Raw genomic sequence first — 57,671 nt, forward strand, 5'->3', positions numbered from 1 at the left:
CGGGCAAAAGGAGAGAGGAATAACCATGATGCTTTTAGGAATTGGTGGTATTGTGGGTGGTATCTTATCCGGTTTTTTGATTAAGGCTATCGGAAGTCGTAAAACGCTTATGCTCACATTTGTAGGCTGCATAGGGGCGTGCTGTCTGTTGTTTTTAACTAATAAGAACTTTAGCCCCATTATTTACGCCGAAACCGCCCTGTTATCATTATGTTTCGGTATCAGTCAAGGTTCATTGTCAAGCTATATTCCTGAATTGTTTCCAACAGTTATCAGAGCTACGGCAACAGGCTTTTGTTTTAATGTAGGTCGTTTTTTTACAGCTACTGCCGTGTTTTTTGTAGGCACCTTGGTTAGTGTCTTTGGTGGTTTTGGTAATGCATTACTCGCTTTTTCAATCACCTTTATTGTGGCTTTAAGCATGGCCTATTTTAGCAAGGATAAAGACATAAACTTAATTAACGCATAATTTAAAACTGTTAATCTAATGCCTTTTATTAGTTGTCGCACTATGTAGCAGAAGCATTATGCTACGACCAAATACAATTATATTAAAAGAGAAAACACAATGGCTTATATCAAACTTCCAGAAGAAGAACAACTACCAGGTATCAGAGGCTTAATGGCGTTTCGTCCTGACACGGCTCGTCCGCTCAATGCCTTGGCAGAGGTTTTATTGAGAGACGAAAACAATAGTTTGTCAAGAGGCGACCGAGAAACCATTGCTACCTATGTTTCTTACCTGAACGATTGCGTGTTTTGCCAGAGTGTGCATGGTGCTGCTGCCCAATGTTACTTGGAAGATGACGGTTCTTTGATTGCCAAAATCAAACAAAATTATGAAAAAGCTCCTATTTCAGACAAGCTAAAGGCTTTGTTATCAATAGCCGCTAGTGTACAAAAAGGTGGAAAAAACGTGACGACAAAACAAGTAGAAGCCGCCAGAAATGTAGGTGCCAGCGATAAAGAAGTACACGATGCTGTGCTGATTGCAGCCGCTTTTTGTATGTTCAATCGCTATGTTGATGGTTTAGGTACCTGGGCACCTACCGACCCACAGGTATATGTACCTAGGGGTATCAGAATTGCCGAAGATGGATATGCTAATTTCGATGCAATGAAAAGCATCGGTAAATAATAAAGAAATTGAATCTTAGTATTGATTTAATCATAGGTTGACAATTTATACTCTGTGCATCGATTGATGCGCAGAGTTTCTTCAGATGATTAAGATTTTACCCAAAACAATTTTTTGCTTAAAAAAATATTTTAGTACGTTTTGTTTTTAGTTAAAAAAATCAGACTCTGCATATCTTATAGATGTGCAGAGTTTATTATCAAACAAAAGAATTTTATTAAGTTTGACACATAATACCATTTTATCTTGAAAAGATTCATTGCTATAGGTCTTTTGTTGCTTCTGCTCTACAATATGTTTGGGTTGACTATAGCTATGCTATTTTTTGAAGAAAATTATCGGACAAGCTCGAATATTATTTTTGACGATAAATGGAAAATTATAAAAATACCTACTACTGAAAAAAACGCTCATTATAGAGAAGCAGACGAAGAAAGTCTGGTACGAAGCGGGAATGACTTTTATAATATAATGCACGAGTATTTCGAAAATGATACTCTTTATGTAATTCTGAAGTCGAACCAGAATGCACAGGAACGTTTTTCAGAAATAACCGCCTTGATTCAAGGCACAAATAACCACGATTCAGACTTACCTCAAAGCCCCTTAGCTAAAATAATAAAGCTACTTGGCGATTTACAGAAGATTTACCTTTCAGACCCTTTGCCATTAGACTTAAATAGACAAGTTTCGGAGTTTAATAACCATCCTTTTTATACAGAGCCTCAAAAAACTTATCATCAGGTAATACACCTGCTGCATTCGCCACCTCCTGAATTAACCTAATTTTATATAATAACTCAATGGTATAATAGTCTTCAAAAGAGACTGTTATACCTCTTTCTTATTCAATAAAATTAAGTGTTAATTGAAGCAAGAGTACCACATAGAGGCTCAGGTTAGCCTGTTTTGGTGTGTTTTGCTTCCAAAGTATATTTGCATGAAGTCAATACAATTACTATGCATACTTATGGTGTGCTTTACCCAGGCATTTGCCCAAAAAACAGATTCAGATTCAATCAGAACTAAAAAGTTAGAAGAAATCAATATTCTTGAGCAACGATATAAAAATACTATTGAGCGCCTGCCCTTAACGCAAGGAACTTATCTGTTTGGCGGAAAGAAAAGTGAAGTGATTAATGTTTTAGGAGCCGATGCCAATATAGCCCAAAAAACACCCCGCCAGATATTTGCCAAAGTACCGGGTGTATTTGTGTACGATATGGATGGCACAGGCAACCAAACAAATATATCAACTCGTGGACTTGACCCACACCGTGGTTGGGAATTTAATATTCGTGCCGATGGTATTATTACCAACTCTGATATGTACGCATATCCGGCTAGCCACTTTAGTTTACCGATGGAAGCAATTCAGAGCATTCAACTGGTGCGTGGTACAGGTTCTCTACAATACGGAGCTCAGTTTGGCGGTATGCTGAACTATATCTCTAAACAACCTGATACAACAAAGGCTTTTAACTTCGAAACCATCAACTCGGTTGGGTCTTTCGGGTTGGTAAGTACTTACAATGGCATAAGTGGCAAAGTCGGCAGATTACAATATTATGGCTATTTTTCAAGACGCCACTCTGATGGCTATAGAGATAATTCAAAGAGCGATTATAACGGAGAAGCTGTAGGGCTGATTTACGAGGCATCAAAAAATGTTACATTAAAGGCTGATTTCAAACACTCGAAGTATGTGTATCAGGTGCCAGGGCCTTTGAGTGATAGTATGTTTTATGCGAATCCTCGTCAGGCCACACGTTCTCGTAATTACTTTAATCCGTCTATTTATGTGCCATCTGTTTCTGCTGATTTCCGTTTTGGTGCTCGCACAAAAGCTTCAATTGTAGCATCGGCAGTGTTAGGTGCAAGAAATAGCGTTTTGTTTGATAAACAAGTAAACGTAGTAGATGCAATAGACCCTGTTACCTTGAAATATGCCAATCGTCAGGTTGATATTGATAATTTCAATAGCTATACTGTTGAAGCCCGTTTATTACATAATTACAATTTGGGTAAAGTATCATCTATTTTAGTAACAGGTGTACAAGTGATGAGCAATGACCTGAACCGCCAGCAATTAGGTAAAGGTACAACAGGTACCGACTTTGATTTATCAAAAGAGGGTGATTGGGTACGCGATATGCACCTGAAAACAAAGAATTTTGCTTTTTTTGCTGAAAACCGTTTTGCTATCACATCAAAATTTTCGGTTACACCGGGCATAAGAGTTGAGTTAGGAGAATCGAACCTGTCAGGTAGAATAGCATATTATGACCCTAAAGAATTGCCAACTACCATTTCGCATAAGTTTCCCTTACTTGGCTTAAATGCGAATTATCAGATTAACCAGTCGCAAAATATTTATGCAGGTTTTGCACAGGCTTATCGTCCGGTTGTGTTTAAAGATATTATTCCGTCGGCAACTTACGAGAAAATCGACAAAGACCTGAAAGATGCTTATGGATACAATGCTGAAATTGGTTATAAAGGCAATACCGAGCATTGGAAATGGGATATTAGTGCGTTTCAGATTCTGTACAAAAACCGTATGGGTATGACCTACGGCACCGAAGCCAATGGTGCTTTTTATTATTTAAGAACCAACATCGGCGACTCACGTACAAATGGTATCGAAACTTTTGTTGAGTATGATGCCCGCTTATCATCAAAAGCATCACTTTCTATCTTTACTTCAACTGCTTACATGGATGCTCGTTACCTTGATGCTGCTATAAGAGTAGGAGATAAAAACGTAAGTGTTAAAGACAACAAAGTAGAAAGTACACCAGAGTGGATAAGCCGCAACGGAATAACATTCCGTTATACGAAACTAAGCATTACAGCATTATACAGCTATACAGCCAAAAGCTATGCCGATGCTTTGAATACCGTAAAACCATCGGCTACGGGCGCAGTGGGCTTAGTACCAGAATATGGTTTATTAGATTTAAACGCAACGTATCGTCTTACAAAAGGTATGATTATAAAAGTGAATATTAATAACCTGACAGACAAACAGTACTTCACCAAACGCCCAAGTTTTTATCCGGGGCCAGGGGTTTGGTCGTCTGACGGCAGAAGTGTAAACGTAACGCTTGGGTTAAAGATATAAGCAAAATAAGATATTCGGCCGCCTCGGGGGAGGCGGCTCTTATTCAAAAATAACCTAAATACAATGACCGCTAAACTACGAAAACGTTTGTTCTGGATAGGTGCAATCGGCCTTATCCTACCTGCCTTGTTACAGGCATATCTGCTCATGCCCTTTCCGGGAAGTCAGGATTTAGAAGCTATAAAGCTCACCTACTATCTTGAGAAAATTATTTTGCCTTCAAGAATTATTGGTTTGTTGCTGCTTGCTTATCCTGTATGGTCTTATGTTACACAAGGCACGGTTAAGCAAAAGATTCTGGTAGGAGTCATTGTATTATTAGCCGGAGGCCTTTATTATTTTACTGATATGGCTTACAGAGCCGAGGTAATGTTTAAAGAACCCGAGAAAATTCAGTTTGCTACACAAAAAGACAATAAAATACCCGACAGCCTACTTGTAATGACGGTTGTGAATGGGGGAGTAGCCAAGGCATATCCGGTTAAATTTGTAGGGTATCACCATAAAATACAAGATAACGTGGGCGATAAAGCTGTATTGGTTACTTATTGCACCATGTGCCGCACAGGTTTGGTATTCGACCCCATAGTTGATGGCAAAAAACAGACTTTCCGTTTGGTAGGCGCAAGACACTACAACGCTGTGATTGAAGATGCCGACACTAAATCGTGGTGGTATCAGGCTACGGGCGATGCCGTGGTAGGTAAGCAGGCCGGAAAACAACTGACAATAGTACCATCAGAGCAAATTACTTTGAAATCATTCTTCGATAAATACCCTGAAGGCTTGGTTTTTCAGGCTGATGATAATTTTACGGAAGAGTATGACGTGCTGAAAAACTACGATCGCCACCAGCGCAAAGATGCCGATTCGCTTAAAAATCCTGATAAAGTATGGGACAAAAGTTGGGTAATAGGCGTAAGCCTCGACAACAAAAATAAAGCCTATATCTGGAATAATGTTGTTAAACTAACAACATTGAATGATAAAATAGGTAACACCCCTATAGCCATTGTTGTTGAGCCAGATAATCATTCGTATCATGTGTTTACGAGAACAGTTGATGGGAAAATACTAAACTTTGTGCAAGACCCTTCCGGTTTTAGAGATAGAGAAACCAATAGTTTATGGAACTGGAAAGGAGAAAGTATTGATGGAGAACTGAAAGGAAAAACCTTAAAGACAGTACAGTCTTACCAGGAATACCTGCGTGCATGGAAGCAATTCCATCAGCCGACAGAAATCTGGCCTTAAGACAATAATTAAAGCCGTTTTTTATGCTATGAATTTTTTGCCGACATTCTGGTAGAAAATTCATAGCATTTATGTTTATTCGTAATCTATTCAAAACTAATAATATGGGATATTTTATTGCACCTTATGCAAGTGTGATGGGAGATGTTACACTTGGTGATGATGTTTCGGTATGGTACTCAGCGGTGATTCGGGCTGATGTTGAAAAAATTGTAATAGGAAACCGTACCAATATTCAGGATGGCGCTATACTACACGCCGATTTTGGTGAGCCTACTATTATAGGCGAAAACGTAACTGTCGGCCACGGAGCTATCATACATGGTGCTTCGGTAGGAGACTATTCGCTGATAGGTATGAGAGCTACTATTTTGAATCGAGCTAAAATTGGTAAATATTGTATTATAGGTGCAAATGCGCTTGTAACTGAAGGCACCGAAATACCCGACTACTCGATGGCAGTGGGTACGCCGGCAAGAGTAATTAAAACATTACCACCTGCAGTTGCTGAAAAACTGGCCATGAGCGCCGAACACTATGTGGAAATGGCACATGAGCATAAATCAGGAAAATTCCCCTTGAAAAATAATGAATAAGTGGTAATTCGATAAGTTTCGGAGTTTTCTTATTAGTCAAAAAAATATCTGCTGTTTTTTGGCAAGGTATTTGATTTATTGATGACAGAGTTTTAGGTCAGGAAAATAAGAAAAATTTTATGGGGAATCATTACGCCGCATACTCTATTAAACGCGTAAATGTAACTTTATACGCCGTCATCTGTGTACTTACTATCTGTTTCACTTCTTGCAAAGATAAACCTAACAAAGAAGTAATAACTCCTGCTGTTGAATCAAAAAAAACAAGCGAATTTGATGCAAGCCTTGCCATCAACTGGAGCCGTTTGCAGTTGCACCTTATACAATCTACACCCGGCTATGCAGCACCTGTTGCAGCCCGTAGTTTGGCATATACAAGTCTGGCACTTTACGAGAGTGTTGTGTATGGGCTTGATGGTTATAAATCTTTAGCAAATCAGCTTAGTGGCTTAAAAGCCTTACCAAAGCCCGACACTACCAAAGAATATAATTGGGGTTTGGCAGCTAATGCAGCTATTTCAACGCTTGTTAAAGAGTTGTATGTAACTACCAACGATAAGAACAAGACCGCTATCGACTCTTTGCGAAGGCTTTCGGAAAGTGCCTTAAAAACCGGTGTAACGGACCAACAGGTGATTGAGCGCTCAATTAATTTTGGTGCTGATATTGCCAAGGCAATTTGGGACTACTCAAAAACCGATGGAGGCAACGAAGGCTGGAATAATAATTTCCCGACCAACTACAAAATTCCTGTAAGCATTGGTTCATGGGAGCCAATTGGTAATCAGAAAATACCATTATTACCTTTATGGGGAAAAAATCGTAATTTTTCGACACTTAACAATTCGGTAGCACCACTTGCACCTATTGCGTTTTCGTTTAAAGAAAACTCAGCTATGTATAATGCGGCCAAAGAACTTGTTAATATAAGCAATACCCTGACGATTGCCCAAAAAACACAGGCTGGTTTCTGGGAAGATGCTACTATTACAGCAGCAGGACATAGTTTTAGCATTGCTAACATTGTGCTGAAAAAAGAAAATGCCAAACTTGATAAAGCTGCTGAGGTATATGTAAAATTAGGATTAGCGCTTAATGATGCCTTTGTTACTTGCTGGAAATCAAAATATAATTATAACCTGATGGCACCTGTTAGTTATATTAAGCAAGCGATTGCTCCAAGATGGACATCGCTCGTGATAACTCAACCTGTGCCGGCTTATACCTCCGAAAACGCAACAAATAGCGGTGCAACCGCTGAAATATTAACAGCTATTTTTGGTGCCAATTATGCTTTTACTGACAATACCTATGAGGGAAAAATGCCCAACCGAACGTTCAAGTCATTTGATGAGTACACCAACGAAGCAACCATTGCACAACTATATGGAGGTACGCAGTATAGAATGGCCAACGAAAACGGACAAAAACATGGCAGAGAAATAGCAAAAAATATATTGAAACTTAAGTTTAAGTAGGTTCAATAACCCGGAGAGTAAAAAAGACTTTTAGTACACGATAGAATCCTTTTTAATTACCTGCCTCACTTTCCTGGCTTGCCGGGGGAGTGAGTTTTTTTATGCCACTTTTGTAAATGTTAAGTACCTCTATGGCACTGTTTTTATATAATAGTTTGAAAAGGTCGCAACTTTTTTTGTTGAATTTTGTTATGTAAATATTAAACAAACAAAGCCTTTTAAAGATAAAGAAATAATTCTCGCAGATTTAGTTTAAGAGTGTTGCTGGCAACCTTTCAGACGACTTTTAAACCTTGAGACTAAATCCCCGAAATTTCACCAGCTTGGAATTTAATTAAATATTCAAAGCGCTAAAATCAGAAAAATAATGAGTTCTAAAAGAGTTGCGGTGTTCAGGAAAGAACATTTTAATGCTGCTCATCGTCTTAACAACCCGAACTGGTCGGACGAGAAAAACGAACGCGTGTATGGAAAATGTAATAACTACAATTTTCATGGGCATAACTACGACCTTGTGGTTCAGGTAATAGGAGAAGTAGATCCTGAATCGGGCTATGTTATGGATATGAAACTGCTAAGTGATTTAATAAAAGTGGAAGTTCTGGACAAGTTTGACCATAAAAATCTAAACCTTGATACGGAAGAATTCAAAGATATTAATCCATCGGCAGAGAATATCGCAATTGTAATTTATGATAAGTTAAGGGCAAAACTGCCAGACCATTTAGACCTTAGAATCAGATTATATGAAACCGAACGAAACTTTGTTGAATACCCTGTTGTTTGAAGACGATACTAAAATTATGCTTACTGATGAAGAAATAGGAGACGACCACTTGAGTACTTCTGTTGATACGCCTATGCGTGCCGATGCTTTTGAACAGAGCGATGACGAGAAAATAGCACAGATTGAGTATTATTTCCGCCAGATTATGGATACATTGGGCATGGATTTAACAGACGATTCATTGAAAGGTACGCCTAAAAGAGTAGCAAAAATGTATGTGAAAGAGATTTTTAGCGGCCTTAATCCTGAAAATAAACCCAAAGTTGCGCTTTTCGATAATAAGTATCAGTATAACGAAATGCTGGTAGAAAAAGACATTTCGTTTTATTCTAATTGTGAGCATCATTTTGTGCCTATTTTTGGTAAGGCACATGTTTCATACATTGCTAATGGCAAAGTAATTGGTTTATCGAAACTGAATAGAATTGTGCAATATTTTGCTAAAAGGCCACAGGTGCAAGAGCGTCTGACAATGCAGATTGCCAAAGAGTTACAAAAAGTATTGGGTACCGAAGATGTAGCCGTGGTGTTAGATGCCAAACATCTTTGTGTAGCATCACGTGGTGTGCAAGACGATACCTCCACAACCATCACGAGTTTCTATGGCGGTAAATTTCAGCAAGAGGCAACTAAGGCTGAGTTTTTGAAATATATCGGATAGTATATTGGATTATAAACATATTTGTACGAAAAAGCCTTTTCCCGTATGAGAAAAGGCTTTTTTATTATACTTCTTCGCTTTGTAATTGCTTTTCGTACAACTCTCGGTAAGCGCCATCTTTCTTTATAAGTTCATCGTGCGTACCTTGTTCAATCACCATGCCTTCGTCTAACATCAGAATTTTATCGGCTAATTTGGCTGAAGAAACACGGTGAGAAATAATAACAGAGGTGCGATTCTGCATGATTCTTTCCAGATTATTCAGAATAATATTTTCGGTATTGGTATCAACCGCCGAAAGGCAATCATCTAGAACCAGAATTTTAGGCTCACGGGCAATAGCACGGGCAATAGATAAGCGTTGTTTTTGCCCGCCCGATAGAGTGATACCTCTTTCACCTAGTTTAGTGTCAAATTTATCTGGGAAATCCATAATGTTTTTATACAAATCAGCATCTTTTACGGCTTGTATTATCTGCTCGTTTGTGAGATTAGGCGACCCGAATTTTGCATTGTTCAGAATCGTATCCGAAAACAAAAATACTTCCTGTGGCACATAACCCATCTGGCTACGTATGTGCTGAATATTAAAGTCTTTTATCGGAACCCCATCAACAAGAATATCGCCCTCGGTTGCATCATACATTCTTACAATAAGGTTGGCAATTGTACTTTTGCCTGAACCCGTAGTTCCCAATATTGCTACCGATTCACCTGCTTTAATAGTTAAATTGAAATCCTTTAAAGCCTGAATACCAGAGTCGGGGTATACAAAGTTTACATTTCTGAACGTAATGGCTCCTTCTATTTCTTTTGTCAGGTTTTTTTCTGAAACAATATCTGTTTTTACCCGCAAAAATTCATTGATACGTTGTTGCGATGCGGCTGCTCTTTGAATCTGGCTCGAGGTCCACCCAAGCGCAGTTAAAGGCCACGTAAGCATAAATACATACATGATAAACTCGGTAATATTGCCAGGAGTAAGCCTGCCTGAAATAATTTCCTGCCCACCAATATACACACATAAAACCGTACTAAGGCCAATTAACAAGGCAATAGTTGGTGTAAAAAGGGCATCAAAACGTGTGAGTGAGAGCGATTTTGCTTTATACACATTACTTTCTTTTTCAAAGCGTTTTACTGAATCTTCTTCACGGGCAAAGGCTTTCAGAACTCTGATACCCGAAAATGCCTCTTGTACAAAAGTAGAAAGATGAGAAAGGCTTCGTTGAATTTCTTCTGAACGCTTGTTGACCGAAGTACTCACAAAAAAGATACTTGCTGATAACAACGGCATTGGTAGTAAAACCCACCACGTGAGGCGGGCATTAACCGAAAACATATAGCTAAGTACCAGCACAACCAATACGGCCATGTTCATCAGATACATAATTGAAGGGCCGATATACATTCTTACTTTACTTACGTCTTCCGAAATCCTGGCCATTAGGTCTCCCGTATTGTTTTTTCTGTAAAAGCTCAACGGAAGTGACTGATAATGCGCATAAATCTCGTTTTTAAGGTCATACTCAATGTGTCGTGACATAACGATGAGTGTCTGCCGAACCGCAAATAAGAAGATGCCTTTCAGAATTGCCATCACCAAAATCAATAGGCCATATATACTGATGCTTGTAGTAAATACATCATACATACTTTTTTGAATATCGGTATTGTCGAACAAGAAATAGACATCGATGGTTTCTTTTACCAAATCGAGCGCATGACGAACCACCTGTGCAGGTATAACACCAAAAAGATTTGAAATAACAGTGAAAATAGTACCTAATATCAGATACCATTTGTATTTAAGCAAAAACTTGTTGAGGTAGGCTAATTGTTTCACAAAGAATATATTCCGTTGGTTTGAGTTATCTCAAGAGACATTTCTTGGGATAACTATAAAAACCTAACAGTATTTTTGTTGAAATTGTTGCATTGATACGCTTTATGATTTTATCTGCCTAATGGTGTATTCTGAGTGATGATAATTTTCGGGCGGTTTTGGTAGCCGTTTGTCGGCAACGACGACGACAAAATGCTAAAAGGTGCAATTGCCTGTGGGAAATTTCTGATTAAGTCAGATAAATTTACATAAATTGTTTCTCCCTCCGAAAATTCTTCGGTGCGTGTATCAATCCAGTTTTTTACTTCTGCTAGCGCATCTAATGAACCATTATAATAAGGCGTGCTACTGCTCGATACAAAGATGATAGCCCTAGTATTGTTTAGGTAAGACGTTTTGCAATATTCAACCATTTTTTGTTTTACTGTAGCAGGGTCTGTAATTCCGGCAAGGTTAACAAGATCCATTTCGTTGATTTCGGTCTCTATTTCTCCACCAAAATTAGAGCGTAGCATATCTCCCTCCCATGTATGCAGCTCATTGAATGTCATGGTTGCCGTATTGGCTTTAAGTATATCGGCGTAAGTACTAATATCAGGAATATCAAAAGTTTTACGGGCAGCACTTAGCTGGTCAGAAACTGAGCCTGCTTCAAAGCAGAACTTTATATTATTATTCTTGGCTTTAACCACATTCTTGCAGTCTACCAAAAACTTCTTCATTTGGTTATAATTGAAATGATACCAGTCTTCAAACAATACCGAGTTGTACATGGCATTTACATTCCATGTATTCATCTGGATAAGGTTATCTACCGGAACCTTAGGAGGTTCAATTTGGTTGTAATCGCTATAATTGGTGCCATAAGCGGCGTTTACATCAGCCAAACTAGTGTAGCGCTCGGTTACTAGCCAGTTTCTGAAACCATTTATGTTGTCTGGCGAATAATCATATTCACAAGGATGAGGGCTCACAAACTCTTGACCTGTCCAACTGTTTTCATAATTGAAGCCTGTTTCAAATTGTGCAGCAGTAGCCACCGAAACCCAGTATAGTTTTTCGCCTAACATCGGATAATAGCGGTCAACTATTTTTTGCACAAAACCTTTCATTTTGGCAGTCGCTGATAAAGATGAAAACGAGCCATGCCCAGAACCATAAGCTACACGTGCCGGATTATTGAACTGGTCTTGAACTATCTCACCGAATAAATTAAAGAGGGCGTTGTCAAAAGTATTATATGGTACTTGTGTAGGGTCAAACTCGTCTCTATCCTGAAAATAATATCGGGTATCATCGTAGTCTACATTGATTCGTAAAGCTACATAGTCATAGACGTTGTTGGCATGTTTAAGTATTTTATCGTACAAAAACCAACATTTGTCTAATTCTGCTGCATCGGCATGATTAAACTGGCTCAAGGTCTTAAAAACCTCGTCGAGCCTTATCGTTACTTCATACATTCTTGCACCTTTATTGGCAAACTCGGTCATTTCTGCAATATTTCTATCGGCCGTATACCTGTTTAGATGTAAGGTTTGATACCCTAATTTAAAGTCTCGGTCTCTACTAGAAACCAAATTACTTTTGCAACCTTTTATTTCGGCAGTAAAAACGCCTGTATTAGATGCATAAAAGCCGGGGTTTAGTAATACACTTCTACCTGAGCTATAAGTTACTCGGGCATTGTTCGAAATCCGGTTGTTGGCTGTAATCTCACCATGACTGCTATTGGTTTCATGCAGGATAGTGCCCGTAGTATAATTATCTTTAGGATTTATAAGAGAGATAGCGCTCTGGCAAAGTGTAACATTTGCCGAACCCGAAATTGTACCAACACCACAATAATTAGAGACCGAACTCAAGGTATAAGTAGTATTTTGAGTAGGGTGCACCTCAATGGTTTCAAAGACATTATTTAGCTTCAATGCTGAATCAACCCCTGCAATATTAACGTTGTATTCTCCTCCACCTTCTAATATTACCGAAAGGTAAGCCGGAGAATTAAAATTATCTAAGACCTGCGAGCCAATTAGTTTGGCACTAGCCGGGCGAGAAACTCTGAAATCTAACTCGGCACTTTCGCCCGTGCAGCCCTGATGCTCAACAAATACTTTATAAACACCCGTTTGTTGTTCTGATGGTGTATAGTCCTGATTTGGGCCTACATATACCACCTGACCGTTTCGGCTGAGCGTAATATTAGCACCCGTAATATTGGTCTGGATTCGGTAGTTTGGTAAATCAGTATAACAAATACCTTGAGGTGATACTGTCCCTTTTAAATTACTTGATATAATTGGTAGAAGCGTGGTGTTAATATCGAGTATTTTATCGGTACGCACGGTGCCTACTATTGTGTTGTCGGTAGTTACTACCCTGGCATAATAGCGTTTGCCTGCCAGGCTGTCGGTAACCATAAACGAGATAGGGCTCGAATTGCCAGTTGCTACTGTAAGCACTTTATTAGTTACTACATCAACCAATTCTACCTTAAATGATGTATTAGTGAAATTGCCCGCAGTACTGAAATTAATATAATTCTGGATACCGGTACACAAAAAAGTATTTGTATTATCTAATACAATACTTTGCGGATTAGCAATTTTGGTAATAAAACCTCTCTGGCGGTTATCGTTAGAATTAGACGCATTACCAAAATTGGTATTTACACTAAACTGCCCGAAGCTGGCTTTGCCAAGATTTGCACCGCTTAGTATAACACCTTTGTTGTTATCAAGCACTAAGCCGTTTACGTAGAGGGCATCATAAACACGAATATTATTGATAGAGCCCAGCAAATCGCCGCTAGGTTTATAAATAGCCACAAACGGATTCCCCGAAGTATTGCTAAATGTAGCAAGGTCTTTTTGTGGTAGTCGGTGTTCGTTAATTAAAAAGCTGGAAACGCTAGCCGAATTATTGAGGTAGCTAGTAAAGTAAATATTATCTTCTTTATCTATTCCCATTGTGTTGCGGCCGCTTCTTATGGTATGGTTGTTTATCTTGAACCACTGCCCGTCGCCGTTTGTGTTGAGTTTTATAAGGGCGGCTGTATTGTTACCATCATAATCTTGTGGCGCAGGCGGAATAGTCAGGTTGGCAAAAGTACCACCGTAAGATGCCCGAAACGATACACCTAAGTAAATGTTATTCTGAGAATCTAGTTTTAAGCTAGGTGCAGCATTGGCGTTTTGGTCTAGCAATATAAACTGAGAGTTGCGTGCCCAGTCCCAATTGTTTGAACCCGTATTATATTTAGCAGTAAAATAATCGCTATCTCCAAAAATAAGCGGGTAAGGTCCAAACGAAATCGCCTCGGCTGTACCTAAGCCAACTGTAGCTGTTGAGCCTGCTACCACAATATTATTATAAGCATCAATTTCAATATTGGTCATGCCCATTGCTCCTGACGGAGAATAGACATTCATTTTTTGATAGTTAATAATACTAAGATTTGTTGGGTTTAGCTCTAGTAAAACCAGCCCTGCAGAATCATATATTTCGTTGCCGTTAGTATATCGAAGCGTATTTGATAAACCCTGGCTCCACGAATATGCCAGCCATAGTTTATTATTGCGGGCTTTTAAAGAGTAGTAACCTTTAGTGCCTAGCCCGAAAGATGCCCTTACATCAAAATTATCGGTAGTAAGCCCGCAGGTTTTAAGTTCAGTAAGGTTACTTAGCACATCCAGGTTGCCATTAATATCAAACTTGGCCATCCAGATAAAACGCCCTTTATATCGGTAGTCATACTCTGCCGGGAAAGTGCCGATTTTATAAAACCGACAATAGCCTAAAATAGTGCCAAGCGAAAAATCTTCTTCATCGGCAATTACCAACGATGCCTCATTTCTCGGATTTGTAGGGCAATTAGGTGCTGCTCTGAACTCTGATACCAGAAAAACTTGCCCATTGTTTATCGCTAAATCACAATATTGGTAATCGCTTATATCGCCTTGTGCATTCCATTTTCTATACCATGCAAGGTTTCCATCTGCACTTATTTTGGCAACAAAGCCCGTTCTTTTATCGGCTGTAGGAGAGTCGTTACAAAAAACATTGTTTCCGTTAATCGTATTAATAACCGAGTTGCCTAATGTCATTTTCTGCGAGAAAAAACCTGCAACAAATAGGTTGTTATCTTCATCAATCTCGGTATCAATAATAGTCGAAGGAAAATTAAAGGTATTGCTCCAGGCTGTATCAGCAAGTGCCCACGACCACGAAGGCTTACAATTGGTAAGCATTAAGCTCTGGGTAGCAGTAGCTGAGCAACCATTCTTTGTAACAGTTACAGTATAAATTCCGTCGTGTGCTGGTCCACCAGATGGAATTAACAGCGTATCTTTTGAAGCCATTGCGGGGCCCGTCCATGCGTATGAGCTTCCGCCTAATCCTCCGTCTTTGGCTATAAGCCGCACTGGGTCGCCAAAACAAGGTTTTTCTGGTATAAGCGTTATAGATGGTACTGGTTTAGTACGAATACTTATATCTGATGCATTGGTATTGCTAATCAGGCTTGGTGTACTGGCAATTACCCTGATTCGGTATTTTGTGCCTTCAATAAAACCTTTTGGAATACTGAAACTTGCACTTGTAGTATTAGCCTCGGCAACTGCCAGATTATAAGGCCATGCAAAAGAGCCGTTGGCATCAGAAAGCTGTACTGTAAAAAAGTGATTAGCGTCTAAAGTTCCGTTTGAAATTGCCCAATTGACAGTGGTAGTAGTATTAGAACAAATAAGCGTAGAGCTTAACTCCTGTAATGTAATAACAGGCGAAGAGGGCACAGTGGTACAGGTACTATCTACTGCTAGAGGGTTTGTAGGTGTACCTGTAACAATCGGGCTTGTGCTTACAACTCTGAGTCGGTAATTTGAACCTACCACAGTAGTAGAAGGAATAACAAACGCAATTTTTTGAAGCGAGCCATTGTAGAATCTTGTTAATTCGACGGGGTTCGTGAAATTTCCTGAAACATCTGATAGCTGAACTTTGAAATAATTGTCGGCATTAAAACTGCCTGTTGTGCTAAAACTGGCTCTTTCAACTTTTCCTCTACAAAGGCTTGCACCACTGAAGGAGATGGAAACAGACTGAGCATTTACTAACTGACAAATAGCGATTAATAAAACTAAAGGGTAAAATTTAAACATGCGTAGGTAATATGTAATTATGAATAAAAATACATATAAATATGGCATTTGGATAGTCTTTTCTATTTAGTGGAGATATTGTTATTAAAGGGTAGCAAATGCTTAATTTTACATAAATGTCGCCTTAGAAAGGTTATATTTATTATTCGTTTTTTTATAAAAATATCTTAAAGTATATACGTAAACTTTTTGTTTTTTCAAGAGCTATCAGCTTTTTACGTATACGTAATTTCAAGTATTTTTTCTAAATTGTGTGCTTATTAGCATATTCAATATATTCACTCCTACACTATTATCGTAACATGAAAAGCGCACTTAATCGTCGTGATTTTATCCGACAAAGTAGTACCGCAGCACTAGGGCTGGCATTGTTTCCGGGTCTGGTACGCAAGGTAGCACCCAGCGATCGCCTTCGGGTAGCACACATTGGCTTGGGCGGAATGGGCAACAACCACATGAACTGGTTTGCTGCTTTGCCCGAAGTAGAGGTTGTAGCCCTATGTGACCTGGACTCAAACCACCTCAACGAAAGTCTTAGTAGCTTACAGAAAAAACAACCTGATACAAAAGCACAAGGTTACGCCGATTTTCGTCATATACTCGACCGCAAAGATATTGATGCTATTACCTGTGCTACGCCCGACCACTGGCATGCGCAAGTGGCAATTATGGCGTTTCAGGCAGGTAAAGATGTATACGGCGAAAAACCACTTTCTTATAATGTAAGAGAGGGGCAGCAGATGCTGAAAGCCATGAACAAATACGACCGTATCTTTCAGCTAGGTACACAGATACATGCAGGTGATAATTACCATAGGGTAGTAGAGCTTATTAAAGCCGGAGCCATTGGTAAAGTACATACCGTAAGACTCTGGAAAACCGGACTCCCTCCGGTATTGGGTCCATCTAATTATCAGAATCCACCTGCTTCGCTCAATTGGGATATGTGGCTTGGGCCTGCGCCATATTCGCCTTACAGCCCTGAGCGTTGCCATTTTACTTACCGTTATTTTCTTGATTATTCGGGCGGCGTTTTTCAGGATTTCTGGAGCCATATTGCCGATGTAGTATGGTGGGCAATAGACCCTAAAAATCTAACAACCATAAAAGCCAAAGGTGAAGCACCAGATGGTGTTGGTGATGCACCTAAATTGATTGATATTGATTACCAGTTTGAAGACCTGAAAATACACTGGACCTCGCAACCACCAAATGTGCCGGGGGCCGACAAGAAAAAAGGTATAGGGGCTTATTTTGAAGGCGATAAAGGTACTTTAATATGTGATTATGGCTCACGTGAGATAACCATTAATGGGGTAACGATGAATGATATTCCGGAGATACCAATTACAATTGCCCGTTCGCCGGGGCATCAGCAAAACTTTGTTACCGCCGTGAAAAACCGTACTTTGCCAGAGTCACATCTTGCGTATGCTCGCCAGATGACCCTACCTATGCATTTAGGTTTAATTTCTTACAGATTAGGAAGAGAATTGCACTGGAATGCCAACAAAGAGAAGTTTAAGCATGATTCAGAAGCCAATGCCTTGCTTTCAAGAGATTACCGGAAAGGATGGGATTTGATTTGATTTTATTTGTAATGTATTGATTATTAGTTGGTTGTGTTGGTAGTCTTAGTGCGCTTTTAGGTTTGTGTAAATTTTTAACAATTTGATATTTATAAAATTTATGGAAATTGATTAATTTGCTATAGTATTACCAACACAATTAAATATATGGCAAAGGATAAGCCCGCAAAAGAAGCGAAAAAGGAAGCCAGCAAATCGTTGAAAGAAAAACGTGCTGCCAAGCAAGACAAACGCAACGCTAAGCGAGACTAATGTCAAATTTTTTGTTTTTCCTTTTTACGTGTAAGAGCATCTTAAAAAGTTTAAGATGCTCTTAATTTTTTGTTTTTTCTTGTTCATCAACATTTAATCATATATGCTACTTCTATCAAAAAAAACATTTGTCAGTTTGTTTTTTCTTCTTATTAGTTTTTCAGTTTTTAGCCAGAGCAAAGACGTACCTTATGTTGTAATGATTTCTTTCGATGGTTTTCGCTACGATTACGTGCAGAAATATGCTCCCAAGCATATCAAAAAGTTTATAAAGAAAGGAGCAGCCGCTACCAGTATGTTGCCGTCGTATCCGAGTAAAACTTTTCCTAATCATTATACCCTGGTTACGGGTTTGTATCCTGCGCATCATGGTTTGGTAGATAATTCTTTTTATGATGCCGACAGAGATGCTTTTTACACCATGCGCCAGAGAGATAAAGTTGAAGACCCTTATTATTATGGTGGTTTACCGATATGGCAATTGGTACAGCAAAACGGCATGAAAGCCGCTTCGTTTTTCTGGGTAGGTTCAGAAGCACCTATACAAGGGGTGTATCCAACTTATTACCACAATTTTAATAATGCAATCCCAAATAAAAACAGAATTCAAGCAGTATTTGACTGGTTGAGTTTGCCCGAGGCAGAGCGTCCACACTTGATAACCGTTTATTTTTCGCAGGTTGATTCTATAGGGCATAAATTTGGCCCGAATGCCCCCGAAACACAAGCCGCTGTAATGGAAGCCGATAACTTGGTTGGTATGCTAATGGCAGGCTTAAAGAAAATAGATTTGCCTGTAAATGTGATTCTGACATCAGACCACGGCATGTACGAAATGAAAAACGAAGCCGATAAATTTCTGTATACAGAAGATGTATTAGTAGGTTTAGATAACAAAGATTTTGTTTTTGTGAACAGTGGTACGCACGCAAATGTGTTTCTGAAAGATAAATTGAAAGAAGAGGAGTTCTTTAAGCGTATAGCAGCTAAAGAAAATCATTTCAAGGTTTATAAACGGGCAGATATACCTAAAAATCTACATTATAATGACCATCCTCGTATTGGTGATTTAACATTGATGGCAGAAACAGGCTATAGTTTTTATTCGAAAGAAAGCCTGACTAAAAAGCCCGAAACCCGTAAGGTATGGGGTGTACATGGCTTTGACCCCTATACTACACCTGAAATGGGCGCTATTTTCTACGCTAGCGGCCCTAATATCAAGAAAGGAAAAACTATTCCTGAGTTTCAGAATATCCATGTTTATCCGTTCATAGCAACGCTCTTGGGAATCTCTGTCCCACAAAACATTGACGGCGATGCTAAAGTGTTGGAGGGGATAATTAGGAAATAATTGTGTGGATTGTCTTGAACTTTGATTTACCTGATTAATTGATTTTAATGACCTTTATCGCTAATTTATAAATGGGAATCAAACTCATTTATAAATTAAATCAGGTAAATCGTTAAATCAGGTAAATCAAAGTTCAAGACTATTTTCATGCAAAAGCCGATTCTCTCAAATGCAATAATTCGGTTGTTCGGGCACGGGTTTCGTGGGCTAATACTTCATCTTTAGCTAACGAATAACCATACGATGGTATGAGCCGTTTTAATTCGTTTTGCCACTTTTCGGTAGCTTCTAAACCCGGGAAACACTTTTTCATCAAATCAAGCATAATAGAAACAGACGTTGAGGCACCTGGCGAAGCACCAAGCAAAGTGGCCAATGAGCCATCTTTGGCATAAACTACTTCTGTACCGAACTCAAGAATACCACCTTCTTTTTCGTCTTTTTTTATAACCTGTACACGCTGCCCTGCATCCATTAATTCCCAATCTTCTTTCTTTGCAGTTGGCATATATTCTAGTAATGCTTCCAGACGGTCTTCTGACGATTGTGTTACTTGTTCTATCAGATACTTAGTGAGCGGAATGTTATGCACCCCTGCCGATATTAAAGGCCATATATTACTCCATTTGATAGACTGTGGTAAATCCATAAAAGAGCCGTGTTTCAGAAACTTGGTAGAAAAACCCGCATAAGGCCCAAAAAGCAAGGCTTTTTTGCCATCAATCATTCGAGTATCCAGATGCGGAACCGACATAGGAGGAGAGCCGACACTGGCTTTGCCATATACTTTTGCGCAGTGTTCTTCAATTAATTCAGGCTTATTACAAACCAGCCATTTACCACTTATCGGAAAACCACCATAGCCTCGTCCTTCAGGTATATCCGATTTTTCGAGTAGTGGCAACGAGCCACCTCCGGCGCCTATAAATATAAATTTTGTAGTATATTTATGCGTTTTGTCGGTATCAAAGTCTTTTATTTCAAGCTCCCAATCACCGTTACTGAGGCGTTTAATATCTTCTACTTCGTGGTGTAGTTTCAGTTCAACGCCATCGGCATTTTCAAGATAAGAAAACATTGATTTTGATAAAGCTCCAAAGTTAACATCAGTGCCAATGTCCATGCAAGTAGCCGCCAGCTTCTGTTCTCTGTCACGTCCTTCCATAATTAGCGGCATCCACTCTGCTATTTTATCATAATCGTCCGAAAATTCCATGTCGCTAAACAGATGGTGCTCTTTCAATGCTTCGTGGCGCTTACGCAGATATTCAACGTTTTTATCACCCCATACAAAACTCATATGCGGAATTCGGCGAATTGCCTGCGAAGGGTCTTTAATAATTCCTTCTTGCACAAGGGTCGACCAGAATTCTTTAGATACCTCAAATGAAGAAGCAATTTTCACGGCTTTGTCAATATTAATACTTCCGTCTTCCATTTCGGGTGTATAATTCAACTCACAAAAAGCCGAGTGCCCTGTTCCGGCATTATTCCATGCTTCTGACGACTCGGCCGTTACCCTGTCCATGCGCTCAAATATCTTTATCTGCCAGGTTGGCTCAAGCTTCTTTAAAAAAGTGCCTAGTGTAGCACTCATAATACCTGCGCCTATCAGAATTACATCACTGGTGTTGTTATTTTCTTTCATTGTAAATTGTTTGTTGTAGGAAAAAGTATCTTTTAATATACCCTGTTGATGGGTAAAATATGCCTTTTTATTGTTTCGTAAATGCCCCAAATAAAGTACTTAACACCTGTACCGCATTATTGATTACCTCTTCGTTCTCAACCGGAATCTTCAAATATACCTTCCCTGATTCATCTTTTTGTGTGATACTCTCAATTAATTCTTTTGTTGCTTCGGGGCTTTTTAGCGTTTTACCTAATTGAGCAAAAAAACTAATGCCATTGTGTAGTAGTTCTTGGGCTGGCGCATTGGTACTTGCTCCGTTGTTAGGTGGCTGGTTGGTTTCTTTTATGTCATCGTCACCCATAAAAGTGGTAGCCCCCTCTGGTGTATCTACCAGTACTTCATTAGGCAGCTCGTATTTGATGCTTTCCTCTTCGGTGTCTTGCTGCTCGGCTACTTCGGTAGTTTCTTCTTGCGGAACAAGATTCTCTACCGACTCCATAAATTGTTTAAACTGGTCTTCGCCTACAAAGATGGTATCTTCGCCTCTATCTAATACGCCTTTGGCCATTGCATCTTTAAATTGCAATACATTAAGCATTCTTTGCTCAATAGTGCCTGTAGAAATAAGGTTGATGATAGAAACATTTTTCTCTTGCCCCAAGCGATAGATACGGGCAATACGCTGCTCTAACACCGCCGGATTCCACGGAATATCCAGATTTATCATCAACGAAGCATTTTGTAAGTTTAAGCCAACACTTCCGGCATCGGTTGAAAGAAACACACGACTTTCGGGGTTATTCTGAAAATTTTCGAGCAAGTCTTTTCTTTTCACACTTTCTACACCACCGTACAGGTATTCAAACTTTATCTGTCTTTGTTCCAGTTCTTTCGCTACCAGTCGAGTCATCCGTTCCCACTGGCTGAATATAACTACTTTCTCGTCAGAGGTCTCAAAGACTTCATCCAATATATTCATTACTTCATCAATCTTGGTATCGTGCCTTGTTTTCTGGTCTAAAACATAAGTGCTGTCGCACACCATGCGCATCTGGCTTAGGGTAAGTACCAAACGTTTACGGTCGGTCTCGTTCAAAAAGCCAAATCGCCTCCATTTGTTTACTATCTTAGCTACATTATCGCCTAATTCGTTATGAATCTTCGTCTGTGGGGCTGTCATAGGCACAAACAGATTTTTATCCATTCTTTTAGGCAATTCCGAAAGAACCTCTTTTTTGGTTCTACGAATCAGCACGTCTTTTAGTTGTTCGGCTATTTTATTCAGGTTTTTATAGCCTATTATCTGCCCTGTTGCGTCAGTTATCTGGTGTTCATTCAGGAATCGGTACATTGGCCCCAGACGATACACGTCAATAAACTGCATGATAGAGTAAAGTTCTTCCAGTTTATTTTCGAGTGGAGTACCCGTAAGTACAATTGAGTAGGGCGTTACAATTCGCTTAATTTGCTGAGAAACCTTGGTTTTCCAGTTTTTTATACGTTGGGCTTCATCTAAAATAACCAGATCGGGCTCCATTCTGTTGAGCCAGTCTAAATCGTGAGTCATGGTATGATAACTCACAATTACATAATAAGCGTCGGTTCGCCAATATCTGTCTTTGCGTTTTTGCAGGCTTCCTTCAATTACATATACGCTACTATCGGTAAACTTTTCTATTTCTGCTTGCCATTGGTATTTGAGCGAGGTAGGGCACACAATCAAAACCCTATTAATACCTAGTTCTCTTTTATACAACTCGGCCGTGGCTATGGCTTGTAAGGTTTTGCCAAGACCCATTTCGTCGGCTATCAGGCTTTTTCCGGCTAAGGCTGCAAAAAACACGCCTTTCTGCTGATAAGGGAAAAGCTGTACTTTCAATAAATCATCAAAATATTTATCGTTTTCGCCATCGGGCATTATACGCCATAAATAATCTCTGCGGCGAATTTTCTCACGTTCGGCTATCACAAAATCGAGTGCATCAGTATAGCACCTGAACGAATTGCTCAGGGCAGCCGCTTTTTCAAGAAACAGCTCAAAAACGCCAAAAGATGCTTCTTTTAGTGTGTAATCGGCATCGAAATAGGTTTTGGCGAGTTCTTCAAATTCTTCTTTTTTATTGGAGCCAATGCGTATTTTTATCTCTCGTCCTTGGCGGTAATCTACATATACAGAAGTATAATGCGGATGAAACTCCTCTTTCATGGCTTTTTTGAAGCCTTTTAGTTGACCAAGATGATGCATTACTGCACTGATGTGCTTGCAAACGCCTAGCCGATTGGTCTTGAAATCGAAACATTCGCAGAAATTCTGGCTATCGTCACCACTTCTGATAGCCACTTTATAAGTATTGTTGGTTTGCGTATTTGTTACCTGAAAATCGGAGAAAAACTCTTGTGTGCCAATATTCAGAATCTTGAATTCATGCTCGTTGTCTGCCCCGAATTGCTTGCGCAGAGCTACTTGCCATTGGTCAAGGCTGAAATTTTCAGGCTTACGATAATAAGATATTTTCTTTGGAGTTTCTACCTTGGTTTTGCTGGTAGCCTTGCCTTTGGTTGGTTTCTTAATTGCCATTTCGAATTGGGGAAAATACCTAAATTGCCTTCGAAGTTACAATTTTTTCATGATTCGAAAATTTTGAAGAAGCAAATTTGATGCAGGCGCAGCCAAAACAACGCATTTAAACGAAAGAAATAATTCTAAATAAGTTCATGAATACAATTTAGCTGTTTATCTCTGGTTAGCTTCTTTGCTTGCACGAATCATATCTACCGTAAAATCTATTACACTTGCATTGTTTTTAATGAGTTCCTGGTAGTTACGGTTTACCTCATAGTCTAAATCCAGAAAAAAGCCTTTGTTTACCTGATTTGGTAAACGGTGGGTAATTTTATAAAGAGGCGTATGGATAACATATCTGGTATTTGGTAGCTTGAAATTCTCCCACGTGCCGGCAAAACTACCCCAGCTAGCTCCTCCTACTGTCTGGCCAATAAATGCCTGCCCTATGCCCAAATCTTTGGCTACGTTGAGCGTAAAAGTAGTAGCCGAATAACAACCTGGGTCGGTCAGGAAATAGCTTTTGCCTGTATAAGCCAATTCTTTTTTTACGGGTTGTTGATTATTATTGCCTTTATTGACCCGATACATAAACTCTCCTTTGCGTTTCGGAAACCACAACCAGAACAAAAGCGGTGGGGTTATGTAATAGGGTTTAACAATAGAAAAATAGGCGCTTTTCTTAAAAGCAACGGTATCGACAATAGTAAAAGGGGTAGGAGATAAGTATTTCAGTAACCTCGATATATTCGGTATATAACCCCCGCCATTGGCTCGTAAGTCAATAATCAGATGCTCAATGCCTTGTTTTTTGATTTTTTTAAAACTGTTACGAAGCCCACGTTTAAATTTATTTTGACCGTAATCAAGAAACTTGCCTGTCATGCTGAATGTTGTTATATCAAGCAAAGCAATGCGGTTAAGGCTATCTATAACTTTTACCGAAAGATTAGGCCTTTTAAAGGCTTTATAACGTGTTTCAGAAAGTTTATTGATTTGTCCGGTATTGAGGCAAGCCAATTTTTTTCTAAGAATTTTGTTGTCGTAAGGTAAACGATAAGTGATTGTTACCGAATCTATTTCGCCGTATTGCCTTAAATAATAATTCGGAAATAGACCTGTAGTATAATAATTTTTTACTGCTTCGTTACCATTATCGCTCGATACAAATACTTTTAATTTTTGCATCAGCAAATCAATACGCTCATTATTTATTGCAATAACTTCCGAACCCCGCACAACAGTAGAATCCTGAGACGTATTTAAACTGATAAAATATCGGTCTTCAATTTTGCGCAGATAGAAAGGTACATATTTTACCTTTTTTGCGTTAAAGCGTTTGGCATCAAAGCGTATGTTTGTATGGCCATCTTCAACGGCTGTTACCAATTGCGCTAATACTTTGTAGGCTTCAAGATAGCTAAGGGGCTGGGTAAGGCTATTGTAAAGCGAATCGTAGATTTTTTCGTACTCCTGTTTTGTATTGTAATGATACATGCCCGGATGCAATTTCTCGAATTTTCGTTTCAGTACGGCCATATCTTCTCTTACCTCTTCTACCGAAAATGTTTGTTTCTGGGCATGGCTATATAAACTAAAAAAAGCAAAAAACAGAACGAGCAGTTGTTTCATTAAGTACTTTGGGCGTTTTGACAAAGCTCTTAGGCTATGCCTTGTAATTGTTATACCAGTAAAAAATGCGAAAACACGATGATAATAATCGTCGGCATTATATACTAACGAAAGAAAGTGAATTATCTGATTTTGACCTTGTTTTTAATCAGATTTAAAGTGAATTTCAAGACAGTATCTTCGTTTTTAAGGAAATCGTCAAGATTGGCACTTACTTCAAAATCTGGCTGTAATATGGGTTTATCGTACTTTTTGGCATCTACGTTGTAAAGAATGCGGCCCAGAGGCAGAGAAATTTCTAAAGCAGTATTTGGCAACTGAATAGTTGAAAATTGTGCTGCCGAGCAACCGTCATAAGCTCCACCGCAACTCATACCAATATAAGTGCCTACACCCATATTATGTAGTTTTGAGACCAAAAGTGCGGCCGCCGAAAAGGTACCGCCGTTCATGAGTACATAGACATTTTTATTGTACCTGAACTCATCGTGTGGGCGTTGTTTCTGAGCATATTTACTTTCTAAGAAGCCATCCTGGTTTCGAACCGAAAATTCAGTATTGAGCCTTGCTGCTGCTTCTCGGGCATAGCCACCATCATATTTTTTGTAATCTTGCTTTAGCCTTTGCAAACTTTCATCACGAAAACCCAGCTTATAAGCATCAAAGGGTTGGTTAGTAAAATAGCGAAGCAAGAATATAGAATACTCTAATAAACCACCTGAGTTACCTCTAAGGTCAAGAATCAAATTTTCTATCTTATTTTCCTGCAATTTTCTGAAAATCTTTTTGGTTTCACCCTCAAAATTACCTCGGCTCATGGTGTTAAAATCATACATAAACGAGCGCACATCAACCATAGCTACTTTTTGTGTAGAATCAATAACCTTGTAAGAAACCATTCCTGTGGTATCTTCGTCTACATCGGGGTATCTTGTCTCTACCATTTTCTCCATAAAATAGGTGTCTTTCGCATCTATTTTAGAGGTTTTTGTTTTTTCTTGGCCTTGTTTTCGATACGTTATCACAAAGGCATCTTGCTCGCCTTTCCACAAATAATACAATTTTCTGAACTCACGTATTGCATAGTATTTGCGGGCGTTTGGGTTAATACCGTCGCCATTGTAATAGGATTTTTTCTCTAAACTTTCTATGATTTTTTTAACGGGTTGGCCGTCGATTTCTACGATTTCGGTACCACGAGAAATTTTTTTGTCGGCCGAATAATTTCTTGATACCAGAAGCTGGTCGTTGATTAAGCGAACACTAAACGGAAAATATTTTGGTCTGTCGGCCGAAGAACTACCTTTTGTGAGCAGGCGGCGGTCGAGCATCATGTGTGTATGCCCACAACCTATGGCTTGCACCATTGGTAAAAGAGAAAAATAGGCTTCACGCAGTGTAAGCCTGCCTTTGATAGTGCCAGCTATAGAATCGTGCAGAATCTGGTATTTTTCTTTAGAAATGTACTTGTATGGGTCAGGGTGGAACTTCTCTATTTCGTTCTTTAAGGTATGCAGGTCTTCTTTAATCTGCTCGCCCGAATAAGACTGGGCAAATGCAAAAAAACTACCGAAAAAGAGTAGTGTCGTCAGAATGTAAGTAATCGTTCTTTTCATAGCAGGCCGAATTTCTCTTCAAATCTAATGCAAAATCTGATTATTTCAAGTATCTGCCTTGTATAGATGCATAGAAGACCTATTACTCGGCTAGTGCTGGCAGATGTTATATTATAATGAAAATTTGGCTAAAATATTATATAACTATTCTAATATTTCTTATACGTGGCAGTAAGCCGAAAATTATGCTGAAATAATATTAAAAGTGCTGTTTTGTGAATGCTTCTGAAATCAATAAATAACAAATTCAGGACATGGGTTTTAGGCAGTGTGCTGTTTTTTTATTAATTTTGTGGTTTAATAAACTCGTTCTTTGAACGCCCATGCTTAACAGACGCCTCATACGGATTCGTGCGATGCAAGCCTTATATGCTTATAAACAAGCTGAGGGTGCGAATTTCCAATTATCATTAGACCTCATTGCAGATGATTTTGCTCCAGATTTGAATTCAATGGAATTTCAGGATCGTGAGAAATTAGAGGGATACAAAAAATTAGGACAACAACTGCTTCATGAAGCATTTTCTCGTCAGGATGAAGACGATTTTAATGTGCCAAAAGAAGTATTGATGTCGGTAGAAAAAGCCAAAGATTATTTTCTGCTTAAAAACAAAAAAGATGTTGACCACTATGCCGGTAGAATGATACTTGAGGCTGAAAAAGTCTATGATCTTTATTTACAAATCTTATTACTCTTCATTGAGCTGGCTGACCGCTCAGATGCAGACGAAAGAAACGCCGCTTCTCAATCTAAATTATCTGACAACCAGATAATTAAAAAACTTCGTCAGGAAAGACTTCTCGAAACACAGGCTATCCGCCGTAATGTAAACTGGAGCACAGAGCAAGTAATTGTAGCAAAATTGTTTCGTGAGGTATTACGTAGCAATGCACATTATATTGAGTACTGCGCTAAAAAGAATCATACTTTAGAGGAAGACTTTGCGTTTTTGAAATATATGCTTAAAAATGTGGTTCTGAAAAATGAACTGACGTGGGAGTATTTCGAAAAACAAGACCTTTATTGGATTGATGACGTAGAAACGCTACGTGCGGCAATAACCCATACTTTTCAATCATTTGTAGAAGATGGCAGATTTAAAATTGCTCTTTTAGACCAGGAATGGGACGAAAGAAAAGATTTTTTACAAACTTTGTATCGTAAAAGTATTGTTGAAGAAAAAGAACTGGAAGAGGTTCTGATACCTAAGTTGAAAAACTGGGAGATTGAGCGTATTTCAGAAACAGACCAGATATTGCTGAAAATGGCTTTGGTTGAAATGCTTAATTATCCGAGTATTCCGATTAAAGTAACTATCAACGAGATAATTGAAATAGCAAAAGATTACAGTACTCCGAAAAGCGGCCAGTTTGTGAATGGTATCTTAGATAGCCTTTCGAAAGAACTGAAAGAGGCCGGAAAAATCCGTAAAAGCGGACGAGGAATGCTAGACAATAAATAATATTGAATTTACTGGCTAAAATCTTAATTTTGGCGGTAGATTAAGAATCAAATTATTATCCATTATTAAATCTCCCACACGGGACACGGGTATTATGAGCAATTCATCAAGAACATTTATTTCATTTTTAGTAGGTGTAGCAACAGGAGCCGCTCTAGGCGTTTTATATGCTCCTGATAAAGGAGAAATCACTCGCGATAAACTGTCATATCGTTTATCAAGGTATCGTGAGCAATTACAGAAATTTATCAATGACTTGATTGAAAGAGGCGACGAAGTAGCCATGGAAGTAGTAGGTGGCGATAGTTCAGCTAAGGCCGAAGGGCAAAAAGTAGTAAGCGAGGCTCGTCAGAAAGCCGAAAAATTACTGGAAGATGTTGAATCTTTGATGAATCAGATAAAAGCAAAAAACTAATACACTAAAAGTTTAATTTTAAAATAATGAAAAAAGTACTCTTAGCCCTATTTACTGTTGTAACTTTAGGAGGACTTAATTTTTCGTGTAATCTTGTTGATTCTAAAGGTAATACCGCAGATTCGCTGACTGTTGCTGAAAATGCTCCGGTTATTAAGTTTACCGAAGAAAGTTTCGATTTTGGTAAAATTAAAGAAGGCGATATAGTAGAACACAAATTTGTGTTTGAAAATGTGGGTAAAAGCCCTCTGCAAATTCTTGACGTACAGGTGCAATGTGGTTGTACGGTAGCATCAAAACCTGATGCTCCGGTAGGAGTAGGGCAGAAAGACGAGATTATTGTGCGTTTCAACAGCTTAGGCAAAGCAGGTGTAAACAAGAAATTTGTTACCATTACCTCTAATGCTGTGCCTACACAAGCTGTATTATCGTTTACGGCCGAGGTATTGGCTAAAGGAACTCCTGACTCATTACAGGCCGCACTCAGCAAGATGAAAAAAATACTAAAATAACCCTCACTAAAATTTAACAAAACACTATTTAAAATGGTACTATTACAAGCACAAGGCGGAAACGGAATGTTTTCTATAATCATGATGGTCGGTATGATTGCCGTATTTTATTTCTTCATGATTCGTCCGCAACAGAAAAAATCACAAGACCAGAAGAAAATGGTAGAAGAACTGAAAGAGGGTGATGAGATTGTTACTTTCGGCGGGTTACACGGTAAAATAGTTTCAAAAGACGAAACAACCGTAACGATTTCGGCAGGCGGTGGTGCAAGATTGACTTTTGAAAAAACATCGGTTGCAAGAAAGAAATAAAAGGCCATAGGCAACTCAGAGTAGAATTTTGAGTGAATAAGCGCCATACAAGCATTATAATTGTATGAATTTTAAAACATTAATCTTGTGTTTTTTGGCCGCCGCTATATTCTGGCTGCTAAATGCCCTCAATAAGTCGGGTTATACAAGCAAGATGAATTATCCTTTAGAGATAATATACAACGATTCACTCTATATTCCGATTACGCCTTTGCCTAAAACTGTAAAGGTGAGTTTGTCGAGTACCGGGTGGAATTTAATAAGAGATAATTTTTCTTTAAATGCGTCGCCACTCATATATGTGGTCGAGAATCCACTTAAAGAAAAGCAATTGAGTTCATCAGCCTTACAAGAGAGTCTTTCAGCACAGTTGAAAGGTTCAAAAATAAATTATGTTGACTCTGATACACTTTTACTGAATTTCGAAAGAAAATACAGAAAGAAAGTGAAACTGAAAGTAGACAGCCTGGGGGTAGATTTAGAAAAAAACTTTGTGATAGCAAGCCTTATTAATATAACACCCGCCGAGGTGATTGTTGAAGGCCCTGCGTCTGAGTTAAAAGAGTACCCTGATACTTTTTTCTTAAAAGTACCTGCTAAAAATCTGGCTGTTAACTTTGATGAGAAAATAACGATTCCGTTTCCGAAAAAATCATTGGTAAAAAACAACGCCGAAAGCGCTGCTGTAAGTTTTGAAGTAGCCGAATTGTTGAAATAAGCCAGATTTCAGAAACTTAATTTGTATTATCCATAAATTTATATCATTTTAGTATCTGATGATTGTTTGTTCTTACTCAATCATCAGATATTTTTTTCTTCAATCTAAAAAGTTCATTAAAATGCCCTCAGAAACCTCACGTCGCTCGCAGGCTACGCCTATGAAAGATGCCATAGAAGCATTTCTGAAGACTTTTAATCTGAAGTCGAAGTTTAATGAGACCTATCTTGTAGCATTCTGGGAGCGTATGATGGGTAAAATTATCGCCTCTCGAACCAAAGAAATCTACGTTAAAAACCGTGTTTTATATCTACGCATAGATTCTTCCCCTTTACGTCAGGAGCTTTTTATGGCAAAAACCAAACTGATTGACATCGTTAATAAAGATGTAGGTGAGGCGGTAATTGAAGACGTAATTTTTTTGTAAGCACATCTTTCGCTATTTTCAATAACTTATTTGTTAATTTGCTTTTCGTACCTGAATCATACATAGTTTTAGGTTAAAATGCCTGCTTGGTATTTGCCTAACACTAAGATTGGCATACGCAATAGATTAGACATCAGCAAACAGAAACAAATTTGGAATCATTAATTGCTCCACCAAAACTAAAAGAAGGCGATAAGGTAGCCATAATAGCACTGGCCAGTAAGCTAAACCCTGACGATATTCAGGGGGCTATTAGCTATATGCAAAATAACTGGGGTGTAGAGGTTGTAGTAGGCCAATCGGTAAGTGCCAGTTATTATGGTTTTGCCGGAACCGACGAAGTACGTGCCAGAGATTTTCAGCAAATGCTTGATGATACCTCAGTAAAAGCTATTTTTTCGGCACGTGGTGGGTATGGTAGCTCACGAATTATAGATAATATAGATTTTGCAGTTTTTAAGCAGAATCCTAAATGGATTATTGGCTTTTCAGATATTACGGCTGTGCATAGCCATGTGCAGTCGCTGGGTTTTCAGAGTTTACATGCTCCTATGCCCAAAACATTTATGAAAGATGAGTTTTCGCTGAAAACCTTACAGCCTTTTTTGTTTGGCAGTGGCATGAGCTATGAGATACAGCCTAATGAGTTGGATAGAAATGGAGAAACCGAAGGACAATTAACCGGAGGAAACCTCTGTTTATTGGCTCATCTGATAGGTTCAGTATCTGATATTAGTTGGGAGGGCAAAATACTATTTATTGAAGATGTTGGCGAGTATCTATACAACATAGACCGCATGATGATACAATTGAAACGTGCGGGAAAACTAAAGAATCTGAAAGGATTGATTGTAGGTTCGTTTACCGATAATAAAGAAAATGATGAGCCTTTCGGCAAAACTGCTTATGAAATCATTGCCGAGCATGTGTCCGACTATAGCTATCCGGTTTGTTACGGATTCCCATCTGGGCACGATACCGTCAATTGGTCTATGCCATGCGGGAGAGCCGCAAAGCTAGAAGTTGGCATCACGAAAACTATCTTGACATTTCAATAATAATCTATAATCTTAAACACAAAACCCATGGAAATCCTGTCGAAAATTCTGATTGGTCTGGTTGCCCTTGAGCACATCTATATCTTATATCTCGAAATGTTTGCCTGGACAACCAAAGGGCCAAAGGTATTTAAAACATTTCCTGCCGAGTTATTCCCCAAAACAGTTTCACTAGCTGCCAACCAAGGTTTATACAATGGTTTTCTGTCAGCAGGTTTAATATGGTCTTTGCTTATCGAAAATCCAGAGTGGAGTAAAAATGTTGCTTACTTTTTCTTGGGCTGTGTAATCGTTGCAGGAGCGTATGGTGCTATTTCGGCTAGTAAAAGAATCTTTGTAGTGCAAGCTCTTCCTGCTATTCTTGCCTTGCTTGTAACGTTATTTGCCTGATTAAAGCATTCAGAATTTTGTAATGCAATCCATTTTATTTGTGGCTGAAAGTCTCAAATATGCTCAAACTTTCTTCGGCTAAAAATTTAGAAACTGTGGTAAAATAGCTTACATATTTTTCTATATTTGCATAACAGTATGCAAGCATACTTTATTTGAGGATGGACATAAAAGCGAAAATAGAGCAATCAATTGCCTTTTTGTCAGACGACTTATCGAATCTTCAAGAACCATTCTACCTCATTGGTAGTTCGGCCTTGATACTAGCCGGAATCCCTCTGGAAACAAGCGATGATATTGATTTGCTGACCTCGTATCGGGATGCTACTTTTCTGAAAAAACATTGGCAAGCAAATAAAGTAGACACATATTGGACTAAAGATGCAGATAAATTTCGTTCTAATTTCGGACGCTTTCAATGGGGTACAACACTGGTGGAGGTAATGGGTAATTTAGAGGTATTTCATGAAGATAAATGGCAAAAACTAATTGTAAAAGAGTATTTTGAATTAGAGATAAATCAGGTGAAAGTCAGAATACCAAATCTCAAGGAGCAACACCGGATATTTTGTCTTTTCGGCAGAGACAAAGATTTAGCAAAAGCAGATAAAATAGTACAATACACATAGAACCTATTTAAACTTTTTTCTTTGGCCTGCAAATGGCGCTTTTTTGATTATATTTCAGAGAAAAATTTCGTTCGTAATTCTACTACGAACTCAGTTTTTCCCTTCATCTAATCAAAAAAACATCCATTTTCGTCATCAAATAAAAAGTTTAAATAGGTTCATAATTCAACCCTAAAATGGAAATTAATTACAAAATTGAAAACAATGTGGCGATTATCAGTTGGAACATGACCACCTCGCCCATGAATGTATTGAATGATATTTCTATTCCTGAATTTGAATCACACCTGCAAAATGCCTATGCCGACCCATCGGTAAAAGGTATTGTTATTACCTCTGAAAAAAACGAGTTTATAGCAGGCGCTGATGTGAAAATGCTTTTGAAAAACAACGATAAAGACCCCGCTGAAACTTATAAATTTTCGCTCGATTTTAATAATATATTCCGTAGGCTCGAAACCTGCGGCAAACCCGTAGTTGCGGCCATAAATGGTACTGCCTTGGGTGGTGGCTATGAAGTTTGTCTTTCATGCCATTACCGAATAGCCCTCGATAACCCTAAAGCACAAATTGGCTTACCCGAAGTACAGCTAGGGCTCTTGCCTGGCGGTGGTGGTACTCAACGCCTGCCTCGCATAATTGGTATGGAGCAGGCTTTAATGTTGATGGTTGAAGGTAAGCGAGTAAACCCTAAAGAAGCGCACAGCCTGGGCATGGTAAATGATTTGGCTAGTAGCAGAGAAGAGCTAATGGATAAAGCCATTAAATGGGTATTGGCTAACCCGAATGCCATACAACCTTGGGACGAGATAGATAAAAAAACAGGGGCTATAAAAGCCCGTGAAAACTATAAAGTACCGGGTGGCAATGTACAGTCGCCTACGGGGATGCGTACTTTTGCAGGCGGTACAGCCATGATTATGGATAAAACCAAAGGGAATTATCCTGCACCGATTGCGATTCTGTCGTGTGTGTATGAAGGCTTGCAGGTGAATATGGATAGAGCCATTGCAGTAGAAGTAAGATACTTTGTAAAAGTCGCTACTTCAAGAGAAGCTAAAAACCTGATAGGGGTGATGTTTCTGGGTAAAAACGAAGCCGATAAAGGTGCAAGTCGCCCGAAAGATATACCTAAAACTGAGGTAAAGAAATTGGGTATTTTAGGAGCAGGTTTTATGGGTGCAGGTATTGCTTATGTATCGGCAATGGCGGGTATTGAAGTGGTTTTGAAAGATGTAAGCCTTGAAAATGCTGAAAAAGGAAAAGAGTATTCGAGAGGATTGATAAAGAAAGGCATTGAAAGAGGAAAAACTACTGCCGAAAAAGGCGAACAATTGTTGAGCCTGATAAAAACAACCGATGCGGCCGAAGACCTGAAAGGCTGCGATTTGATTATAGAAGCCGTTTTTGAAAACCGTGAATTGAAGGCTACTGTTACCAAAGAAGCTGAACCAATGCTGGCAGAGGGCGGCGTGTTTGGCTCTAATACTTCAACACTTCCGATTTCGGGCTTGGCAAAAGCATCAGCAAAACCCGAAAACTTTATTGGGATTCATTTCTTTTCGCCGGTCGATAAAATGATGCTTGTTGAGTTGATTCGTGGTAAAGAAACTTCTGACTACGCTGTTGCGTTAGCAGTAGACTATGTAAAGAAAATCAGAAAAACGCCGATAGTGGTCAACGATTCAAGAGGCTTTTATACTTCTCGTTGTTTTGGTACTTATACTTCTGAAGGTATTGCTTTATTGAAAGATGGCGTTGACCCAATCTTGATTGAAAACGCCGGAAAAAATGCAGGTATGCCTGTTGGTGCTTTGGCGGTTTCTGACGAAGTAGCTCTTGATTTAGCCTTGAAAATCTCAGGGCAGGCTATTAAAGATGGTGCTTTAGGTGAAGATGATACCACTTATCAGGTAACCAAACTGATGGTTGAAGACTTAGGTAGACTAGGTAAAAAGAACAAAAAAGGTTTTTATGAATACCCGGCCGACGGTAAAAAATACCTTTGGGAAGGGCTCGCAGAATATTTTCCGGTAGCAGAAACCCAACCGGATATTGAGGAAGTAAAAAAACGCTTGCTGTACCGTCAGGTAGTAGAGTCTATCAAATGTATGGATGAGGGCGTACTTATTACCAAATTAGATGGCAATATTGGTTCGATATTAGCTTGGGGTTTTCCAGCCTATGCAGGTGGAACACTCAATTTCCCTGATTTTGTAGGAACAGAAACATTCCTGAAAGAATGTGATCGTTTGGCTGATACTTATGGAGAGAGATTCAGATTAACAAGCCAACAAAAAGAATTAGTAAAAACTTTATAGTTGCAATAATGCAACTCTTATGAATAATTAGAGAAAAATGGCTGAAAAGAGGTGGTCATATAAACCTGTTCCTGACCGTGAGATAGTTAAATCATTAGCTAAAGAATTAAGTGTGGAAGAAACCCTTACCAGTATGCTGGTACAAAGGGGAATACATGATTTTGGACAGGCAAAAAACTTCTTTCGCCCACAATTACAACAGCTACATGACCCATTCCTGATGGCCGATATGGCCAAGGCCGTTGCACGTCTGGAAGAAGCTATTGCTAAAAATCAGAAGATTCTGATTTATGGCGATTATGATGTAGATGGTACTACCGCTGTGGCATTGGTTTATGGGTTTTTAAGTACTTTTTATACAAATATTGAATACTATAATCCTGACCGCTATACCGAAGGTTATGGGGTATCTTTGCAAGGAATTGAGTTTGCTGCCGAGCAGGGAGTTTCTTTAATTATCTGCCTCGACTGCGGCATTAAAGCGCAAGACAAGGTAAAAATAGCTAAAGAGCAATACCAGATAGATTTCATTATCTGTGACCACCACGAGCCAGATGAACATTTGCCCCAAGCAGTAGCAGTACTTGACCCGAAACGCAAAGATTGTGCGTATCCTTACAAAGAACTAACGGGCAATGGCGTAGGTTTTAAACTCTTACAGGCTTATTGTATAAAAAACGGAGTTGCCATAGAAAAACTCTATGAGTTTATTGATTTGTGCGTAGTAAGTATTGCTTCTGACATTGTACCTATTACTGGCGAAAATAGGGTTCTGGCTTATTTTGGCTTAAAGAAGCTAAACGAAAATCCGAGCATAGGCTTAAAGGCGCTAAAAGATGTGGCAGGTTTTACAAGCAACATGACCATCGAAAACGTGGTGTTTATCTTAGGCCCACGTATCAATGCTGCAGGGCGTATTAAACATGCCAAGGCTTCGGTAAAACTCTTGCTATCTGAAAACTTTGACGAAGCCACTGAGTTTGCCCACGAGATACAAAAACATAATTTAGAACGCCGTGGCCACGACACCCGCATAACCGAAGAGGCACTGGCCATGATTGAAGAAAATGAATGGTTGGCAAATACGGCTAAAAGCACAGTGCTTTACAGAGAAGACTGGCACAAGGGGGTAATAGGTATTGTAGCCAGCCGTTGTATCGAGAAATATTATCGGCCTACTATTATTTTTACCAAAACCAAAGAGGCTATGGCTGCCGGTTCGGCAAGGTCGGTATCTGGGTTTGATTTATATGCGGCTATTGAAGAGTGTTCGCATTTGTTAGAGCAGTTTGGCGGGCATAAGCACGCTGCGGGTATGACCCTCGCTATTGATAATATTCTGCCATTTCAGCAAGAGTTTGATAAAATTGTATCGAAATATATTACTGACGAGCAACTGACTCCGGTTGTAAGTATAGATTTAAAAATCAGGCTGGCCGATATATCTCCTAAGTTTTTCCGTATTATCAACCAGATGGCACCTTTTGGCCCCGAAAATATGCAACCTGTTTTTGTAACAGAAAACCTTACCTTAAAATATACGCCTCGTATCATGAAAGAAAAGCACTTAAAGTTAGAGCTTTTTGAAGAAGAAACGGGGGCTATTTTTACAGCTGTCGGTTTTGGTATGGTTGAGGAACATTACCGAAAACTGACCGAACAAAAGTATTTCAAAGTTGCTTACCAGGTTGAAGAAAATACTTTCAACAACAAAACAACGCTACAATTGATGTTGAAAGATATTAAATATTATAACTAAATCGATTGGGTGTCTGTTAGCTATATAATTGGTTAACAGACACTTAAGTAGATTTAACTCATTTTCTGATAATTGCCAATTTCGGCCAGCACTCTCTGTGCTTGCTGTATATGTCGTGAGTCATGAGCAATAATAAACTGAAAGGTATCTCCCAATTTCAGTCTTACCCATTTAGTAATAGAAATCGGGATACGTATTTTATCTAAATCAACATTTCGTGCTTGTTTCAGGTAACTCAGCAATGTTTCTTGTTGTTCAATAAACGCTGCCAGCACAGCATGTGCATGAAGGTTTACTGGCGGTATGTGTCCTTTGAATGCCTTGTATTTTTTGGTATTAGAAGGCAGCATCATTTTGGTAAAATAGGTACCTAACCAAGTGCTCTTAAAAGAATCGCTTAAAGAGTGTTTTGCATGATTGTCTAAACCATTTTTGATTTGCGGCAAATAATAGAGTCCATAACTGTTGAGGTGTTCAAAACATTGGGCAATACTCCAGCCGCCGTCATTGGGTGTTTGTAATAAAACTGCCTCATTCAGGTTTTGAAAAGTGTGTATAGCTATCTTAAGGTGTTGTTCTACTTCGTTTTCTAAAACTTCCAGAAATTGTATTTTATCAACTTTGCTCATGTTTTTAGATGTTTGTGACTGATTATGATGCAAAATTGCTAAGCCTCACCGATAAAAATCTTGGCAAATACCAAGATTCCTAAATCCGTATTTTGTTTATAAGTTTACTGAAATTGGTAGCATCAATCCCTAGATAATTGGCCAGATATTTATGCGGTACTAATTGTAGAATATGAGGGCTACGTTTCAGTAATTGCATAAAACGCTCTTCTGATGAGTAACACTGCAATTCTACCAGACGAGTAAATACGCCAGATAATGTATGTGTGATTCCTTGCCTGATAAGTATTTCAATAGACTGTCTGGTTTGCATAAGTACCTGAATATCGGCGAACGATGCTCGTAGAAACACTGAGGGAGTAAGGGTTTCATAAAAATACCTTGATTCGGTTTGTAACAACAAAGCATCAAGTACACCACCAAAAGATGGATTGTAGGTAAAAACCAAAGTTGCTTCACGGTTTTGTTCATCAAAGTAATACACTCTTTGCACGCCCTCTACTACAAAGTACAGATATTTCTCTTTCTCGCCCATAGCCGTGATAATCTCTTTCCGCTTAGCTGAAAAGGGCTTCCATAGTTTCGAAAAATCTTCCCAGTCGGTATCACTTAAAGGACTGAAAGCCGAAACCAGTTGTTTTAATTGTATGAGAGCGTCAGGCATAAATGTTGGGTAGTCATGTTAATTCTGTGGCAATAATAATGAGCAATTTACTTACCTTAGCACAAACAATTATGCTTGACTATGAAATTATCTGAAAAATATTTTTCCTTCATACAACCATTTCCACTACACTCTGGCACTTTGTAATAAAGTAGTATTAATCCTTTTTGCATGACTGAAGCTGAACTCATCAAAGCTTGTTTAGAAAATAACCGTTTTGCGCAACGAACGCTATACGATCGTTACAAGCGGGCTATGTATACTTTGGCATACAGGCTCACAAGCGATTTTGATGAGGCCAACGATGTGCTGCAAGATGCCTTTTTAGATGTTTTCAGAAAACTGGAGAATTACAGAGGTGAAGCTACTTTAGGTGCCTGGATTCGAGCCATTGTGGTTCGAAAAGCCTACCGCAAATTAGAAAAGCCAAAAATGTGGCAACTCATAGAAGAGATTCCCGAAGAAACCTCGGTTGACTGGGGCGATGCCATAAATGCCGAATATCTCGAAAAAGCCATTCAGGCATTACCCGAGGGTTTTCGGACTGTTTTTATCCTGATAGAAGTTGAGGGTTATACCCATAAGGAAGTAGCCGAGATATTGAGTATATCAGAAGGGACATCGAAATCACAGCTTTTTTATGCCAAAAAGAGATTAAGAGAAATGCTTAAACCTTGAAACTATGTATCAATTACCCGAATACGAGCCATCTGATAAGGTGTGGAAGAAGATTGAGGCAGCTCTTAATGAAGATGCGATGCAAAAATCTATCAGCCAGCTAAAAACCTATGAGCCAACCGAGGACGTATGGACTGGTATTAGACAAGAACTGAATACGCAAAAAACTAAATTGATAGGCTGGCAATGGCTTGCCGTTGCAGCTTCGGTATTATTGATAGCAGGTATGTGGCTTTTTAAGCAAAAAGATATGCCAAGCATCAGTTTTTCAGAAGAGAAATTAGATAAGCAATTGCTCTTTAGCGCTACCGATAACAGCCAGAAACAATACGAAATGATAGTAGCCTATTGTAAACAACAAACCTATGTATGTCAGAACCCTGAGTTTAAAGAATTGAAATCAGAACTAGAAGAACTCAATTCGGCGAGTATCCAGCTAAAAGATGCAGTAGGGGAGTATAATACAGAACCTGAGCTAATGGCGCAGCTGACTGCCATTGAGCAGCAAAAAGCCAGTGTAATCAGAAAAATGGCGATGAAGATATAAATCTGTTGGAAATGATGAAGAACCAAACATATATACGCGTGCTTAAACCTCTGCTTTTAGGTTTGCTTCTGATGATCGAATCAAAAGCCCAGACTACCCTGCAAGTAGTTACCAAAAGTATAGAAAAAACATTTACGGCGACTAATATTATTGTTGTTGAGGCCGAAAAAGCAGATATAGAACTCATCACTTGGGAAAAGGCTGAAGTTCAAACTAAGATTGAACTTACAGCAAAACACCCCGACAGAAATACTGCTAAAAACGATTTAGAAATGATGAAGTATGTAGCCGATAAAATGGCAGATAAAATACTATTAAGAAACTATCTGGTTGTGCCGGCGGGTACACAAAAGCCAAACGCTAATTTCAAAGCAAAGTATGTGATACATCTGCCGGAGAATCTGAAAGTTACAATTCAGAATAGTTTCGGAAAAATTCTAGTACAAGGTAAATATAGCCAGCTAAATATCAAGTCGGAGTTTTGCATACTTGATTTACAAAAAACAGATGGGAACATAAAACTTGAAACCTATTATGGTGAGGTACACAGTAAAAACTTTAATGGCGTAACTACAATCAAATCAGAACGTTCGGAGCTATTCTTTCAGCAATTAAGTGGCATAAATACTATCAATGCACAATATGGGAAAATAGAAATTGAGTCGGTTGCAAACCTTAAAATGCTTACGATTAATGCAAAAAAGACCGAAATCAGTATGAAAGTCCCCTTATATAATCATGGTTTCAATCTTGAATCAAAATACGGCAAAATGACTTTGCCTGATGGATTCAAATGGCAACAGAACACTAATAACAGCAAAGCGGCTACCTATAATCTTTCGGCTACATCCAGAATCAACATACAAAACTCTTTCGGCAATATCTCTATTAACTGACAAATCTAAGGCATTATGCAAAAGCTAATTATATATATCATTCTTCTTTTACCTATGCTTGCAACAGCCCAAACCGATAGTGTAAAAGTGAGCTATTCAGAAGAGAAAGTAGAGAAATTTGAAAAGACTACTTTAATAGACGAATACGAAAAAGCATTTGGAAACAACAGAGTTGTGAAAAGTAGTTTAAGAATTGCTTTTAATCGAACGCGTTTAAGTTTTTTGCCTGATAGGTCTTTTACACCGTATCAGAACATTTTCAGATACTTGGATCCTATTTTTCAATTTGAGCAAAAGATAGGTATAGATAAATCGCTTGTGGCTAGTATTAGTACGAACACAAATAAAAAAGAATCGATATGGCGAAGCGATATTGGACTGGAGGGCAGGTGGTATTATGAAATGAAAAAAAGGGTAGAAGCCGGCAAACAACAGCCTAATATAACGGGGAAATATATAAGTTTAAAAGTTGAGGCAAATCCATATAGGTATAATCCAACCTCTCCGTTTACAGCATTTTTAATTCAGCAAGGTAGGGCTACCTTTATGTTTCGTCCTACTTCTACTTACAGTATTAACTGGGGCTGGCAATTTGGTAATAATCTGGATTTTGGCTTTTCTGTGGGGCTTAAGCACGGTAATAAGGCTGGTGTAAGCAACGAAGAACTTTGGGTGAATGAAAAAGTATCTTCTGAAAAAGGTATTACACCTTTTATCTCGATTAATGCACAAACGGCACTAGGGTTATATCTTCCGTTAAAAAGAAAATCGTCTGGTAACTATTGCGATTTCCTGCAATGTAATTATGAAGTGAAACAATTATTTAAGCTAAATGTCAATAATGCTTTTTATCTGGATAGGTATTTTCAGAATGTAAAACTAGATGTAGCTTACGAAAGAAAGATTGGACGGTCACCATTTTCTATTAATTCAAATGCTGTAATAAGTGCGTTAAACGCATTCAGATATACTCCTACTGGTTACAGAGAGATAGCAATTAATGAACCAAATGTAGCATTTACTACAATGATTGTAGGTACTTATTCGCCTAAAATGAGCAGTTCTCAAGGCTATAACTTAGGATTAATAGAACAGTTGCGCTATTATATTGGCATGAAAAATCGTGTTTCAAAAGGGAAATCGGCTAATAACTTGTCAGGTCTTTACATAGGCGCTTTGGCTAATTATCAGCTTATTTCGCAGCGTACGCCTTGGGCAGAGGCTAGTATTGGGCCAGTTATTTATAAAGATTCCTACAATGAATTGAATTTAGGATTAGGAATTGGCTATCAGGTTCAAACCAATCGCCATTCCTTTATGGATGTAAGTCTGAATTTTATAAGACAAAAAGTATCTTACGAGGATGCAAATCGGAATTATAGTAATTCAATGTTTGACTTTTCACTGAAACTGGGTTTGGCCAGATAAAATGATTTAATAAATATTAACAAGATTTCTGAAGAAAAGACGTTAATTTTGCAATAGAAATGGGCGAAACAGAAAGAAATGATTCTACGTACAGAAAACCTTATTAAAAAATACGGACAACGCTTAGTTAATAATAATGTAAGTTATCAGGTCGGGCAAGGCGAAATTGTGGGTCTATTAGGCCCTAACGGAGCCGGAAAGACTACTTCGTTTTATATGGCTACGGGTTTAGTAAAACCTAATAGTGGTAAGGTATGGCTTGATGACCTCGACATTACTTCGTTGCCCATGTATAAGCGTGCCAAATTAGGCGTTGGGTATCTGGCACAAGAGCCTTCGGTTTTCAGGCAGCTAACTGTAGAAGAAAATATTCTGGGTATTCTCGAATTGGCTAAACCACAACTAACAAAAGCTGAGCGAAAAGAAAAAACTGAATATCTATTAGAGGAATTCAGCTTGACACACGTGCGTAAAAATAAAGGTATTGTGTGTTCGGGTGGAGAGCGTCGTCGTACAGAAATTGCCCGTGCTTTGGCCGTTGACCCTAAATTTATTTTGTTAGATGAACCATTTGCAGGTGTTGACCCTATTGCCGTTGAAGAGATTCAAGGCATTGTAGCTAAACTCAAGCACCGCAATATTGGTATCCTGATTACCGACCACAACGTAAACGAAACGCTATCAATCACCGATAGAGCTTATCTGCTATTTGAAGGTAAAATTCTACGCCAAGGAACAGCCGAAGACCTTGCAAGCGATGAACTCGTAAGAAAAGTTTATCTGGGCCAGCACTTTGAGCTGAAACGTAAGATTTAAACAATCAACTTATCACTTATTTTTCTTCTTAAACCAAGCACTTGCGTGCTAAAGTTTTCGCTTGATTTTTAATTTCTCAGGTTGACTAATCATTCCTTAGCCTGTTTTTTCTACAGAAATAAATTATATTTATTCAAACAATTTTACTTCTATTCTGGTAATTAAAGTATAGTAACTCTAATTTTATCGTTTGATAAAATAAAAAGAATATTTTTTAATTATATTCTACAATATCACAATTTTCCTACGTTAATTGTAGCGTTAAAACCTATTAAAATCTCTTACCCATGAAATGTACGCCATCTAGTTTCAGGTCTAAATTATTGAGCGTTTTTCTCGTTTCACTATTTGCATTTAGTACAACAATATACATTAGTGGCTGTTCGAAACTCAACGAAGTTGGCATTTCTGCCCGTAACTTCGAAGACGAAATTCAATTAGCCCAAAACCTTGTTTTTACCTTTAATAAAGACCTTGTTGGCGATAAAGATTTAGATAACTGGGAGGCCGTAGAGTATGTAAAAATAGAGCCTAAAGTAGAAGGGGTATTCAAATGGGTAGCCAAAAACGAATTGGTTTTTTCGCCAAGTAATGGTTTTAAACCTGCTACCGACTACAAGGCTGTGTTGAGTAAACCTTTGCTAGGTAAATCGGCCACTAAAAAATATACACTTGGTAACGAAACTGTAACGTTTCATACACCCTACCTGCAACCACAAAAAATAGAAAGCTATTGGATGAAAGGTGCTGATGGCAAGCCGACAGCCAAAGTGAAAATTGACTTTAATTACCCGGTACAAAAAGCTGAACTCAACAGTTTGGTAAAGCTGAAAGTATCGGAAACCGATAAAAGTTTTGTAGTAAATAATACAGGTAACGATAATAAAATAGTGTTGGCTTTGAATGACGTGGCTTCGACGAGAGACGAAAAGCCATTAACAGCTAATATCGAAAAAGGTATTAAAATGACGGGTGGCGGAGCCAGCACGCAACAAACATATACACTAGAGGGTGTGGTGCCGTCGCCGTATGATGTGAAAGTGATTGATATCGAAACCGGATTTGAACGTAACCAAGGCTTTGTTAAAGTTATTACTACCCAACAGATTACTGACGATAAACTGAAAGATACTTATACCATTGAGCCAGCAGTAGAAACCCAAACCGAAGTAACAGAAAACGGCTTTATAATTAAAGGCTTTTTCAGCACAACAGAAGCTTATACACTTACAATTAAAGACAACCTGCGTGGCACATTGGGTGGAAAACTAGAGGGAGCTTATACCAAAGACCTGTTCTTTGGCGAAATGCCTGCCAGCCTTGAATTTACTACTAAAAAAGGTTTGTATCTGTCGTCGAAAGGTAGCCGGAATATAGGCGTTAGGGTTACGAATATACCTAAAGTAAAAGTAAAGGTGTTGAAGGTGTACGAAAACAACATTTTGTCGTACGTGCGTAACAACCGCTACGAAGATTATTTCTATGACGGTGAAAGAAGTTCGCCTAACGGCTTTGTGTATAATGACGATAGTCAGGGTTTTTATAGCGATGTGATTTTTGACCGAACCATCGAAACAGGCAATTTGCCAAAGGTGCACGGTACGTCAATTCTTAATATGCCATTGCCCGACCAAAGCAAACTGAAAGGCGTATATCTGGTAAATCTCAATTCAAACGATGAGTTTTATTTTAATGCCAGCAAACTTGTATCGGTATCAGACTTAGGAATTATCGCCAAAAAAGCTGATAATGGAGACGGTGTAATGGTTTTTGTAAACTCAATTATTGATGCGCAGGCTTTGGGCGAGGTAGAAATCAATCTTATCAGCTCGAGTAATCAGGTAATTGAAACACAACGAACAGACCGCAAAGGAGTAGCCATTTTTGAAAAACTGTCAGAAAAAGCACCGAATTTCAAGGTAGCTATGATAACCGCCCGTACCGAAGACGATTTTAACTACATAATTTTAGACGATACACAAGTAGAAACCTCACGTTTTGAAGTAGAGGGTAAACGTGCCAATGCCAGTGGTTACGATGCATTTGTTTATGGCGACCGAGATATTTATCGCCCCGGTGAAACTATTCATTTCAATACAGTAGTAAGAGACAGCAAATGGGCTTCGGCAGCAGAAGTTCCATTAAAGATTAAGGTCTTGTTGCCTAATGGCAGAGAGTTTAAATCCTTCCTGAAAAGTACAAACAAGCAAGGGGCAGTAGACACTGCAATTCCGCTTGATAGAGCAGCTGTAACGGGCAGCTATTCGCTTGAAGTTTACAATGGAAACGATGTGTTGCTAACTTCAAAATCAATTAGCGTAGAAGAATTCATGCCCGACCGCATCAAGGTCGATTTATCGGCAAAAGATATTTACCGCTCGGGTGAAACCGTTGCTATGCAAGCAGTGGCAACCAATTTGTTTGGCCCTCCGGCTTCTAACCGAAATTATGAAATGGATTTCAGCCTTAAACGCAAAGTATTTACTGCAAAAGGCTTCGAAAACTATGCCTTCGATATTCGTAATGATACCAAATTCAACAATGATATACGTCAGGGTGTAACTAACGAAAAAGGTGTCGGCACACAGAATTTCCAGATTCCGGCCACCTATAAAGATATGGGTGTATTAGAGGGGAAAGTATTTGTAACAGTTTTTGATGAGACAGGGCGGCCGCTTAACCGTATGCATCGCTTTGATGTGTTTACGCAGGAAACATTTTTTGGTATTGGCTTACCTGATTATTATGTAGGTACGCACGTGCCTATGGCAATTCCTTTGGTTGCACTAAATACTGCTGGTAAAATACAGAATAATGCTCGTGCAACGGTAGATGTTTATCGGATAGAATACCAAACGGTAGTTGAGAAAACGGATGGTGTTATCCGATATAATTCTAAACGACAAGAGAAACTGGCTCAAACCAAAGAAGTAGATTTTTCGGGCGGGAAAGCAAGCATTAAGTTTATTCCGCAAGTATCAGGTGAATACGAAATCCGTATTTACCGCCCAGATGCCGCAAGTTATGCTTCTCAAAGTTTCTATGCTTATGGTTACGGCAGCACCTCAAACAGTGCCTTTGAAGTGAGTAACGAAGGGCAGGTTTTGATGGAAATGGATAAAGAAAAATATCAGGTAGGAGACAAGGCCAAGATTCTGTTAAAAACACCTTTTGCCGGAAAAATGCTTGTAACTGTAGAACGGAACAGTGTATTAGAGCATTTTTATGTAGAAACCGACAATAAATCGGCAGAGGTTGAGGTAAAAGTTACTGATGATATGTTGCCGAATGTCTATGTAACGGCTACGTTGATTCGCCCGATGAAAGGTATTGATATGCCACTTACAGTAGCGCATGGTTTTGCCCCTATGAAAGTAGAAAAAGCCAGTAATGTATTGCCTATTGAAATTGTGGCTGCAAAAGAATCTCGCTCTAAACGCAAGCAAAAAATTACGGTAAAAAGCAAAGCCAATACCGAACTCACAGTGGCGGTAGTTGATGAGGGTATATTGCAAATTAAGAACTTCAAAACACCTGACATTTATAATTACTTTTACCAAAAACAGGCTTTGGAAGTAAGTAGCCATGATTTATATCAATTCCTGTTTCCTGAATTATCGCTATCAAGCAATAGCAGTATTGGGGGGGATGGGTATAATCTGGAGAAAAGAGTTAATCCACTAAGTAATGGGCGTACTAAATTGGTAGCTATCTGGAGTGGTATTTTAAAAACAGGCTCAAATGGCGAAGCACAATTTGAGTTTGATATACCACAGTTTTCGGGTGATTTACGGATTATGGCTGTGGCTTATAACGATAAAGCATTTGGGTCGGCTAATGCAAATATGAAAGTAAAAGATCCGATTGTGATAAGCACCGGAGCCCCGAGATTCCTAAGCCCTAATGATGAAGTTGTTATTCCGGTAACTATTACCAATACTACCAATAGTAACACCACCGTGAGTACTTCACTGAATCTGACGGGAGGTTTGGCTTTACAAAGTCAGAATAACCAATCCTTGTCAATTCCGGCAGGAAAAGAGGTCAGAACTATGTTTACTGTAAAAGCACCTGCTGTGATTGGTACAGGCAGCATTGCCGTAACTGTAAATGGTTTTAAAGAGAAATTTTCTGAAAGCATCGACCTGACTATCAGGCCAAGTACTTCTTTGCTGAAAAGCTCGTTTTCGGGTGAAATTCCGGCAGGCAAAACCGAGGCAATCAGTCTAGCTAATGATTATATGCTGGGTTCGGCACAGGCGAGCCTCTTGGTAAGCCGCTCGCCAATGGTGCAATTTGCCAAAGAGTTAGATTACCTTTTGGGTTATCCGCATGGATGTATTGAGCAAACGGTGGCTAAGGCATTTCCGCAATTGTATTTTGCTGATTTTACAAAGACAATTGCCTCAAAGTCGAAATCGATAGGATTGAAAGGCGATAATGACTGGAATCCGCAATTTAATGTGCAGGCGGCTATTCGTAAAATTGAGAGTATGCAATTGGCTAATGGTGGCCTGAGTTATTGGCCGGGTAGTGATTACGAAAGCTGGTGGGGAACAATCTTTGCTGCGCATTTCTTGCTTGAAGCCAGAAAAGCAGATTATGAGATAAACGAAAATAATCTCAACCGAATGTTGGATTATCTGACAACCAAAACAGCGATGCAGGAAACAACCGAGTTTGAATATATGTATGCCGAAAATGGTACTTATACTACTCGTACTATTGCCAAACGTGCCATGATATACTCGCTTTATACATTGTCGTTGGCTGGTAAGGCAAACCAACCAGTAATGAACTATTATAAGTCGAATACTAATCTGCTCACAACTGATGCCCGTTATATGCTAGGCGCAAGTTTTGCACAGATTGGCGACGATGGTAGTTATAAACAATTAATACCAAAAGACTACGTGATTGAAAGCACAGCCAAAGAAACAGGCGGTAGTTTCTCGTCGCCAATCAGAAATCTGGCTATTTCGTTGAATAGTTTGGTGGAATCTGACCCTCAGAATTTGCAGATTCCAAAAATGGCAAGAGTACTTTCGCAAGCGGTTAAAAATAGCCGTTATCTGTCAACACAAGAGTCGGTATTTAGTTTTCTGGCTTTAGGTAAAATTGCTAAACGCAATGGTGAGTCGAACGTAACAGCTAGCTTAATGAGCGACAATAAACAGTTGGCTAGTTTTACGGGAGCCGATTTGTCGCTGGATAAAAACATAGCCGGAAAAACAATTAATGTGAATACGAAAGGCAAAGGAGCGCTTTATTATTTTGCTCAGCAAGAAGGACTAAGCGCCACCGGAAAATATGTTGAAGAAGATAACTTCCTGAAAGTGCGTCGCCAGTTCTTTACACGTACAGGGCAACCACTATCAGCCAATCAATTCAAGCAAAATCAGCTAGTGGTGGTAAAAGTGAGTATTTCGGGCACTTCGCCAATAGAAAACGTAGTAGTAACCGATATGTTACCTGCGGCATTTGAGATAGAAAACCCTCGCCTGAATGAAGACCGTGAAATGACTTGGATAAAAAATGCCTCTACACCGCAGCATTTTGATATAAGAGACGACAGGATTAATTTCTACACAACAGCCGATGGAACAGAGCGAAGCTTCTATTATTTGGTAAGAGTGGTTTCTCGTGGTAAATTTATCATTGGGCCAGTGGCAGCCGATGCCATGTATAATGGCGAATACCATAGCTACAATGGTGGTGGTATCATAGCAGTGCAGTAATAATCATACCAACAGTATGGTACACGTATAGGTATCATGCTGTTGGTATTTTGTTTGTAAAAAACAAAAAAATAGCATAACTTGGAGTCTCTTCAAACTCCTAAACAATTTTAACTATGGCTAATCCGGCATTTTCGGAAAAAACATTTACCAAAATCGACATCACTGATAGCGGCGATGTAATGACGGTACAAAGTACCCTTACTAAAGTAGGTATCTTATTATTTATATTAATGGCTTCTTCGGCCGTATCCTGGATAGGTTTACTTGAAGGTTGGAGCATAGCACCCATGCTTATTCCGGCCGGCTGTATTGGCGGTTTACTCTGCGCCATTGTACTGGCATTTAAAAAAGAATGGGCACCACAATTAGCACCAACCTACGCTTTGCTTGAGGGGCTGGCTATTGGCGCTATCTCGGCTATTTTTAAAGATTTAGCTTTTATGGCGGCAGGGCTTACTTTTGGGGTAGTGCTAATCATGTGGTTTTTGTATAAAACAAAAATTCTACAAGCTACACAAGGCTTTATTTTTGGTGTAACAGCAGCTACAGGTGCTATTTTTCTACTTTATATGCTTACCTGGATATTGGGCATGTTTGGTATAAGCGTACCGTATATTCATGAAGGTGGTAAAATAGGTATTATATTCTCGTTGGTAGTAGTAACCATTGCGGCCATGAATTTAATCATCGATTTTCACCTGATTGAACAAGGTGCTGCCATGCGTGCCCCTAAATATATGGAATGGTACTCAGCCTTTGGCCTAATGGTAACTATTATCTGGCTTTACCTTGAAATTCTGAAATTATTGGCTAAAATTTCTCGTAAATAGGCATTAGATAACTCAAATAAAGGAAGCCTTCTCTGAAAGCAGGCTTCCTTTTTATACAAAAAAAGAAAATCCATATAAAATACATGGATTTTGCTCTCTACCCCCTATAAACCGCTTTTATAGCCACTCAGCAATAACTTTCTTTAACTCGCTTTCCGAGTTTGCAGTCACATTAATAAGTTTGAATTTAGGTTCTCCTTTTAGCACCCGCCATCGCCAATCCAATTGGCTGCTTGTAATAATTTTACCATTTGTAAACCACCATGCGGTGTAGAGTTTATCGTTTTTGTGGGTGAGCATACCTGTATAAATTTTATAGCTTAGCAAAACCTCTTCTTTTATTTGGTTAAAAACATAACCACTACCTTTCCAGCAAAAAATGGGGCTGTGTTCACCCGAATAAAAATCAGGTATAGGTTTGATATACACTAGCGCATCAGGGCTTTTTAATTGAGTGATGCCATTACCTAAAACTTTTGTATTATAACCTGCCTTTTCTTGTTTTATGCTTGTAATCTGTGCTGTTTGCAGCGTTTTTGAGCCAGTAAATGAGAAAACCAGATAAGCTGTAATGCTTAAAAATACGCCATTTAATACCCATTGCTATATGCCTGATACTTGAATATCGGCCTTGATAAGAGCCGCTTTTTGCTTTGGGGTAATTTGTTTAATAAGCCAAGCCATAGGTAGCCAGACATACGCCAGTAAACAACAGATACCCATCAGGTCGTGCAGGAAGTTTTCAGGTGGAATTTTGAAAATAATCAGCAATAATATCCGGCATAGATTGCTAACAATGTTGAGCAAAAACGTAATAGCTAAACTGGCTAGTTGCCAACCGAAGCCTATTTTTTTCTGAAATACAGCTTGGTAATAAGCCAATAAAAACACAGTTAGCAAAAATGAAACCCCAAGCATTTGCAAACCTGTACAGGCTGCATCTACCAGAAAATCATCGCCGTTCAATAGTATCAGATTTCCTTTCACTTCAACCGGGAAGTGTAAACGGGTGAGTAAGTGGCCGCTAATTTCGCTCAACCATATACGAATCGGGAAAGTAAAGGTTTCTGATATATATCTGAACAAGGGCGACATCAGCAAAAGGCTTATAAAAGCCAATTCGCTTATTTTCCCGAACAGACTTTCAACGCAAAACAGCAAGGCTATAACCAATAGCAAATACCTGATTGAGAAAGTCGGTATGTAAAAAGATACAAGCGCCAGTAGTAGAGTAGGGGCAAAGAAACGCATACTCCTCTCTGTTAATGTCCCTACTTTTAATACATAAGCTAGTACTCCTAAACCCAACCAAAAGGTAGTATCACTCAGAAAATAGCCTTTATAGCTGATATTAATAAATAGAATGATGTACGCTATAATTAAGCCTGCTTTGCTTGTATCGTGGCTGAGGGTTTTAGTCATAACTAGAGCCTTTTCATGATGAAATAGAGTACTACACAGGTAAACGTGATTATCAATAACCATTCGTGTGGTTCTGGTACTGATCCTGATGATTTAAGTGAGGCATTTCCAAGGCTATCCTGACTTTTCTTAATATCAAATCGTTCGTAGTCTGCTTGTTTTTCTAATACCACTAAACTCGAAATAGGCGTAACAATATTGGCCGTAGCAGCTTCCTGAACCAAGGTATCTGATAAATAATCAGCCTTAAAGTAATTGACTCCTATTTGCTTCATTATGTGGTTGTAGGCATACAACCTTAGCAGATGGTCGGGCGCATCTGTTTTTTCTATTGTTGCTGATGTTTCGTTAATCTGTATTCCAGCGTTTTCGATATTGACAGATTTTTGCGTAGGTGAGGGGAGTATTTTATACAATGGGCCTTTACTGATTTCTACTATATCGGCTTTGTTGACAGCTATTACGCTTAATTCTTTTAGAGTTTTCAGATAAGGCGAAAGCGTCTCGTTTAAACTCAATACTTGTATTGGGCCTTGAGCAGTATTAATGTTTTTGGTAGCTGCGGCAAAACCACTTCCTGCAAGGTCTTTCAGGTTGGGAGCTTTGCTTGTGCCTTTGGTAATTAATAAACTATTTGTGTGGATTCGATAGAGCGGAAAAAGGCTGAATTGATAATCTTTTAGTTCATAGAATAGTTTGTCTTTATTGTACACATTCAATCGTATCAAACCATCTTTCCAAACCCATAATTCTTTGTGCTTGAATGTTGTATATATTTTGTCAAACTCTGCTTTAGTCCATTCTGCATTAATATCTAAATAAATTTTAGCCGGGTTAAATACCTGTTTCTGAATAGCCAGAGACGATAATACATAGCTTTTACCCTGAAAACTAAACGCTTTCTTTGAAAGCTCAGGGGCTTTAAAGCTAAGATACCAGTAGGGCTTATAATTGGTTTGTTTCTCTATGGGGTATGAATTAATACTCCAAGGCCCTGATAAATCATTGACAGATTCTGAAAAATCTATTTTTATGGTTTCTTTTGCATCATTAGCATTTGGACCTTTAAAATAAATGTTTTCATAAACCAATTCTCCTTTATGTTCTTTCAGCGGAGAGGTAATTCCTATTTTTACTCTTCTTGCTTCATTGAATGTACATGGAAATACCCTGATACTTAGCCTGTTGCCTTCTTGCCAATGAACAACCGATGGGTCTCTGCTTTCTACACCTACAATTGTTTTATAGGCAGAGTCTGCCTTTGCTTTGGTGGTCAGGTACCCTTTTTCTTCTTTACCGTTTATCCAGAGTGATAGCGATGAGGCCACTGCTCCTTCTGGTAGATAAAAGGTATAAATAGCTTCTTGTCCACGCCATGAGTTTATAGAAGTATTGGCAATTGTGAGCGTTTTCTCGGTATAAGCCATTCTGTACTCAGGGTAAATCCGGGCTTGTGTTATCACACTTTGTGTCGTCAGATAATCGCCTGCCCATAATCTTTCCTGACTTTCGTGTCGTACATCATGCATAACCTCCAGAATTTTAATTCTATCATCGGTGTCTACGGCAAGTTTAGAATTGAATGAAGAGGCTAGTATGACTAAAGGATCGTACTGAGTTTGTTCAAAACTGCGCCTTTCAGGCATGATATTGAGAAGGTTATCATTATTCTGATAAACTAAGCCTGTTTTTAAAATTCGTTCACTGATCCAGTTATTTTCAATTTTTTGCGATACTACTACCCAGTTTGGAACCTCATCTGTTTCGGCCGTGAAAGATTTTTGATAAGTCTCTTCGATTTTGTTTTGGGTTACATTCCATTGGATAACAAAAAAGATGATGAATGCAACAGGTGTGAGAGTTCCAAAAAAGATAGCGTTGTTGTGTGAATGCCAGGCTCTTCTAAGCAGTTTGATGTGAGCAATTAATAGGAACAATGGCACGAATGTATGAAAACCAAGCCCCAGCGCAGCAATAAGTATTATGCTGCCAGGATATACAGGGAATAGATAAATGGCGAAATAAGTCCATAAAACAGTTGATGCCGCCAGGAATATGTATAAGATTTCTTTTACTCTTTTAGGAAACTTAGGCTCCCAATAGAACAAAATATTGCTTAGGCATGAAATAACAAGTGCTACCGAAAGCCAATCGGTTGATTCCTGAAATATACGCATTTCCCGATTCAAGGTGAAACAACTCACAATCCATATTTGCCATAATAGTAGTCTATATGCTAGAGAGTCTTCGGGTTGCTGTCGCCAGAAAACCCTCATTCTTTTAGTTACGAATAAAATAATTGTGTAGCCAATAGCAAAAACCTGTGTGATAAAGGCTACTGAGAGTGCATCAGTATTTTTTGAAGTAATAAATATAGATACCGAAACAAATAATATTAGCAAACCCCAGAAGTATTCGAGGCTTGGTGCAAAGTCATGCCAGTGCCAGGCTGACTTACCTTTGGCAGGTGCAACCTGCCGATAATTCTGCTCTTTAATTGTTTCCATAAAATGTGTATGTAGTTTACATAGGTGTGAAATCTTATCTGTTTTGGACTGAAGAAGTGCTTGGGTTTGTTGGTTTGTCTTTCAAATAACTCACAGCTTTGCTATTTGAGTAATCCCACGAAACCCAGTTATAGTGTTGCTGATCGTTCAGATACCACTTTATTTTTGAATAAAGTACATTTACCTCGGCACTCTCAATTTCGGGAGATTGGCTATGCAGATATTTGATTCTTTGCGCAATTTTTTCTCTGTTTTCGTGCAAAATTGGGAGAGTTCTTTCTGATAGACTATACAAATATCTGTAATCAAGGTTTTCTGTATTCTGAGTGCGCAGATTATAGCGGGCAATCATAGAGTCCCAGTCGAATAGTGTCAGGCTTACTATTACAAAATACAAGACCCAACCTGCTTGTCGGAACAGATTAAAGAACGAATACAGATACTTGATTTTGAGCCATAGCATTACCAACCCTATTGAAGTAAGCAACAGAAATACAGCTACACCTATGCGTTTGTGTGTAAGACCATAATTGGCAATGTATTCATAGTTGCGTAGTAGCACAGATATTACCAGAATGCCATTCTGTATAATCCAGACATAGGCGGCAATAACAAGCCATTTGTTATTTATAAAGAAATTAAGGTCTTTGCGGAAATAGTATAGTAAAATACCAATAGACAGTACAATGCTGAGTATTAATAGATAGGTCCCTTCATGCACTAATTTTGAAAGTTCATAGGCAGATTTTAAGTCGGTGCCGATATTGAACCATAAGTAGCGAATATCAATGATATTGATTAATAGTAATAGTGCATTTACAGCGCATATCAATATCAGCGCTGTTTTGTATTCAGTTTCAACTTTGGCTTTATCAAGGTCTTCAGTCGGTTTAACTGTGTCAGACTTTGGGCTAATGCGATGCAAATTGCTGGCTCTTTCCCAACTGAATAAAACACTGAATATAAAAAATGCACCAATAGCTAGAAACCACAGACGAACAGGTGAAAAAAGCTGAAAGAATGAGTCTAATACCTGAAAAAGATTAGCAAAAGAATTATTTAAAATATCACCGAAAACGGGGTTTGCAAACTTAAAAATCAAGACGAACACCGAGAAAACCAACAATGGTATCAATATTATGCTTAGTGTTTTGTGCAAGCGTTTCAGATGCGTGTTTCTATCTGATAGAGAACTAATGGTTTGACTAATCATTTTAAACGGTTCGAAAGTCGTCATCATGCAATTAAGCCCATATTGAAACAATGAACCGCTTACGGTGCTCAATTGCTTGCGATGAAGAAAACCTACAAGGATAAAAAACGAAATAAAATGCGCCCGGAAACTAATATCAGTATTATAGACCACAAGCATAATGCCTGTAATAATTGTGAGGCTAAATGAGGTTTTTAATGCCAGTGTATCGAATCTTTTCTGCCCGAAATAAACCAACGAAGCTATGAGCAAGCCATTGAATAACACTACGTTGATGCCAGGTTTTTCTTGCCAAAAAAAATAATTGAATAGCGCAAGAAGCAAGAGTATTAAAAAAAAGCGAGGTTTCGAGGTATTCATAATTGCATGTTTTAAAAGTACTTTGTTTTTCAAAGTGAAAAGGTAAAAAAATATACTAAGAGCCTTTAATAAATTTTTCTAACTCATTCAGATGTTCATTAAAAGCCTGTTTCCCTTCGTCCGTTACTGAATATACTGTGCTTGGTTTACGGCCTATAAATTCTTTTTTGAACGAAATATAGCTAGCTTCTTCCAAAGCACGCAAGTGTGTAGCCAGGTTACCATCAGTCAACGATAAAAGCTCTTTCAGCATATTGAAAGATACTTCATCATTAACCATCAGCACCGACATAATACCTAAGCGGGCTTTGCTTTCAAACGCTTTATTAAAATTCTGTAATAAATTCATAATGCCTACAAAGGGCAAGCGAGGCTAATCGCCTGACCAATAACTATTTTTTTTCATACCTGAAATACACCACCGCCCCATAAATAATATGTAGTACGCCAAAGCCTATCGCCCAGAAAATAAGGTTCCATTTTGCCAGAAACAGCGAAATAATACCCAAAATAATTTCGCTGATACCCAGATAAAAGGTATCGTGCACGGTATATTTACTGGCATTTACCAACGCAATACCATAGAAAATCAATGTAGCCGGAAAACACAACCAGAAAAAACCATGATAAAGCATTCCCAAGCAAAAAATACCCCCAGCCAAAAGCGGAATCATCATTGTTCCCAACAGGCGTTTTGAAGTAGAATTCCAGGCACTTAAACCTTGTTTGTTGGTTTTTCGTACAGTGAAAAAAACACCTGAAATCAAGGCCGAAATAAGTACTACTATTGCATCTATGAGCAACAACGGAACAATCTCGTTTCGTACATTAGGGTCAAACAAAAGATATAACCCATCAATGTGTATTTTCTGATGTGCATACCATGCACCTGCTAAAGCACAAATACCAGCCGAAATACCCGATAGACCGCTTAATGATAGGAATTTCGACGAACGTTCCATCATAGAGCGTATTTCTTTGAGTTGTTCAAGGTGCTCGTTCATAGATAAGCTAATATTTTAGGCAAAAATAGAATAATTCCTACAATTACAGCAAGTAAAGAAATGATTAAAACTCCGCCTGCTGCTAAATCTTTTACTTTTCCGATTAATGGGTGGTGTTGGGGCGATACAAAATCGCATAATTTCTCCAAAGCTGTGTTAAAGGCTTCGGCTACCCATACCAAACCAACTATAATACACATAATTGTCCACTCAATTGGGCTTAGCTTTACTAAAAAACCTGTTAAGATTGTCACAACCGTAGCCAAGAGGTGAAACCTGGCATTGTTTTCCTGCATCAGCACCCGTATACCCTGAAAAGCATACTTAAAACTACGCAACATTTTTGGTACGTTCATAAGAAGGCGGAATCAGCAGGGTTAAAGAAACATATAATACCATTACTACCAGCGAAAACACCATTGTTGTTTGTATAGCCAAAGGATTCTGAAGCTCCTGAAACGATTTGCGAAGTAAGAAAATCGGATTCGTAAATAAATCCCAGCTATTGAAACGAACGAATCTGCCTAAATACAGGCCAAAGCCTGATAGTACTACACTCATTGAAACGATGCTCCAAGCCCAGAATTTGTTAGTAAGCCTTCTGATTATCTGATGCGCTACATATAACGAGTACAGCCCAGTGGCTAACCCAGCTAGTGCAACAATAAAGAAACTCACGGAGTCGAACCATAGAAGATGACTTTGAGATTCGGTCAAATGTATCAAATCGGTAATAATGTAAGGCGAATTAGGGAAAAACAACAGCCACAAACCTAGGCAGCTATAAATAATAGCTTGCTGCGCCTTGTTAGGTGTTTGTTGCGAAGCCAGATACCTGCGAGCCACTAAAACAAAGAATAGGGGTACCCAAGCCAGAAACAAATTCCAGAGTAGATACACGCCTCTTAAGCTCTGCGTTTTAATAACACCTGCTATTAAAAGCACAAAACTGAGAGACGTAAGCAAAACCAGACTTAAGGTCGGGCGGCTAATTGAAAAAGAGATAGTAATCTTTTTTAAATTCATGTCTTGATGAAAAGAACTTTGTAATACAAAGTAAGTTTGAATTTTGATTCTATCCAAATTTTTGTAGAGATTTTTTGAAAATAAAAAAAGCCAACTCATAAAAGTTGGCTTCTCAATAGCATTTTGTAGGTAATGATTTTTTCAACAATAAGATTAAAAATGTCGAATTCATAGAGTTTGGCACATAAACAACAAACGTTATAATCACAACATTGTATGTTTGCTCTTTAGACGGCGCTTTTGTAGAAAGTCACACCATGAGCGAATTTTTTGTGATTTTTATTTTCAACTTGCAAAGCAATAAAATCAACATAGTGTGCTTATTAATCAAGGTCTTAGAAATGGTATAGACAGGCGGCAGTTGTAGAAAATATGGCCGGCATTATCAATTTATTAAACCTTTGTCGTTAAATTAGTTGGTTCTTAATACTAAAAGACGTTTACCTGTAAATATTCGTAGATTTTGAACACATTAATATCAAGTTCTGTTAATATTTAAATAGGGTGATAACATTGTAGGAGTGTATGTCTGAGATAAGTTTTGATTATAAAACCGAGTTAGTGAGAGTTCCGGAAGAGCCGGGAGTATATCGTTATTTTGATGATAACGGCGAAGTAATTTATGTTGGAAAAGCCAAGAATTTAAAAAACAGAGTTACCAGCTATTTTGCCAATTTCAACCGTCACGACCGTAAAACCCGTCGTTTGGTGGTAAGTATCCGTAAACTGGAGTTTACCATTGTTCCTACCGAATTTGATGCACTTCTGCTCGAAAATACACTTATAAAGAAGTATCAGCCACGTTATAATATTTTGTTGAGAGACGACAAAATGTATCCTTATGTGTGCGTAACTAACGAGCGTTTCCCAAGAGTAATTACAACCCGACGTATTGAAGATAAATCGAAAGGTAAGCTCTATGGTCCTTTTGTTAATTCAAAAGCCATGTATGCCTTGCTCGAGATGTTCAGCCAGTTGTACACTATCCGCACCTGTAACCTTAACCTTGCGCAAGAAAATATCGATGCCAAGAAATTCAAGGTATGCCTCGAATACCACATTGGTAACTGCAAAGGTCCTTGTGAAAACCTACAGACAGAAGGTGATTATATGCGAGAGATTGAGCAAGTACACAATATATTGAGAGGTAATCTGGCACCAGCTAAACAGTATTTTGAGCAAAGAATGCAGGATTCGGCTAAAAAGCTGGCATTTGAGGAGGCA

At 38.7% G+C, this 57,671-nt stretch carries 46 protein-coding genes (2 of these 46 running past the window's edge); 30 read left to right on the forward strand and 16 right to left on the reverse strand.

What is annotated here, in order from left to right; all coding sequences use genetic code 11:
* The 9 genes from WAE64_RS03265 to folE form a co-directional block, all read left to right on the forward strand.
* Window positions 1-469 carry the final stretch of an MFS transporter gene (locus tag WAE64_RS03265; protein WP_340234547.1) on the forward strand. It extends 785 nt beyond the left edge of the window, so only the last 469 of its 1,254 coding nucleotides appear in the window; its start codon lies beyond the left edge, outside the window; the stop codon is at window positions 467-469.
* A 99-nt stretch (window positions 470-568) separates the two neighbouring features.
* A complete protein-coding gene (locus WAE64_RS03270; protein WP_340234549.1) occupies window positions 569-1,138 on the forward strand; it encodes a carboxymuconolactone decarboxylase family protein in 570 nt (189 codons plus the stop codon).
* A 246-nt stretch (window positions 1,139-1,384) separates the two neighbouring features.
* On the forward strand, window positions 1,385-1,924 hold the full coding sequence (locus WAE64_RS03275) for a hypothetical protein (protein ID WP_340234551.1): 540 nt from the start codon (window positions 1,385-1,387) through the stop codon (window positions 1,922-1,924).
* A gap of 154 nt (window positions 1,925-2,078) precedes the next feature.
* Window positions 2,079-4,262, forward strand: a complete 2,184-nt coding sequence (locus WAE64_RS03280; RefSeq protein ID WP_340234553.1) for a TonB-dependent receptor family protein — start codon at window positions 2,079-2,081, stop codon at window positions 4,260-4,262.
* Window positions 4,263-4,325: 63 nt separating this feature from the next.
* Window positions 4,326-5,516 carry a DUF3179 domain-containing (seleno)protein gene (locus tag WAE64_RS03285; RefSeq protein WP_340234555.1) on the forward strand — a complete coding sequence of 397 codons (1,191 nt, stop codon included), beginning with the start codon at window positions 4,326-4,328 and terminating at the stop codon, window positions 5,514-5,516.
* A gap of 104 nt (window positions 5,517-5,620) precedes the next feature.
* Window positions 5,621-6,112 carry a gamma carbonic anhydrase family protein gene (locus tag WAE64_RS03290; RefSeq protein WP_340234558.1) on the forward strand — a complete coding sequence of 164 codons (492 nt, stop codon included), beginning with the start codon at window positions 5,621-5,623 and terminating at the stop codon, window positions 6,110-6,112.
* Between the two features lie 119 nt (window positions 6,113-6,231).
* A complete protein-coding gene (locus tag WAE64_RS03295; protein ID WP_340234560.1) occupies window positions 6,232-7,590 on the forward strand; it encodes a vanadium-dependent haloperoxidase in 1,359 nt (452 codons plus the stop codon).
* Between the two features lie 367 nt (window positions 7,591-7,957).
* Window positions 7,958-8,377 (forward strand): 6-pyruvoyl trahydropterin synthase family protein, encoded by a 420-nt coding sequence (locus tag WAE64_RS03300; RefSeq protein WP_340234562.1) that lies wholly within the window; start codon window positions 7,958-7,960, stop codon window positions 8,375-8,377.
* Window positions 8,337-9,038: a GTP cyclohydrolase I FolE gene (gene folE, locus WAE64_RS03305; protein ID WP_340234564.1), complete on the forward strand. Its 702-nt coding sequence runs from the start codon at window positions 8,337-8,339 to the stop codon at window positions 9,036-9,038. The genes WAE64_RS03300 and folE overlap by 41 nt, the downstream gene beginning before the upstream one ends.
* A 64-nt stretch (window positions 9,039-9,102) precedes the next feature.
* Here the strand turns inward: folE and WAE64_RS03310 are convergent, their stop codons facing one another.
* Window positions 9,103-10,884 carry an ABC transporter ATP-binding protein gene (locus WAE64_RS03310; protein ID WP_340234566.1) on the reverse strand — a complete coding sequence of 594 codons (1,782 nt, stop codon included), beginning with the start codon at window positions 10,882-10,884 and terminating at the stop codon, window positions 9,103-9,105.
* A gap of 110 nt (window positions 10,885-10,994) precedes the next feature.
* Window positions 10,995-16,043, reverse strand: coding sequence for a 3-coathanger stack domain-containing protein (locus WAE64_RS03315; protein ID WP_340234568.1), 5,049 nt, complete (start codon window positions 16,041-16,043; stop codon window positions 10,995-10,997).
* Window positions 16,044-16,345: 302 nt separating this feature from the next.
* Here WAE64_RS03315 and WAE64_RS03320 point away from each other — a divergent pair, with 302 nt between their 5' ends.
* Together WAE64_RS03320 and WAE64_RS03325 are read left to right on the forward strand one after the other, a co-directional pair.
* Window positions 16,346-17,632: a Gfo/Idh/MocA family protein gene (locus WAE64_RS03320; RefSeq protein WP_340234570.1), complete on the forward strand. Its 1,287-nt coding sequence runs from the start codon at window positions 16,346-16,348 to the stop codon at window positions 17,630-17,632.
* Window positions 17,633-17,987: 355 nt separating this feature from the next.
* Window positions 17,988-19,238 (forward strand): alkaline phosphatase family protein, encoded by a 1,251-nt coding sequence (locus WAE64_RS03325; protein WP_340234572.1) that lies wholly within the window; start codon window positions 17,988-17,990, stop codon window positions 19,236-19,238.
* Between the two features lie 145 nt (window positions 19,239-19,383).
* Here WAE64_RS03325 and WAE64_RS03330 read toward each other — a convergent pair whose 3' ends face one another.
* From WAE64_RS03330 to WAE64_RS03345, 4 genes are all read right to left on the reverse strand, one after another.
* Window positions 19,384-20,925 (reverse strand): malate:quinone oxidoreductase, encoded by a 1,542-nt coding sequence (locus WAE64_RS03330; protein ID WP_340234684.1) that lies wholly within the window; start codon window positions 20,923-20,925, stop codon window positions 19,384-19,386.
* Window positions 20,926-20,953: 28 nt separating this feature from the next.
* Window positions 20,954-23,449, reverse strand: coding sequence for a DEAD/DEAH box helicase (locus tag WAE64_RS03335; protein WP_340234574.1), 2,496 nt, complete (start codon window positions 23,447-23,449; stop codon window positions 20,954-20,956).
* A gap of 156 nt (window positions 23,450-23,605) precedes the next feature.
* Window positions 23,606-25,066, reverse strand: a complete 1,461-nt coding sequence (locus WAE64_RS03340) for a S41 family peptidase (protein ID WP_340234576.1) — start codon at window positions 25,064-25,066, stop codon at window positions 23,606-23,608.
* A gap of 122 nt (window positions 25,067-25,188) precedes the next feature.
* Window positions 25,189-26,682 carry a S41 family peptidase gene (locus WAE64_RS03345; RefSeq protein ID WP_340234578.1) on the reverse strand — a complete coding sequence of 498 codons (1,494 nt, stop codon included), beginning with the start codon at window positions 26,680-26,682 and terminating at the stop codon, window positions 25,189-25,191.
* Window positions 26,683-27,005: 323 nt separating this feature from the next.
* Here WAE64_RS03345 and nusB point away from each other — a divergent pair, with 323 nt between their 5' ends.
* The 11 genes from nusB to recJ all read left to right on the forward strand — a co-directional run bounded on the left by nusB (window position 27,006) and on the right by recJ (window position 36,686).
* A complete protein-coding gene (gene nusB / locus WAE64_RS03350) occupies window positions 27,006-28,145 on the forward strand; it encodes a transcription antitermination factor NusB (RefSeq protein WP_340234580.1) in 1,140 nt (379 codons plus the stop codon).
* Window positions 28,146-28,239: 94 nt separating this feature from the next.
* Complete coding sequence (locus WAE64_RS03355; RefSeq protein ID WP_340234582.1) at window positions 28,240-28,560, forward strand: YtxH domain-containing protein; 321 nt, start codon at window positions 28,240-28,242, stop codon at window positions 28,558-28,560.
* Between the two features lie 26 nt (window positions 28,561-28,586).
* Window positions 28,587-29,072, forward strand: coding sequence for a DUF1573 domain-containing protein (locus tag WAE64_RS03360; protein ID WP_340234584.1), 486 nt, complete (start codon window positions 28,587-28,589; stop codon window positions 29,070-29,072).
* 33 nt (window positions 29,073-29,105) lie between these two features.
* Entirely contained in the window at window positions 29,106-29,384 is a 279-nt protein-coding gene (gene yajC, locus WAE64_RS03365) for a preprotein translocase subunit YajC (protein ID WP_340234586.1), read from the forward strand.
* 64 nt (window positions 29,385-29,448) lie between these two features.
* Complete coding sequence (locus tag WAE64_RS03370; protein ID WP_340234588.1) at window positions 29,449-30,102, forward strand: YbbR-like domain-containing protein; 654 nt, start codon at window positions 29,449-29,451, stop codon at window positions 30,100-30,102.
* Between the two features lie 121 nt (window positions 30,103-30,223).
* A complete protein-coding gene (locus WAE64_RS03375; protein ID WP_340234590.1) occupies window positions 30,224-30,529 on the forward strand; it encodes a DciA family protein in 306 nt (101 codons plus the stop codon).
* A 152-nt stretch (window positions 30,530-30,681) separates the two neighbouring features.
* Window positions 30,682-31,587, forward strand: a complete 906-nt coding sequence (locus WAE64_RS03380; protein ID WP_340234592.1) for a S66 peptidase family protein — start codon at window positions 30,682-30,684, stop codon at window positions 31,585-31,587.
* 27 nt (window positions 31,588-31,614) lie between these two features.
* Entirely contained in the window at window positions 31,615-31,977 is a 363-nt protein-coding gene (locus WAE64_RS03385; RefSeq protein ID WP_340234594.1) for a DUF1304 domain-containing protein, read from the forward strand.
* A 161-nt stretch (window positions 31,978-32,138) separates the two neighbouring features.
* Entirely contained in the window at window positions 32,139-32,606 is a 468-nt protein-coding gene (locus tag WAE64_RS03390; protein WP_340234596.1) for a nucleotidyltransferase family protein, read from the forward strand.
* A gap of 176 nt (window positions 32,607-32,782) precedes the next feature.
* On the forward strand, window positions 32,783-34,927 hold the full coding sequence (locus WAE64_RS03395) for a 3-hydroxyacyl-CoA dehydrogenase NAD-binding domain-containing protein (RefSeq protein ID WP_340234598.1): 2,145 nt from the start codon (window positions 32,783-32,785) through the stop codon (window positions 34,925-34,927).
* A 37-nt stretch (window positions 34,928-34,964) separates the two neighbouring features.
* Window positions 34,965-36,686 carry a single-stranded-DNA-specific exonuclease RecJ gene (gene recJ, locus WAE64_RS03400; RefSeq protein WP_340234600.1) on the forward strand — a complete coding sequence of 574 codons (1,722 nt, stop codon included), beginning with the start codon at window positions 34,965-34,967 and terminating at the stop codon, window positions 36,684-36,686.
* 53 nt (window positions 36,687-36,739) lie between these two features.
* Here recJ and WAE64_RS03405 read toward each other — a convergent pair whose 3' ends face one another.
* Window positions 36,740-37,315: a DinB family protein gene (locus tag WAE64_RS03405; protein WP_340234605.1), complete on the reverse strand. Its 576-nt coding sequence runs from the start codon at window positions 37,313-37,315 to the stop codon at window positions 36,740-36,742.
* Between the two features lie 79 nt (window positions 37,316-37,394).
* The gene (locus WAE64_RS03410; RefSeq protein ID WP_340234607.1) at window positions 37,395-37,979 is read right to left on the reverse strand and encodes a Crp/Fnr family transcriptional regulator; all 585 of its coding nucleotides are present in this window, start codon (window positions 37,977-37,979) and stop codon (window positions 37,395-37,397) included.
* 171 nt (window positions 37,980-38,150) lie between these two features.
* On the opposite strand from WAE64_RS03410, the gene WAE64_RS03415 reads away from it, so the two are divergent.
* From WAE64_RS03415 to WAE64_RS03445, 7 genes are all read left to right on the forward strand, one after another.
* A complete protein-coding gene (locus tag WAE64_RS03415; protein ID WP_340234609.1) occupies window positions 38,151-38,657 on the forward strand; it encodes an RNA polymerase sigma factor in 507 nt (168 codons plus the stop codon).
* Between the two features lie 4 nt (window positions 38,658-38,661).
* Window positions 38,662-39,204, forward strand: a complete 543-nt coding sequence (locus WAE64_RS03420) for a hypothetical protein (protein WP_340234614.1) — start codon at window positions 38,662-38,664, stop codon at window positions 39,202-39,204.
* An 11-nt stretch (window positions 39,205-39,215) separates the two neighbouring features.
* Window positions 39,216-40,100 carry a DUF4097 family beta strand repeat-containing protein gene (locus WAE64_RS03425; RefSeq protein WP_340234616.1) on the forward strand — a complete coding sequence of 295 codons (885 nt, stop codon included), beginning with the start codon at window positions 39,216-39,218 and terminating at the stop codon, window positions 40,098-40,100.
* Window positions 40,101-40,115: 15 nt separating this feature from the next.
* A complete protein-coding gene (locus WAE64_RS03430) occupies window positions 40,116-41,528 on the forward strand; it encodes a hypothetical protein (RefSeq protein ID WP_340234618.1) in 1,413 nt (470 codons plus the stop codon).
* A 78-nt stretch (window positions 41,529-41,606) separates the two neighbouring features.
* Window positions 41,607-42,344 (forward strand): LPS export ABC transporter ATP-binding protein, encoded by a 738-nt coding sequence (lptB, locus tag WAE64_RS03435; protein ID WP_340234622.1) that lies wholly within the window; start codon window positions 41,607-41,609, stop codon window positions 42,342-42,344.
* A gap of 287 nt (window positions 42,345-42,631) precedes the next feature.
* The gene (locus WAE64_RS03440) at window positions 42,632-48,082 is read left to right on the forward strand and encodes an alpha-2-macroglobulin family protein (RefSeq protein WP_340234624.1); all 5,451 of its coding nucleotides are present in this window, start codon (window positions 42,632-42,634) and stop codon (window positions 48,080-48,082) included.
* Window positions 48,083-48,198: 116 nt separating this feature from the next.
* Window positions 48,199-48,915: a Bax inhibitor-1/YccA family protein gene (locus tag WAE64_RS03445; protein WP_340234626.1), complete on the forward strand. Its 717-nt coding sequence runs from the start codon at window positions 48,199-48,201 to the stop codon at window positions 48,913-48,915.
* 117 nt (window positions 48,916-49,032) lie between these two features.
* Here the strand turns inward: WAE64_RS03445 and WAE64_RS03450 are convergent, their stop codons facing one another.
* The 8 genes from WAE64_RS03450 to WAE64_RS03485 all read right to left on the reverse strand — a co-directional run bounded on the left by WAE64_RS03450 (window position 49,033) and on the right by WAE64_RS03485 (window position 56,447).
* Window positions 49,033-49,344, reverse strand: coding sequence for a hypothetical protein (locus WAE64_RS03450; protein ID WP_340234628.1), 312 nt, complete (start codon window positions 49,342-49,344; stop codon window positions 49,033-49,035).
* A 174-nt stretch (window positions 49,345-49,518) separates the two neighbouring features.
* Window positions 49,519-50,337, reverse strand: a complete 819-nt coding sequence (xrtN, locus tag WAE64_RS03455) for an exosortase N (RefSeq protein WP_340234630.1) — start codon at window positions 50,335-50,337, stop codon at window positions 49,519-49,521.
* 2 nt (window positions 50,338-50,339) lie between these two features.
* Window positions 50,340-52,844, reverse strand: a complete 2,505-nt coding sequence (locus tag WAE64_RS03460) for an XrtN system VIT domain-containing protein (protein WP_340234633.1) — start codon at window positions 52,842-52,844, stop codon at window positions 50,340-50,342.
* Window positions 52,845-52,878: 34 nt separating this feature from the next.
* Window positions 52,879-54,417 carry a DUF4153 domain-containing protein gene (locus WAE64_RS03465; RefSeq protein WP_340234634.1) on the reverse strand — a complete coding sequence of 513 codons (1,539 nt, stop codon included), beginning with the start codon at window positions 54,415-54,417 and terminating at the stop codon, window positions 52,879-52,881.
* 55 nt (window positions 54,418-54,472) lie between these two features.
* The gene (locus tag WAE64_RS03470; protein WP_340234635.1) at window positions 54,473-54,766 is read right to left on the reverse strand and encodes a winged helix-turn-helix domain-containing protein; all 294 of its coding nucleotides are present in this window, start codon (window positions 54,764-54,766) and stop codon (window positions 54,473-54,475) included.
* A gap of 43 nt (window positions 54,767-54,809) precedes the next feature.
* Window positions 54,810-55,421, reverse strand: a complete 612-nt coding sequence (locus WAE64_RS03475) for a hypothetical protein (protein ID WP_340234637.1) — start codon at window positions 55,419-55,421, stop codon at window positions 54,810-54,812.
* Window positions 55,418-55,777 carry a diacylglycerol kinase family protein gene (locus WAE64_RS03480; protein ID WP_340234639.1) on the reverse strand — a complete coding sequence of 120 codons (360 nt, stop codon included), beginning with the start codon at window positions 55,775-55,777 and terminating at the stop codon, window positions 55,418-55,420. The genes WAE64_RS03475 and WAE64_RS03480 overlap by 4 nt, the downstream gene beginning before the upstream one ends.
* Complete coding sequence (locus WAE64_RS03485; protein ID WP_340234641.1) at window positions 55,752-56,447, reverse strand: DUF1361 domain-containing protein; 696 nt, start codon at window positions 56,445-56,447, stop codon at window positions 55,752-55,754. Before WAE64_RS03485 ends, WAE64_RS03480 begins: the two co-directional genes overlap by 26 nt.
* 525 nt (window positions 56,448-56,972) lie before the next feature.
* On the opposite strand from WAE64_RS03485, the gene uvrC reads away from it, so the two are divergent.
* Window positions 56,973-57,671 carry the beginning of an excinuclease ABC subunit UvrC gene (gene uvrC / locus WAE64_RS03490; RefSeq protein ID WP_340234643.1) on the forward strand. 1,116 nt of this gene lie beyond the right edge of the window, so 699 of the gene's 1,815 nt are visible here — the first part of the coding sequence; it begins with the start codon at window positions 56,973-56,975; its stop codon lies beyond the right edge, outside the window.

It is taken from the genome of Emticicia soli (assembly GCF_037860775.1).
Taxonomy (GTDB): domain Bacteria; phylum Bacteroidota; class Bacteroidia; order Cytophagales; family Spirosomataceae; genus Emticicia; species Emticicia soli.

What these genes read in the sequence shown, in the direction of transcription:
- WAE64_RS03360 (WP_340234584.1), top strand. Translation starts at nt 28,587, where the DNA reads ATGAAAAAAGTACTCTTAGCCCTATTTACTGTTGTAACTTTAGGAGGA.
- WAE64_RS03485 (WP_340234641.1), bottom strand. Translation starts at nt 56,447, where the DNA reads ATGAATTTAAAAAAGATTACTATCTCTTTTTCAATTAGCCGCCCGACC.
- WAE64_RS03355 (WP_340234582.1), top strand. Translation starts at nt 28,240, where the DNA reads ATGAGCAATTCATCAAGAACATTTATTTCATTTTTAGTAGGTGTAGCA.
- WAE64_RS03405 (WP_340234605.1), bottom strand. Translation starts at nt 37,315, where the DNA reads ATGAGCAAAGTTGATAAAATACAATTTCTGGAAGTTTTAGAAAACGAA.
- WAE64_RS03370 (WP_340234588.1), top strand. Translation starts at nt 29,449, where the DNA reads ATGAATTTTAAAACATTAATCTTGTGTTTTTTGGCCGCCGCTATATTC.
- WAE64_RS03415 (WP_340234609.1), top strand. Translation starts at nt 38,151, where the DNA reads ATGACTGAAGCTGAACTCATCAAAGCTTGTTTAGAAAATAACCGTTTT.
- WAE64_RS03335 (WP_340234574.1), bottom strand. Translation starts at nt 23,449, where the DNA reads ATGGCAATTAAGAAACCAACCAAAGGCAAGGCTACCAGCAAAACCAAG.
- WAE64_RS03375 (WP_340234590.1), top strand. Translation starts at nt 30,224, where the DNA reads ATGCCCTCAGAAACCTCACGTCGCTCGCAGGCTACGCCTATGAAAGAT.
- WAE64_RS03345 (WP_340234578.1), bottom strand. Translation starts at nt 26,682, where the DNA reads ATGAAAAGAACGATTACTTACATTCTGACGACACTACTCTTTTTCGGT.
- WAE64_RS03390 (WP_340234596.1), top strand. Translation starts at nt 32,139, where the DNA reads ATGGACATAAAAGCGAAAATAGAGCAATCAATTGCCTTTTTGTCAGAC.
- WAE64_RS03465 (WP_340234634.1), bottom strand. Translation starts at nt 54,417, where the DNA reads ATGAATACCTCGAAACCTCGCTTTTTTTTAATACTCTTGCTTCTTGCG.
- nusB (WP_340234580.1), top strand. Translation starts at nt 27,006, where the DNA reads ATGCTTAACAGACGCCTCATACGGATTCGTGCGATGCAAGCCTTATAT.
- WAE64_RS03285 (WP_340234555.1), top strand. Translation starts at nt 4,326, where the DNA reads ATGACCGCTAAACTACGAAAACGTTTGTTCTGGATAGGTGCAATCGGC.
- WAE64_RS03300 (WP_340234562.1), top strand. Translation starts at nt 7,958, where the DNA reads ATGAGTTCTAAAAGAGTTGCGGTGTTCAGGAAAGAACATTTTAATGCT.
- WAE64_RS03320 (WP_340234570.1), top strand. Translation starts at nt 16,346, where the DNA reads ATGAAAAGCGCACTTAATCGTCGTGATTTTATCCGACAAAGTAGTACC.
- xrtN (WP_340234630.1), bottom strand. Translation starts at nt 50,337, where the DNA reads ATGACTAAAACCCTCAGCCACGATACAAGCAAAGCAGGCTTAATTATA.
- WAE64_RS03385 (WP_340234594.1), top strand. Translation starts at nt 31,615, where the DNA reads ATGGAAATCCTGTCGAAAATTCTGATTGGTCTGGTTGCCCTTGAGCAC.
- WAE64_RS03340 (WP_340234576.1), bottom strand. Translation starts at nt 25,066, where the DNA reads ATGAAACAACTGCTCGTTCTGTTTTTTGCTTTTTTTAGTTTATATAGC.
- WAE64_RS03445 (WP_340234626.1), top strand. Translation starts at nt 48,199, where the DNA reads ATGGCTAATCCGGCATTTTCGGAAAAAACATTTACCAAAATCGACATC.
- WAE64_RS03395 (WP_340234598.1), top strand. Translation starts at nt 32,783, where the DNA reads ATGGAAATTAATTACAAAATTGAAAACAATGTGGCGATTATCAGTTGG.
- WAE64_RS03315 (WP_340234568.1), bottom strand. Translation starts at nt 16,043, where the DNA reads ATGTTTAAATTTTACCCTTTAGTTTTATTAATCGCTATTTGTCAGTTA.
- yajC (WP_340234586.1), top strand. Translation starts at nt 29,106, where the DNA reads ATGGTACTATTACAAGCACAAGGCGGAAACGGAATGTTTTCTATAATC.
- WAE64_RS03325 (WP_340234572.1), top strand. Translation starts at nt 17,988, where the DNA reads ATGCTACTTCTATCAAAAAAAACATTTGTCAGTTTGTTTTTTCTTCTT.
- WAE64_RS03270 (WP_340234549.1), top strand. Translation starts at nt 569, where the DNA reads ATGGCTTATATCAAACTTCCAGAAGAAGAACAACTACCAGGTATCAGA.
- WAE64_RS03470 (WP_340234635.1), bottom strand. Translation starts at nt 54,766, where the DNA reads ATGAATTTATTACAGAATTTTAATAAAGCGTTTGAAAGCAAAGCCCGC.
- WAE64_RS03295 (WP_340234560.1), top strand. Translation starts at nt 6,232, where the DNA reads ATGGGGAATCATTACGCCGCATACTCTATTAAACGCGTAAATGTAACT.
- WAE64_RS03280 (WP_340234553.1), top strand. Translation starts at nt 2,079, where the DNA reads ATGAAGTCAATACAATTACTATGCATACTTATGGTGTGCTTTACCCAG.
- WAE64_RS03420 (WP_340234614.1), top strand. Translation starts at nt 38,662, where the DNA reads ATGTATCAATTACCCGAATACGAGCCATCTGATAAGGTGTGGAAGAAG.
- lptB (WP_340234622.1), top strand. Translation starts at nt 41,607, where the DNA reads ATGATTCTACGTACAGAAAACCTTATTAAAAAATACGGACAACGCTTA.
- WAE64_RS03440 (WP_340234624.1), top strand. Translation starts at nt 42,632, where the DNA reads ATGAAATGTACGCCATCTAGTTTCAGGTCTAAATTATTGAGCGTTTTT.
- WAE64_RS03475 (WP_340234637.1), bottom strand. Translation starts at nt 55,421, where the DNA reads ATGAACGAGCACCTTGAACAACTCAAAGAAATACGCTCTATGATGGAA.
- WAE64_RS03425 (WP_340234616.1), top strand. Translation starts at nt 39,216, where the DNA reads ATGATGAAGAACCAAACATATATACGCGTGCTTAAACCTCTGCTTTTA.
- folE (WP_340234564.1), top strand. Translation starts at nt 8,337, where the DNA reads ATGAAACCGAACGAAACTTTGTTGAATACCCTGTTGTTTGAAGACGAT.
- WAE64_RS03480 (WP_340234639.1), bottom strand. Translation starts at nt 55,777, where the DNA reads ATGAACGTACCAAAAATGTTGCGTAGTTTTAAGTATGCTTTTCAGGGT.
- WAE64_RS03430 (WP_340234618.1), top strand. Translation starts at nt 40,116, where the DNA reads ATGCAAAAGCTAATTATATATATCATTCTTCTTTTACCTATGCTTGCA.
- WAE64_RS03290 (WP_340234558.1), top strand. Translation starts at nt 5,621, where the DNA reads ATGGGATATTTTATTGCACCTTATGCAAGTGTGATGGGAGATGTTACA.
- WAE64_RS03410 (WP_340234607.1), bottom strand. Translation starts at nt 37,979, where the DNA reads ATGCCTGACGCTCTCATACAATTAAAACAACTGGTTTCGGCTTTCAGT.
- recJ (WP_340234600.1), top strand. Translation starts at nt 34,965, where the DNA reads ATGGCTGAAAAGAGGTGGTCATATAAACCTGTTCCTGACCGTGAGATA.
- WAE64_RS03460 (WP_340234633.1), bottom strand. Translation starts at nt 52,844, where the DNA reads ATGGAAACAATTAAAGAGCAGAATTATCGGCAGGTTGCACCTGCCAAA.